Source organism: Teichococcus aerofrigidensis, from assembly GCF_054073225.1.
In genome coordinates this window covers 1-41,442 of record NZ_JBSXMU010000028.1, presented here as the reverse complement: position 1 = coordinate 41,442, position 41,442 = coordinate 1, and the positions used below count along the sequence as shown (strand labels likewise).

Here is a 41,442-nt window from a genome sequence, read left to right as displayed (position 1 = left end):
GTGGAGGCCCTGCGCGCCGAGGCCGCGCGGCTCAACCAGACCGTCACCGCCGACCGCGCCACCATCGAGGCACGGCTGGCCGACATCGCCCGCCTGACCCAGCAGGTGCAGCAGCTCACCGCGCTGCGCGACGAGCTGGAGCGCCGCGCCGAGCAGGCCCTGGCCCGTGCCGGCAGCGAGGGCGAGGCGCGCGCGGCGGCCGAGGCGCAGAGCGGCGAGCATGCCCGGCTGGCCGAGAGCGCGCGGGCCCAGGTGGCGCTGCTGACGCGGCAGGTCACCGAGCTGCGCGACGAGATCGCCCGCGTCTCGGCCCTGCTGAGCCGCGAGGAGCAGGAAGGGCGCGACAAGGACGCGCAGATCACCCAGCTCGGCCAGCGGCTGAACGCCGCGCTGGCGGCGCGGGTCGAGGAGTTGCAGCGCTATCGCAGCGATTTCTTCGGCCGGCTGCGCGCGGTGCTGGGCGACCGGCCGGATGTCCGCATCGTCGGCGACCGCTTCGTCTTCCAGAGCGAGGTGCTCTTCCCGGTCGGCAGCGCCGAACTCTCCGCCACCGGCCGGCAGCAGCTGCAATCCCTGGCCAGGGAGCTGCTGGAGGTGAGCCGCCGCTTTCCGCCGGACCTGCCCTGGGTGCTGCGCGTCGACGGCCACGCCGATCGCAGCCCGATCCGCGGCAGCACGCGCTACGCCTCGAACTGGGAGCTCTCCTCCGCCCGCGCCATCGCCGTGGCGCAGCTGCTGATCGCGGAGGGCCTGCCGGCCGAGCATGTGGCGGCCACCGCCTTCGCCGAGCACCAGCCCCTCGACCCCGGCGACTCGCCCGAGGCCCTGGCCCGCAACCGCCGCATCGAGTTGCGGCTCACCGACCGCTGAGGCCGGCGCGTGGGACGATGCGGCGCCGAGACGAGGCGGGACCGGGGATTTTCCGACTTGCCGAGTTTGCTGTCAGGCACAGCGGATTCCGCCATCGGGGCGACGCCCCGCCAGTCGCCTCGCCGGCTTGTCCGTGACTTATCCCCAGGCTGATCCACCGGATCTGGGGATGAATGCGGGACCGCCCTGAGGGAACGCGACGGAGGCGGGGAATGGAGGGATCGCGCGGATATGCGAGAGGGGGGACTCGAACCCCCATGACCGAAGTCGGACGATTTTGAGTCGTCTGCGTCTACCGTTCCGCCACTCTCGCGGGCGCCGCGACGGCATAGCGCATGCCGGCCAGCGCGTCACGCGGTGATGCGGGGAGAGGGGGTCTGGCTCCGCCGCATGGCGCTTGACCCGTCCTCCCGCCGGCGCCAGCTTGCTCCGCCCGGACGGCCGTTCTGCCGAGGAGCCCGCATGAACCAGCTCGCCAAGCCTGTCGCGACGGCTGATGCCGTGAGCCTCGATCCCGTCTGGTGCCGCATCCGCGACGAGGCCCAGCGGGCGGCCGTGCAGGAGCCGGAGCTGGCGGGCTTCCTTCACGCCGCGGTGCTGCAGCACGACACGCTGGAATCCGCCCTGGCCGGACGGATCGCGGCGCGGCTGGAGCACGCCGACCTGCCGAGCGCGCTGCTGCGCCGCAGCCTGGAGCGCCATCTGGCCGAGGACCCGGCGCTGCGCCACGCCGTGCGCCGCGACATCCTGGCCGTGGTGGACCGCGACCCGGCCACCAGCCGCGCCTTGGAGCCCCTGCTCTACTACAAGGGCTTCCACGCGCTGGGCGCGCATCGCCTCGCCCATGCGCTGTGGCTGGAAGGCCGGCGCGACCTGGCGCTCTGGGTGCAGTCGCGCAGCTCGTCGGTGTTCCAGACCGATATCCACCCGGCGGTTCGCATGGGCCACGGCATCTTCCTCGATCATGCGACCGGCCTGGTCATCGGCGAGACGGCCCTGATCGAGGACGATGTCTCGCTGCTGCAGGGTGTGACGCTGGGCGGCACCGGCAAGGAATGCGGTGACCGTCATCCGAAGATCCGCCACGGGGTGCTGATCGGGGCCGGGGCGAAGGTGCTGGGCAATATCGAGGTGGGCGCCTGCGCCCGCGTCGCCGCCGGCTCGGTGGTGCTGAAGCCGGTGCCCTCGGGGTCCACGGTGGCCGGGGTGCCGGCCCGGGTCGTGGGCCAGGCGGGCTGCGCCGAGCCCTCGCGCGCCATGAACCAGATGCTGGATACCGGGTCGAACTGATGCCGCTGCTGATCGCGGCGCTCGCCGCGGCCGCCCCGCTCCTGGCCATGGCGTCGGAGCGGTGGGGCGGGCTGAACCCCTGCCTGCTCTGCCTCTGGCAACGCTGGCCCTACTGGATCGCCGCCGCCCTGGCGCTTGGCGCCCTGCTGCTGCCACGCCGGCTGATGCTCACCCTGGCGGGGATCGCGGTGCTGGCTTCCGCCGCCGTGGCGCTGGTGCATGTCGGGGTCGAGGCGCATTGGTGGCCCTCCCCCCTGCCCGGCTGCGCCGCGCCCAGCGCCGGCGGCGCGCGCAGCGTGGAGGATCTGATGAGCAGCCTCGCCGCCACCCCGGCCAAGCCCTGCGACGAGGCGACGTTCCTCATTCCCGGCCTGCCGGTCTCGATGGCGGCGATGAACCTGCTCTATGCCCTGGGGCTGGGCGGCTTCGCCCTGGCGATGGCGCGGCGACGGCGCTGAGCCGGCGGTTCCGCCTCAGCTCTCCAGCTCGGTGTCCCAGTAGAGATAGTCGCGCCAGCTTTCGTGCAGGTAGTTGGGCGGAAACATCCGTCCATTGTCCTGCAGTTCCCAGCTCGTCGGCTGGCGCGGCGTGTGGCGCGGGAACATGCGGATCTCCTGCGGCAGCTTCGAGCCTTTCCGCAGGTTGCAGGGGCCGCAGGCGGTGACGACATTCTCCCAGCTCGTGCGGCCGCCCCGGCTGCGCGGGATCACATGGTCGAAGGTCAGTTCCGGGGTCGGATGCTCCTGGCCGCAATAGACGCAGGAGAAGCCGTCGCGCAGGAAGACGTTGAAGCGGGTGAAGGCCGGACGCCGCGCCGCCGGGATGTACTCGCGCAGCGCGATGACGCTGGGCAGGCGGATCGTGTGGTTGGGCGAGCGGACGGCGGTCTCGTATTCCGATAGCACCGAGACGCGGTCAAGATAGACCGCCTTCACCGCGTCCTGCCATGACCACAGCGACAGAGGATAGTACGACAGCGGACGGAAATCCGCGTTCAGCACCAAGGCCGGGAAGCCGCCGGACCCAGTGCCGTGGCCTCCCAGTGACATCCCGTCAGGCAAACGCCGCTCCTTTCAAGCTGCGCGCCTCAAGCCATGGGGCCGGTCCGGTCGGGCAGGCCCCAGATTTCGTGGCGCCGCCGGTGTGCAGCGGATTCATGCCAGCCCCGCGCGACCGGCGCAACCACTCGCCTCGCAGGTTTCACGCCACGGTCACGCTGCCCCGCCCGGCCCCGCCGCCAGCCGTTGCAGGAACAGCGCTCCGGCCGAGAGGCCGGCCTCGTCGATGCCATGGGCCAGGCGCGGGGTGTAGAGCGACTCGACCGGGACCCCGGCGGCCCGCAGCGCCCGTTCGGCGGCGCGGCTCGCCTCGGCCGGAACCACCTCGTCCGCCTCGCCATGGACCAGCAGCACCGGCGGCCGGGCGCGGATCTCGGCGGCCAGGCTCTCCTCGCCGATCAGCCGGCCGGAATAGGCCAGGATGCCGGCCGGCGGCACGGCCCGGCGCAGGCCCGTATACAGCGCCATCATCGCGCCCTGGCTGAAGCCCATCAGCGCCACCGCGCCCGGCGGCAGGTCCGCCGCCACGCATTCGGCCTCGATCAGCGCGTCCAGCTGCGGCCGCGCGGACTGGATGCCGGCCAGCAGCGCCGCCGGGCTGCGGTCCTCCAGGCTGAACCATTGCCGGCCATAGGGGCCGCCGTCGCAATCCTGCGGCGCATGGGGCGCGATGAACAGCGCATCGGGCACCGCCTGCGCCCAGTGCGGCGCCAGGTCGATCAGGTCGTTGCCGTCGGCGCCGTAGCCGTGCAGCAGGAGGACGAGCATCCTCGCGGCGCCTCCCGACTTCGGTCCCCAACGCGGTCCATCCAGCCTGGCCATCCGGGCCTCCTCTTGCTGCGGTCAGGCTCCATCCGCTACGCGCGAAGCATCATGGCCGCAACCGTCGTCACGCGCTTCGCCCCCAGCCCGACCGGCCAGCTGCACCTGGGCCATGCGCACAGCGCCCTGCTCGGCTGGCGGCTGGCGCGCGAGACCGGCGGCCGCTTCCTGCTGCGCATCGAGGATATCGACCCGGTGCGCTGCCGGGCCGGGTTCATCGGCGGCATCGAGGAGGACCTCACCTGGCTCGGCCTCGACTGGGACGGGCCGGTGCGCCGCCAGTCCAGCCATCTGGACGAATACCGGGCCGTGCTCGACCGGCTGACCGATGCGGGGCTGCTCTACCCCTGCTTCTGCACCCGCGCCGAGATCGCCCGCGAGATCGCCGCCATCGGCCATGCGCCGCACGGGCCGGACGGTCCGCTCTACCCCGGCACCTGCCGCCATCTCACGCCGGCCGCGCGGGCCGGGCGCCTCGCCTCCGGCGCGCCCTATGCGCTGCGCCTCGACATGGCGGCGGCGCTGCGCCGGCTGAAGGGGCCGCTCTCCTTCCTGGAATGCGGCGAGGGCCGCCGCCGCTGCGATCCGGCCCGCTTCGGCGACGTGGTGCTGGCGCGGAAGGACATTCCCGCCTCCTACCACCTCTGCGTCACGCATGACGACGCCCTGCAGGGCGTGTCGCTGGTGACGCGGGGGGAGGACCTGCGCCCGGCGACCGATCTGCACCGCCTGTTGCAGGCGCTGCTCGGCTGGCCGGCGCCGCGCTACCGCCACCACCCCCTGCTGCTGGGCGCCGACGGGCGGCGCCTGTCGAAGCGCGACGGGGCGCCGACGCTGGCCGCCCTGCGGCAGGCGGGCCACAGCCCGGCCGAGGTGCGGGCGATGGCCCTGGCCGGCCAGCCTCAGCTGCGGCCGTAGGTGTCCTCGAAACGGACGATGTCGTCCTCGCCGAGATAGGCGCCGGACTGCACCTCGATCAGCGTCAGCGGGATCATGCCGGGGTTCTCCATGCGGTGCACGCAGCCCAGCGGCAGGTAGATGGACTCGTTCTCGCGCAGCATGATGCGCTCGGAATCCCGCTCGACGATGGCGGTGCCGGCCACCACCACCCAATGCTCAGCACGGTGGAAGTGCTTCTGCAGGGAGAGCTTGGCGCCGGGCTTGACCGAGATCTTCTTCACCTGGAAGCGGTCGCCCTTGATCAGCCCCTCGTAATGGCCCCAGGGGCGGTACATGCGGCGATGCTCGGTCGCCTCCTTCCGCCCGTGGGCCTTGAGCTGGCCGAGGAGGGTCTTGACCTCCTGCGCCCGGTCCCGGTGCATGGCCAGCACGGCATCGTCGGTGACGACGATCACCGCGTCCTCCAGCCCGACGACGGCGGTGAGCACGCCCTCGGTGCGGACGTAGCAGTTGCGGGCATCGAGCAGCTCGACCGGACCGGTCGTCGCATTGCCCGCCGCATCCTTCTCCGACACATCCCACAGCGCCGCCCAGGAGCCCACGTCGGACCAGCCGATGGCGGCCGGCACCACCACGGCGCGACGGGTCTTCTCCATCACCGCGTAGTCGATGGAGATGTCCGGCGCGGCCCGGAAGGCGGCGGGGTCGAGGCGGACGAAGTCGAGGTCGCGGGTCGAGGCGGCGACGGCGGCGCGGGCGGCGGCGAGCACCTCGGGCGCCAGCGCCTCCAGCTCCTCCAGCAGCGTGCGCGCGCTGGCGACGAACATGCCCGAGTTCCACAGGTGCCGCCCATCGGCCAGGAAGCCGGCGGCGGTGGCCGCGTCCGGCTTCTCGACGAAACGGGCGATGGTGGAGACGCCCTCCAGGCCGGCGACCGGCGCGCCGGTCTCGATATAGCCATAGCCGGTCTCGGGCGCGGTCGGCCGCATGCCGAAGGTGGCGATATGGCCGGCGCGGGCGGCGGCGGCGGCGCGCGTCAGGGCGGCGTGCAGGGCGGGCACGTCGCGGATCGCGGCATCGGCCGCCATCAGCCAGAGGATGGCCTCGGGATGCGCCTCCTGCGCCAGGACCGCGGCGACGGCGATGGCCGGGGCGCTGTTGCGGCCAACCGGCTCCAGCACGATGCGCGGCTCGGCCACGCCGCCGAGGCGGAGCTGCTCCGCCACCAGGAAGCGGTGCTCCTCGTTGCAGACGACGATCGGCGCGCGGAAGCCTGACCCCTCCGCCCGGGCGGCGGTCTCCTGCAGCATGGTGCGCTCGCTCAGCAGAGGCCAGAACTGCTTCGGGAAGCCTTCCCGCGACAGGGGCCAGAGGCGGCTGCCACTTCCTCCGCAGAGGATCACCGGCACAATCGGATCGGTTGGGGAGCCGGGCATGCAGTCAACCTTCGCTGGAATCATGGGACGAGGTTCTAAGGACCAGTCCAAAAAAAGAAAAGCCGCCCCGGTTGCAGCCGGGGCGGCCCATTGTTCACGACTTGGTGGAGGCTGTTAACCCGCCATCGCCGCTTCCTTCTTCTTGCGAAGGCCCGGCAGCAGCATCATGCCCAGCGCCAGGGCGGAGATCGCCAGCAGCACACCGGAGATCGGCCGCTCGACGAAGACCATCGGGTCACCGCGCGAGAGCAGCATGGCGCGGCGCAGGTGCTCCTCCATCATCGGGCCGAGCACGAAGCCGACCAGCAGCGGCGCCGGCTCCATCTTCAGCTTGGAGAAGACATAGCCGAGCACGGCGAAGAACACCGTCTGGTAGACGTCGAAGACGTTGTTGTTGATGGAGTACACGCCGATCGCGCAGAAGGTCAGGATCGCCGGGTACATGAATTTGTAAGGGACCTGCAGCAGCTTCACCCACATGCCGATCATCGGCAGGTTGATGACGAGCAGCATCAGGTTGCCGATCCACATGGAGCAGATCAGGCCCCAGAACAGGTCGGGCTGCGCCTCGACCATGCGCGGCCCGGGCTGGATGCCCTGGATGATCAGGGCGCCCACCATCAGCGCCATGACGGCGTTGGAGGGGATGCCCAGCGTCAGCAGCGGGATGAAGCTGGTCTGCGCCGCGGCGTTGTTCGCCGCCTCGGGACCGGCCACGCCCTCGATGGCGCCATTGCCGAACTCGTCACGCCCCTTGGAGAGCTTGCGCTCCATCATGTAGGAGCCGAAGGAGGCCAGCGAGGCGCCGCCACCGGGCAGGATGCCCAGCGCCGAGCCGATGATCGTGCCGCGGAGCACGGACGGCGTGGCGCGCTTCCATTCCTCCTTGGTCAGGAACAGGCTGCCGACCTTGGCGGAGAGCACCGAGCGGACCTCGGGACGCTCCAGGTTCAGGATGATCTCGGCGATGCCGAACACGCCCATGGCGATGGCGGCGAAGTTCAGGCCGTCCGACAGCTCGGGAATGCCGAAGGTGAAGCGCTGCTGACCGGTCTGCACGTCGGTGCCGACCAGGCCGAGCGCCACGCCCAGCACCACCATGCCCACCGACTTCACCACCGAGCCCTGCGCCAGCACGGCCGAAATGATCAGGCCCAGCAACATGAGCGAGAAGTAGTCGGCCGGTCCGAAGGACAGCGCCACCTGGGTCAGCAGCGGACCCGAGGCGGCGACGAGGATGGTGGCGACGGAACCGGCGAAGAAGGAGCCCAGCGCCGAGATGGCCAGCGCCGCGCCGGCGCGGCCGTTGCGCGCCATCTTGTAGCCTTCCAGCGTGGTCACCACCGAGGAGACCTCGCCCGGCAGGTTCAGCAGGATGGCGGTGGTCGAGCCACCATACTGGGCACCGTAGTAGATGCCGGCCAGCATGATGATGGCCGTGACCGCCGGCTGGCCGAAGGTGATCGGCAGCAGCAGGGAGATGGTCGCGACCGGCCCGATACCCGGCAGCACGCCGATGGCCGTGCCGATGAAGGCGCCGAGCAGCGCGAAGAGCAGGTTGTCGAAGCTGAGCGCGACACTGAAGCCGTGCGCCAGGTTGGCGAGAAGAAGTTCCATGGTCGTCCCTGTGCCTCAGAAGGTCGGCCAGACGTTCACGCGGATGTCGAGCTCATAGATGAACACCCACCAGCAGAGGGCCAGCAGGAACACCACGCAGCCCAGCACGCCGAGGGGCCTGTGCTCCGGATCGGCCAGGGCCGAGACGACCACCATGGCGGTGATGGCCAGGAACAGGCCGCCCTGGTCCAGCAGCACGCCGAAGACGGTCATCGCCGCCAGGATCACCGCCATCTTCCGCCAGCCCGGGCTGACCGCCATGATGGCGGCGCCGATGCACATGGCGATGCCCAGCGCGTACCAGTTGGCGGACAAGGCCGGGATCGCCGCCAGCATCGGATAGGCGAAGATGGCCACCGCGACGCCGACGAAGAGCGTGGTGAAGTCGAGCTTGGTCCACTTCTCCAGCGGGTCGAGGCCGCCGAAGAAGGAGGTGACCAGGACAATCATCCCCAGCCCGAGTTCCAGCCAGAAAACGAGCATCGGCATGTAGCCGGGGCCCATGCGTCGCGCCGAGCCCAGCGTGTGCTCGGTGTTCAGCCAAAGGCCGATTGCCGCCAGCAGCACCAGAAAGATGCCGGAGGCAAGGTCTTTCGCGTTAATCCTCATGCCGATCCCTTCTTGAACCCGCGCGCCGGAGGCACGCCCCTGTGCACTGGGCACTGAAGGGCCCTGTCAGATGCCGGGGCCCTTGTCGTGATGCTTTAGCTCTTTGATGGCAGGTTGGGTCCGGACGGCCTTTGCCATCCGGGCCTCGCTTATCGTGGAAGGGCTGGTCTGTCAGGCGTCCTGCCGGCTCTGCGCGGCGGCGCCGGAAGCGTCACGCCGTCAGTCTTGGGACATGTCCCGGCAACGCCCTGCTTCTTACCCTCCCCTTCCTTATCGTCGGAATGCCGCGCAACCTATGGCACGGCGCCGCGCATCGGCAAGGCGCGTGAATATTATGGACGAAAGTTCATCTTACTGCAGCGCAATAAAGTTAGCCCCGTCGCATCCAATGCGTCTCGAATGGGAAGTTTTCATTGATGAAGCGCGATAATCTGACCAACGACCCCTCCCGCAGGTTGCGGGACTCCAGCCGGGCACTCGCCCCCGCGCTGATCGCCCTGCGTCGGGACCTGCACGCCCATCCGGAACTGGCCTTCGAGGAGCGGCGCACCGCCGGCCTCGTCGCCGCCGAACTCGGCCGCCTCGGCATCCCGCACCGCACCGGCGTCGGCCGCACCGGCGTGCTGGGCATGATCGAGGGCGGGCTGCCCGGCCCGACGCTGGCCATCCGGGCCGACATGGACGCGCTGCCGATCCAGGAGGAGACCGGCCTGCCCTTCGCCAGCGCCGTCCCCGGCAAGATGCATGCCTGCGGCCACGACATCCACACCGTCACCCTGCTCGGCGTCGCCGCGCTGCTCCAGGAGATGGCGCCGCAGCTCGCCGGCCGCGTCGCGCTGGTGTTCCAGCCGGCGGAGGAGACGCTGGAGGGCGCGGCGGCGATGATCGCCGATGGCGCGGCCGAGGGGCTCGACATGGCGCTTGGCTTCCACAACCATCCCGACATGCCCGTCGGCAGCCTCGGCTTCGTGCGCGGCGCCTGCCTCGCCGCCGCCGACCGCTTCGACCTCGTGCTGCGCGGCCGCTCGGGCCATGCCGCGCATCCCTATGCCGCCGTGGACCCGATCGTCGCCGCGGCCCATTTCGTCACCCAGGCGCAGACCGTCGTCTCGCGCGAGGTCCGGCCGCTGCATCCGGCCGTCGTCACCATCGGCCAGTCGACCGGCGGCACCACCTACAACATCATCCCCGAGCGGGTGCATCTGAAGGGTTCGGTCCGCACCCTGCACCCCGCGGCGCGGGACACGGCGGAAGCGGCGCTGCGCCGCCTGGCCGAGGGCATCGCCACCGGGCTGCGCGTCACCGCCAGCATGGAGTATCAGCGCATGGTGCCGCCGCTGGTGAACGACGACCGCGTGCTCGAACCGGCGGTCGCCGCGCTGGCCGCCCAGTTCGGCGAGGCCGCGCTGCTGGAGGGCGAGCCCAGCATGGGCTCGGAGGATTTCTCCGCCTTCGCCGAGCGGGTTCCGGCCTTCCAGCTTCGCATCGGCGCCGGCGCCCCCGGCCGCGCGGATCGCCTGCACAACGCCGATTACCAGCCCGACGAGGCCTGCATCCCCAACGGCGTCGAGGCGCTCTCGCGCATCGCCCTCGACCTGCTGTCGCGCCACAACTGAAAGGAATCGAACGGATGAAGATCTGTGTGTTCGGGGCGGGGGCGATCGGCGGCCATCTCGCCGCGCGCCTGGCGCTCGGCGGCGCCGAGACCAGCGTCGTGGCGCGCGGGCCGCAACTGGCGGCGATCCGCGAGAAGGGCCTGACCATCCAGGCGCCCGACGGCCACCACACGGTGCGCTTGGCGGCGGACAGCGCCGCGGCGCTGGGGCCGCAGGATGCCGTCATCGTCACCGTCAAGGCGCCCTCCCTGCCGCAGGTGGCGGCGGCGATCGGCCCCCTGCTCGGGCCGGACACCACCGTGGCCTTCGTGATGAACGGCATCCCCTGGTGGTACTTCGACCGGCACGGCGGCGATCTCGAGGGCCGCCGGCTGCCGGCGATCGATCCGGGCGAGGCGGTGCGGCAGGCGGTGGGCATCGACCGCACCCTGGGCGGCGTGGTCTATTCCGCCTGCACCGTCACCGAGCCGGGCGTGATCAAGGTGGAGCACGCCAGCAACCGCGTCATCCTGGGCGAGCCGGACGGGCGCGACAGCCCGCGCGCCCGCGCCATCGCCGAGGCGCTGAGCGCCGGCGGCATCTCGGGCGAGGTGACGGACGCCATCCGGCGGGAAGTCTGGGCCAAGCTGATGGGCAATCTGGCGCAGGGGCCCTTCACCATTCTCTCGCGCCAGGGCATCGGCCCGACCCTCGCCGAGCCGGCGGTGCGCGCGGCGATCCTGCGCGCCATGAAGGAGGCCATGGCGGTGGCCGCGGCCCTCGGCCATCCCTTCGAGTACGACCTGGAGAAGCGCGTCGCCGGTTCCGCCAAGCTGGCGCACAAGCCCTCCATCCTGCAGGATCTGGAGCTGGGCCGGCCGATGGAGGTCGAGGCGCTGTTCCGCACGCCGTTGCAGCTGGCCCGCCTTGCCGGGGTGGAGACGCCGACCCTCGACCTCTCCGTGGCCCTCGCCACCCAGGCGGCCACCGCCGCCGGACTCTACGCGCCGCCCGCCTGACCGGAGCGAAACCGCCGGGGCGGCCTCGTCACGCCCCGGCCGGCAGCGCCGACTGCCCCAGCACCCAGCCTTCCCAGCGCCGCACCCAGGGATCCGCAGGCACGAAATCCGGCCGGGCGCCCTCCAGCACGCCGATGACGCAGAGCAGGCCGAGCAGGCTGTCGAACCGGTCCTCGCCCGCCGCATCCGCGCCGAAGCCATCGTCCAGCGCCGCCGCCAGCGCGGGATCCGCCGACACGTCCAGCCTCACCATCGCCAGCCGCAGGGCGGGCGCGGCGGCGCGGCGCACCTCGGGGACGCGTTTGCTGCCCCCGAGCACGAGGCCGAGATGGCGCAGGGCCTCGGCGGGATAGGTTTCCGCCAGCACCGCGCGGCCCGGCGCCAGCAGCGCGCGGACGGAGCCCTCGAAGGGCCAGAGGCGGAGCGGCACGCCCGCCGCCAGCGCGGGGTGGAGCCAGTCGCGCCAGGCCGAGATCGCCGCCTTGCCGGTCTGGTTGGCGCCGAGCGTCCAGAAGAGCGGGGCGCCGGCGGGGCGCTCGGCGGTCGCCAGATCGCAGAGGCGGCAGAGGGCGCGCGGCCCCTCCAGGCCCAGCGCCGCCGCATGGGCGGCGCGCGTCATGCCGCGCAGGCCGCGCGCCGGGTAGAAGGGGCGCGCCGGCGACACCGTCTCGAGCCCGGCGCTGACCTCGAAGAAACCAGGGGTCTCGCCGAGGCCGCGCAGGAAGGCCGGGAAGCTCTCCTCCGGCCGGGTCGCGGCATAGGCGCGCGGCAGGCCGAGCGGCAGGTCGAGCCCGAACAGCAGCGGGTGGCCCTCCGCCAGCAGACGCGCGGTGAGCGCCGCCGGATCGCCCACGGGGCGGGGCGCGCCGGCGCGCCAGCCCGCCGCGTCCCGGCGCGCCAGCGTCACCCAGCGCTTGCGGGGGTCGATGCTCCAGTCGGCATGGGCGGCCAGCACGGTGCCGGCCTCCTGCTCCGGGCTCAGCCGATCGGCCGCTGCGCCCGCTCCAGCAGGCGGGCGAAGAAGCCCGGCTTCTTCGGCTCGCTGGCCTTGGCCGCGGCCGCGGTGGCCTGTTCGCGCTCCTGCGCCTTCATGGACAGCCACTTCTCCAGGCTGACCCCGGCCTTGGCGGCGCGCTTCGCCTCATAGGCGCGCTGCCCTTCCGTCAGCTTCGGCTGACCCTTCGCCTTCTCCGCCATGATCCCTCATCCTCGCGGCACCCACGCCGGCAGGGTGAATGCCGCGCGGCAGGGCCCGCCGCAAGGGGTTGCATCTGGCGCCCGCCACGTCACTCTTTCCGGCATGGAAGCAAGGGTGAAGGCCGGGCTCTGGGCCCAGATGGCGTTGCGGCTGGCCGATCAGTCGGGCCGGTCCGGCATGGTGCTGCGCAAGGGAGACCCCGATTCCGGCGGCATCCTCTGCCTGCTGCGTGGGCGCGAGGGCTGCGTCGTGCTCAGCCAGGCCCGCGACGGCGAGGGGCGCGCGGCCTGGATGCGCGGCTCCGGCCCCCGGCCGGTGCCGGAGGCGGAGGCGGATGCCTATGTGGCGCGGCAGGTGCAGCGCGATCCGGATCTCTGGGTCCTGGAATTCGACGCGCCGGACCTGTTGCCGCCCTTCGAGGCCCGGATCCTGTAGCGCCTCCGTTCAGAACAGGATGTCGATCTGGGTGGCATCCACCGTCCCGGCGCCGAGGAAGCCGAAGCTGGCGGTGGCCTCGTCACCCAGGGCGCCGTTCCAGGCGGCGTTGCGGATCACATAGCCCTCCGCATCGCGCGCGACGATCTCGGCATTCCAGATCTGCGTGATCTCGTAGGGCATGTCGAGGCGCAGCTGCCAGCCCTGCACCGCAGCCGGACCGTGATTGACCACGGCGACGCCACCCTGGAAGCCGGTGCTCCAGCTGTTGGTCAGGCTGAAGGCGGCCTCCAGCCCCCCCTCCCCGGACGGCGGCGTCACGGGCGGCGTCACGGGCGGGGTGGTGGTGCCATCGTCGTCCAGGATGGTCCCCGTCCCGCTCATATCGCCCGCGGTGGCGCCGCGCGGATTGGACAGGACGAGGGAGAGCGTCTCGTCCGCCTCGGCCAGGGTGTCGGCGGTGACGGCGACGGTGACGATCTTGCTGGTCTCGCCGGGCTCGAAGCGAAGCGTGCCGCTCGCCGGCGCGAAGTCGGCTGCGCCGGCGGTGCCGGCGACGGTGGCGTAATCCACCAGCACCGCGTTGTCGGACGCCGCCGAGAGGGTGACGGTGAAGCTCAGCCGGTTCGCATCGCCCGCCGTGCCGCCATCCTGCGGCAGGTCGCCCAGGTCGAACTGCAGGGGCTCCAGCCGCTCCACCTTGGCGGCGATCACCGTCGTCCAGTCGTCGGCGAGGATGCCGCCGGTATCGCCCGAATTCGGGTTCCAGGACCACCAGGTCCAGCTCATGCCCTGCTGCCCGGCGGGGATGTCGATGCTGCCGTCGGCGTCCAGATCGCCCGCGAGATAGGCGGTGATCCTGTCGAGCCAGGCGAGATCCTTGGCGTCCTGCAGCTTGCTGCCGAACTCGCCGAGGAAGACCGGCGCGATGCCCTCCCTGTAGATGTAGCCCCACATCTGGTCGAACTTGGCGGTCAGCTGCGCCTCCCAGCCGGCCTGCTGGAACCAGGGCTGGGCGAAGATCGAGTTCGGGTAGTCATGCGCGGAATAGACCAGCTTGTCCGCGACATCGAGCACGATCGGGCGGTCCCGCACCCCCATCAGATTGCCGCCCCACCAGTAGTTCTCGCCCTGGTGGCTGCCGACGCCCTCGACAAAGATCAGCCAGTCCGGATTGCTGGCCAGCACGGCGTTGCCGGCGCGCTCGGCCGCCGCCGCCCAGTCATTGGCGCCACCGCCGCCCCAGCTTCCGTTGTACGGCTCGTTGTGCAGATCGGCGCCGATCACCGTGGCGTCGCCGGCATAGCGCGCGGCGAGCATCGTCCAGTCGGCGATCCACTGCGCCTCGGTATGGCTGCCCTCGTACCACAAGCCGCTGCCCGAGGTGCCGGCGCCGGCGCTGCTGCGGTGGTGGTCGAGGATGATGCGCAGCCCGATCTCGCCGGCGTAGTCGATGATCCGGTCCATCACCTGAAGACCGGACAGGCCCTGCAGATCGGCGTTCTTGGAGAAGTCGATGCCGTTCGGCGCCGCCGTGGTGTGCAGCAGCTCGGAGGAGAAGGGCAGGCGGATGGTGTTGAACCCCTCCGCCTTCATCTGGTCCATCATCTCCCTGTAGCCGCGCGCCCAGAGGCCATGCGGCGCGAAGTTCGTCGATTCCAGGCCGAACCAGTTGACCCCGGCGATCTTCACGACCTGCCCCGCGGCATCGACGATCTGGTTGCCCGCGGTGCTGAGGAAGCCCTCCGCCGCGCCGCCGCCGCCAGGACCGCCATGGCCGGGATCGCCCTCGGCCACGCTGGCATCGCCCACGGAAAGGCTGGGCAGCGGCGCGGGCGGCGCCACGTCGTCGTTGCGGATCGTGCCGATCGCCTCGGCATCAGCCAGGGTGGCGCCCACGGGGGAGGAGAGGCGCAGCAGCAGGGCCTCGTCCGCCTCCACCGCCGCATCGCCGGTCACGGTGACGCGGATGGTCCGGCTGGTCTCGCCCGGCGCGAAGGTGAGTCGCCCTTGCGTCGCGACGTAATCCTGCCCGGCCAGGGCGGTGCCGTCGGCCGTCGCGTAGTCCACGGTCACGCTGCCGGCGGCGGGCCTGTCAAGCGTGACGGTGAAGACCAGCTCGCGCGTGCCCGCCTGCCCCTCCTCGATCGCGGCATCGGCCACCGTGATGGCCGGCGGCGTGGCGGGAGGCGCCGGCGGCTCGCCGCCCTGGGTCTCGCCGTTCAGCGCGAGGCCGCGCGCGGTGCTGTCCGCGCCTGCGGCCTGGAAGCCGAAGCTGGCCGTCCCGCCCGGCGGGACCGCGGCGTTCCAGCCCAGGTTGCGCAGCACGTAATGCGTGCCCACCCGGCTGACGATCTCGGCGCCCCAGAGATTGGTGATCTCGAAGCCGGCATCGAAGGCCACGGTCCAGCCGTTCAGGGCCGCGTCGCCGGCCAGCACGGCCATGTTGCCGATGAAGCCGCCATCCCAGCGGCTGGGCACGGCGTAGCTCAGGGTCGCAGGCACAATCGTCTCTCCGTGACGCCAGGGCGGTAGGGGAGACTAAGCAATTCCGAACCGTTTACGCAAAATATAAAAAGAAAATTCTACTTTTAGCTGAATTTCTTCGATGCCCCCGGGAGGAGGAGTTGCCCCGCCTCCCGGAAGGACACGGCATCAGGCCGAGGCCATCCTCACCGGCGGCACCAGATCGGCGGGCAGCGGGCAGACATAGGGCGTCTCGGCCGTGCGGGCCGCCTGGTCGGCCTTGGCGCGCTCGACCAGGCCAGGATCCCGCAGGGCCTCCACGGCGACGCCGGCCATCACCTTGGCGACATGCACCATGCCCTTGTGCGCCAGGGGCGTCTTGCCCTGCGCCGTCAGCTGCCAGGAATGGCCCGGGGTGCCGATGGCATAGGTGGCGCCGCGCGCCTGCACCGTGGGCACCACCCAGGAGACATCCCCGACATCGGTCGAGCCGACCATCGCCGCGCCCTTGGCCTCCAGCGGGATGATCTCATCGGCCAGCGGCACGCCGCGGCGCACCGGCACGCCCATGCGGCGAAAGGCCGAGGCGATGTCCTCATCCGACAGCGTCTTCTGGAACTCGGCGGCGAGCGCCCGGTCGGCCTCGTCGAAGGGCGGCGGCCCGAGGCGCTCCAGCTGGCTCTGCATCGCCCGCTCCAGCGGCAGGTTGCCGAGCAGGTTGGAGACGGCGGACACGACCCGCGTCGTCACCGTCGTCTCCGTCATCAGCGCCGCCCCGTCGGCGATCTTGCGCACGCGCGCCACCAGCGTCTGCAGCTCCGGCAGGTCGTTGGCGCGGATCAGGTAGCGCACCTTGGCCGTGCCCTGGACGACATTCGGCGCGATGCCGCCGGCATCCAGATAGGCGTAGTGGATGCGCGCGTCGCTCGGCATGTGCTCGCGCATGTAGTTGACGCCGACATTCATCAGCTCGACGGCATCGAGCGCGCTGCGGCCCAGATGCGGCGCGGCGGCGGCGTGGCTGGAACGGCCGGTGAAGCTGAAGTCGATGCGGGTATTGGCCAGCGAGCGGGCCTCGTTCACCGCCGCGAAGGGCGCGGGATGCCAGGAGATGGCGATATCGACGTCATCGAAGCAGCCCTCGCGGACCATGAAGGCCTTGGCCGCGCCACCCTCCTCGGCCGGGCAGCCGTAATAGCGCACGCGGCCCTGGATGCCCTGGGAGGCCAGCCAGTCCTTCACCGCCGTGGCCGCCAGCATAGCGCCGGCCCCAAGCAGGTTGTGGCCGCAGCCATGACCGGCGCCATCGCCCGGCAACGGCCGGTGTTCGGCCACGCCGGCTTCCTGGCTGAGGCCCGGCAGCGCGTCGTACTCGCCCAGGATGGCGATGACCGGGCCGCCCTCCCCCGCCTCGCCCATCACGGCGGTCGGGATGCCGGCCAGCCGCTCGGTGACGCGGAAGCCGTGCGCCTCCAGCGCCGCCTTGTGCTCGGCGCAGGACCGCACCTCGGCATAGGCCAGTTCGGGCATCTCCCAGACCCGGTCGCTCAACGCGATGAAGGCCTGCTGGTGCTGCTCGACCAGGCGCCAGATCTCATCGGTGTTCTGCACGGACCATCCTCCATCAACAACCAGGGGCAACAACCAGGGGCGGCCAGGGTGCGGCGGCGGGGCGGAAATGTCGAGGCGAGGGTCCGGCGTCCTTGACCTGCTATTAAGTATCAGTAACGTCTCGCGCCAGAAGTTCAGGCCCGGAACCGTCAGATCATGCCCTTCCGCCCGCTGCGTGTCGCCCTCGGCGCCCTGGTGCTCGCCCTCGCCGCTCCCGCAGCCCGGAGCGCGGAGGTGAACCTCTACACCACGCGCGAGCCCGGCCTGATCCGGCCGCTGCTGGACCGCTTCACCCAGGAGACCGGCACGACCGTCAACACGGTCTTCGTCCAGGGCGGCCTGGCCGAGCGGCTGGCGGCGGAAGGCGCGCGCTCCCCGGCCGACCTCGCCATGGTGGTCGATATCGGCAACCTGATGGAGCTGGTGGACCGGGATCTGGCGCAGCCGGTGCAGTCCGCCACCCTCACGGCCGCCGTTCCCTCCGCGCTGCGGGGCGCGGACGGGCGCTGGTTCGCGCTCTCCACCCGCGCCCGCGCCCTCTATGTCTCGCGCGAGCGGGTGAGCGAGGCCGACGCGGCCAGCCTGACCTACGAGGATCTGGCCGATCCGCGCTTCCGCGGCAAGGTGTGCATCCGCTCCGGCCAGCACCCCTACAACACGGCCCTTTTCGCCGCCCTGCTGATCAAGCATGACGAAGCCTGGCTGCGCACCTACCTGACCGGCGTGAAGGCCAATCTGGCCCGCCGCGCCGCCGGCGGCGACCGCGAGGTGGCCCGCGACATCATGGCCGGCCTCTGCGACGTCGGCGTCGCCAACACCTACTACATGGGCCTGATGCTGGCCGGGCGCGGCGGCGACGAGCAGCGCCGGTGGGCGCAGGCCGTGCGGGTGGTGCTGCCGGCGGACGGTGCCATGGTGAACATCTCCGGCGCCGTGGTCGCCAGGCATGCGCCGAACCGCGCCGAGGCGGTGAAGCTGCTGGAGTTCCTGGTCTCGCCCGAGGCGCAGGCACTCTACGCCGAGATGAACTTCGAATACCCGGTCCGCGCCGACGCGCCGCTGCACCCCATCACCGCCGGCTTCGGTCCGCAGCAGGCCCTGGCCGTGTCGCTGCCCGAGATCGCGGCCAAGCGCGTGCAGGCCAGCCGCATCGTCGACGAGGTCGGCTTCGACCGCTAAGGCGGACCAGGCCTCGGCCCGCGGAGTCGTCCGGCGGGCCTGCTCGCCCGCCGGCCCTGCCGGGCATCTCGTTCATGCGGCGGCATCGGCCCCGCTCTCCTGCTCCCTGGCGCGGACCATTCCTCGCCGTCTGGCTCCCGGTGCCGAATGCCGATCATGTCCAAGCCCGCCACCCGGCGCCACGCCTGACCATGCCGCGACTCTGACCATGCTGCGCGTCTGGGCCGCGCTGGCTGTCTCGCCCGTGCTGCTGGTGGTGATCGCGCTCGCGGTCGCCGCCGGCAGCGGCTCGGGGGATCTGTGGCCGCATCTCCTCCGCTTCGTGCTGCCGCAGGCCGTGTGGGAGACCTTGCTGCTGCTGGGCGGCATCGGCCTCTTCACCGTGGCGGCCGGCACGGGCACGGCCTGGCTCGTCACCTGCCACCGCTTCCCGCTGCGCGACCTGCTCTCCTGGGCCCTGCTGCTGCCGCTGGCGCTGCCGACCTATGTCGCCGCCTATGCCTGGCTGGATGTGATGCATCCGGCCGGCCCGGTGCAGATGGCCCTGCGTGGCGCGCTCGGCCTCACCGATCCGCGCGCCATCCCCCTGCCCGAGATCCGCTCGCTCGGCGGCTGCGTGCTGGTGATGGGGCTGGTGCTCTACCCCTATGTCTACATGGCGGCCCGCGTCGCCTTCCTGACCCAGGGGCGGGAGGTGCTGCGGGCCGGACAGGCGGCCGGCGCGGGCGGCCTGGCGCTGTTCCTGCGCATCGGCCTGCCGCTGGCGCGGCCCGCCATCGCCGCCGGTGCCGCCCTGGCCCTGATGGAGGCGCTGAACGATGTCGGCGCCAGCGAGTTCCTGGGTGTGCGCAGCCTGACCGTCTCGGTCTACGTCACCTGGATCACCCGCTCCTCATTGCCCGGCGCCGCGCAGATCGCGCTGCTGCTGCTGCTGCTGGTCCTGGCCCTGCTGCTGCTGGAGCGCTGGGGGCGGCGCCACGCGGCGCATGCGGTCGCCGGCGCCGGTTCGCCGGAACTCACGCCGCTGGCGGGGCTCGCCGGGCTGTCGGCCTGTCTGGCCTGCGCCCTGCCGGTGCTGCTGGGCTTCGGCGTGCCCGCGGGCTATCTCGCCTGGGCCGCCGGGCATCGCCTCGCCGCCTTCGGCCTGCCGCCGGACTTGTGGCGCTGGATGGCGAACAGCGCCCTGCTGGCCGCCGCGGCCTGCGCCGTGGCGCTGCCCCTGGCGCTGCTGCTGGCCTTCACGGCCCGGCGGGACGGCAGCGGCCGCAAGCCCGGCTCCGCCCTGCTGAAGCTGAGCATGCTGGGCTACGCCCTGCCCGGCGGCGTGGCGGCGGTCGGCGTCATCATCGCGCTGGGCTGGCTGGATTCCCTGACCGCCGGGCTGGGGGCCCTGGCGCCGCCGCTGCTCTCGGGCAGCGCGGTGGCGGTGGTCGCGGCCTATGTCATCCGCTTCCTGGCCATTCCGGCGGGCGGGCTTGAGGCGGCCTATGCCCGCCTGCCGCGCGAGGTGGATTGGTCGGCCCGCTCGCTGGGCTCGGCGGATCTGCGGCTGCTGCTGCGGGTCCATCTGCCGCTGCTGCTGCCGGCGGCGGGGGGCGCGACGCTGCTGCTGTTCCTCGATGCCATGAAGGAGCTGCCGGCGACGCTGATGCTGCGGCCGATGAACATGGAGACGCTGGCGACGGCGCTCTATGCCGAGGCCTCTCGCGGGACCTACGAGGAAGGCGCCGTCGCCGCCCTGGCCCTGGCCGTCATCGGCCTGCCACCGATCCTGGTGCTGATGGCGGCGGGCCGCCGCGCGGAACGGCGGGCGGCGACGCCGCGCGTCACGCCGGGCGGGGTCCTGGCGCCCGCTCTTCCCACCAGGTAGGGCGGATGGCGTCTTCCCGCCGCCCTCTCATCCACCGGCCAGGGCCGGCACCCCGCCGACCGCCGCGCCGCCGCCCGCCAGCCGCTGGAGCGCCGCGAGGCCCTTCGCATCCGCCAGCACCGCCGCCGTCTCGGCGGGGCTCAGCGCCGCCAGCGCCCCGTCCAGGTTTTCCGCCTCGTCGAGCTTCGCGAAACCGATGAGCAGGTTGGGGTCGAAGGGGTCCTGGCGTGGCCGGCGGGGCGGCGGCAGCATGCGGCGATGCGCCTCCAGCAGCGCCGGCTCGGCCAGCAGGCGGGCCGCCCCGGACGCCGTGGCCGGCAGCGCCTGAAGCTCGGCCTGCAGGGCACGGGCGCGCAGCAGGATCGCCGGCGGCTCATGCTCCTCCGGCGTCAGCAGCAGGCCCATCCGGCGCAGCGCCACGCCCACATCCCGCCGCGCCGTCCAGGCGGCCAGCGGAATGGCGAGCGCCAGCCCCAGCACGACCGGCGACATCCAGAGCGCCAGATAGGGCGAGACGAGCCAGGCCAGGACGCCGAAGGCCAGGCCGAAGACCGTGTGCTTCCAGTAGAGGCGCGCCACCTGGCCGAAGGGCAGCGAGCCGTCGTCGCGCCGCTGGGCGTTCCAGCCGGAATCGCGCCCCATCAGGATGGCTGCGACATCCACCGACTGGGTCAGCATGGTCACCGGCGCCAGCAGGCCGGCCACCAGGGTCTCCACCAGCATGGACAGGAAGGCGCGGATGCCGCCCCCCGCGCCGCGCCGCTCCGGACCGCGCAGCACCAGCGCGATCCAGGCCATCACCTTGGGGATCAGCAGCAGCGCCATGGTGCCGATGAAGACCCACATGGCGCGCACGGGATCGACCACCGGCCATTCGGGAAACAGGCTCGGCCCGGCGGGGAAGTATTCCGGCCGGATGAAACGGGCCTGCACCGCCAGCACCACGCCCATGGCCAGGAAGACCAGCCAGATCGGCGCGGTGATGTAGCTGCCGATGCCGGTCAGCAGGTGCAGCCGGCTGACCCAGTGCAGGCCGCGCGCCGGCAGCACGGCGGCGTGCTGGAGGTTGCCCTGGCACCAGCGGCGGTCGCGGATGGCGAGGTCCATCAGCGAGGGCGGGCTCTCCTCGTAGGTGCCGCGCAGCCAGGGCACCATGTGCACCGCCCAGCCGGCCCGGCGCAGCAGCGCGGCCTCCACGAAGTCGTGGCTCAGGATGTGGCCGCCGAACGGCTTGCGGCCGCGCAGCTCGGGCAGGCCGGCCGCCTCGGCGAAGGCCTGCGTGCGGATGATGGCGTTGTGGCCCCAGTAGTTGCCCTCCGAGCCGTGCCACCAGGCGATGCCCTCGGCGATCATCGGCCCGTAGACGCGCCCGGCGAACTGCTGCATCCGCGCGAAAAGCGTGTTGCCGCCGGCGATGATCGGCAGGGTCTGGATCAGCCCGACATCCGGGTGGCGTGCCATCGCGTCGGCCAGCCGCAGGATGGTGTCGGCATCCATCACGCTGTCGGCGTCGAGCACCAGCATCTGCGGATAGGCGCCGCCCCAGCGCCGCACCCAGTCGGCGATGTTGCCGGCCTTGCGCTCGGTGTTCTTCGGGCGGCGGCGGTAGAAGATGTGCTCCTGGTCGCCGGTTCGCTCGCGCAGCGCCAGGAAGGCCGCCTCCTCGGCGATCCAGGCGTCGACCCGGGTGGTGTCGCTGAGGATGAAGATGTCGAACCGGTCGAGCGCCCCGGCGGCGGCGAGGGATTCGTGGATCGCCTGCAGCCCCGCCATGACCCGCGCCGGATCCTCGTTGTAGGTCGGCATCAGCAGCGCCGTCCGCGCGCCCGGCATGGGCGGCGGCCCGTCGGGCGCGATGCCCAGACGCCGGTCTGGGCCGAGCAGCAGCCGGATGAAGCCGCAGGTCGCGCTGGTGAAGGAGAGCGCGATCCAGGAGAAGAGCACGACGAAGAGGATCAGCACCAGGGCCTGCAGCGGCGTCGGCTGGCCGCTGTTCAGCACCAGCCACATCTCCCGCGCGCCATAGGCGGTCAGCGCGATGGCGGTGCCGATCACCAGCAGCCGCCGCAGCCAGAGCGCCGCCGGGCGCGAGGGCATGCCGCCGCCCCGCCGCGCCGGCCGCTGGCGCAGCGACTGCACCGGCATCTCCAGCGGTGCCTCCGGCGGCAGGCCGCGCCAGCCGGAGGGCAGGCTCATGCCGTCCATCGGTAGAGCAGCGTCTCGGTCAGCGGCCGGCCGTCCAGGGTCAGCTCCGCGCGCAGCTCGACGAGGCGCGCGTCGCGCGGCAGCAGGTCGAAGCTAATGCGCCAGCCGCCCGTCTCGGGATTGCGCTGCGCGACGGGATTGCGGATCTCGCCGGCGCTCGCCGTCACCTTCAGCTCCGGCTTCGCCTCCGCCGGCAGCGCCGACAGCGCCTCGCCCGTCGCGTCGAAGACGAAGATCCGCGCGCCCTGCGTGAAGGAGGCGCCGGAGCGCGCCTCGCGGATGCGGCCGAGTTCCGGCGCGCCGGGCGGCTCGGCGCACCAGTGGAGGCGATAGGTGTAGCGGTACTCGCCCTTCGCCCGCAGCGGGTCGCGCGGCCGCCAGAAGGCGACGATATTGTCGTGGATCTCGCTGCTGGTCGGGATCTCGACCAGTTGCACCGCCCCCTCGCCCCAGTCGCCGATCGGCTCCACCCAGAGGCTCGGCCGCTTCTCGTAGCGCGCCTCCAGATCCTCGTAGCTGGCGTAGTCGCGCCGCCGCTGCACCAGGCCGAAGCCACGCGGATTGACATCGCCGAAGGCCGAGAGCTGCAGGTCGCGCGGGTTGTTCAGCGGCCGCCAGATGCGCTCCTCCCGCCCGGTGGAGAGCATCAGCCCGTCCGAATCATGCACCGCCGGCCGCCAGTCGTCGCGCCCGGTACGGTTGAGCGGCGAGAACCAGAACATGCTGGTCAGCGGCGCGATGCCGGCGGTCGGCATGTCGCTGCGCGGGAAGATCGTGCACTCGACGTCGAAGATCGTGGAGACGCCGGGGCGGATGCCGAAGCGGAAGGCGGCGCAGCAGGAGGGGCTGTCGAGCAGCGCGTGCAACGTGATGGCGTTCACCCCCTCGCGCGGGCGCTCGACCCAGAAGGCGCGGAAGACGGGGAATTCCTCGCCCTTCGGATCGGCCGTGCCGATGGCCAGGCCGCGCGCCGAGAGGCCGTAGATCTGGTCCTTGGCGATGGCGCGGAAGTAGCTGGCGCCGAGGAAGGCGCAGACCTCGTCGAAATAGTCCGGCCGGTTCATCGGCGCATGCAGGCGGAAGCCGGCGAAGCCCAGATCGGCGTTCTCCGGGCGCGGCAGGTTCTGGAAGGTGAAGAGGTCGGGGCTGTAGGGGATCGGCCGCGCCATGCCGCGCGCGACCTCGTAGAGATCGACCCGCGACTTGTAGAGGAAGCCGCGATGGAAGAGCTGCATCTGGAACGGCAGGCCCTCGGCCCGCCACAGCGCCTGATCGGGGCGGAAGCGGATGTCGCGGTACTGGTCGTAGGTGAGGTCGGTCAGGCCGGCGGGAAGCGTGTCGGGCGGCGGCTTGAAGGCCTCCTGCGCCAGCTTGCGGGCCGTCTCGCGCACGGTGCCGCCATCGAAGGGCGTCTCGCCGGCGGCGGCCGCCCGGGCCTCGGAAAGATGCGCCGTCTCCTGCGCCATGAAGACAGTGGAAAGGGACACGGCGGCGAGCAGGGCGTCGCGGCGGTTCACAGGCAGATTCTCCCTCAGCAGGCGGCCTCCTGCCAACGCCCCATGGCCAGCGGGGTTGCCGGCCAAGGCAAAGCCTCAGCCTCCCCTCTGGCTTCCCTAGGCCCGCCTTCCGGCGCACCTCTGGCGGGGCCGGTGGCCGCTCATGGTCTCATCGGCCGGCAATGCGGCCGAAGCGTGGCGTTCTGACGGCGCCCGCCCGTTCATGCAACCGGCGAGAACCGGCCGTTATCATCAAGGTAGGACAGGATGCCGTCGCGGATGTCGAAGTAGCCGCCGTGCAGGGTCAGCGTGCCGGCCGCGATCCGCGCGGCGATCCAGGGAAAGGTCGTCAGGTTGCGCAGCGACAGCTTCACCGTCTCCAGCTCGCATTCCCGTTCCGCCATCACCGCTTCGGGCCCAGGTGCGTCGCAGGCCAGGGCGCGGCGCCGCGCCTCGCTGGCCAGGCCGGTCAGCCAGGGCTCGACGAAGTCGCCGGTCTGCGGCGGGAAGCCGCGCAGCAGGGCGCGCACGCCGCCGCACATGGCATGGCCGAGGACGATGATGCGCGGCACCTGCAGCACGCAGACACCGAATTCGAGCGCGGCGCTGGTGCCGTGGTAGCTGCCGTCCGGCGCATAGGGCGGCACCAGATTGGCGACGTTGCGGACGATGAACAGCTCGCCAGGCGCCGCGTTGAAGATCATGCCCGGATCGACCCGGCTATCGGAGCAGGCGATCACCAGGGCCCGGGGATGCTGCCCGTCCCGCGCCAGGGTCTCGAACAGCTTGCGGCGCTCGGGCCAGACCTCGCTGCGGAACCGCCGGTATCCCCCGATCAGCGCCTCGATCCCGTCCGCCGGCGTCGTCCGCTCGCCCGTCATGCCTCTCTCCCGCTCGGTCCCGGGCTGGCATCTAGGGAGGAAAGACGCCGGGCGCCAGAGCGCGCGCCGCGCGGGGAGGGCGCGCTCAGCCGAGACGGAGCAGATGATTGTCCCAGGCGCTGCGCGAATCGCTGCCCGGAGGCCCGGCGAGGGGTCGCATCCGGCCCCGCCGGGCATCGGCCTCGACCAGCCCGCCCTGGCCGCTGGCCAGGATGAAGCAGCCCGGCGCATCCCCCGGCGCCAGGCCACAGACATCCCCGAGCCGCGCCGGCTCCAGGGCGCGGCCCGCCGCCAGGTCCCAGAACAGGGTGAGGCCGCCACGCGGGCTGGTGGCCGCCAGGACGGTGCCCGAGGAATCGGCCGCGACGCTGCCCAGATAGTTGCGGCACGCGGCGCGCCAGGGATCGGGCAGGTCCAGCGGCGCCAGCCCGCCCTCGCCGCGCTGGATGGCCAGCAGCGGCACCTCCGCCGTCTCCTCCCCCTCGTACTGCATGGCGACGGCCGTGCCGCCGGGCACCGCCGCCATGTGGCGGATGGACAGGCGGTTCAGCGCCGGGTCGAAGCGGCGTTGCGCCAGCATGCGGCCTGTCCGCGCGTCGAGTTGCGCCAGGGAGGGGTCCATGCCCTCGGGGTCGAGATTGGCGCGCGGCGCGTCGGGATGGGTCAGGATGCCGCCATTGGCGACGATCAGCCGTCCGCCATCGGGCGAGAGGCGCATCTCGTGCGGGTCGCGCCCGCCGCTCGGGAACTCGGCGACGCGGACGAAATCCGCCGCGGCGTCATAGACCCCGATCAGCCCCTCGCCATCCTCCACCCGCGTCTCGGTGGCATAGAGCAGCCGGCCATCGGCCGAGAACAGTCCGTGGCCGTTGAGGTGCCGCCCCTCCGGCGGGGCGAAGGCCTGGTTCAGCTCGCCGCGCGCCAGATCGGCCACCAGGGCCTCCCAGCCCGGGCGGCGGCCGAAGACCACCGCCAGCGGGCGCCGGGGATGCGCCGCGAAGCCATGGGCGCGGGCCTCGAGGCCCAGGCGCAGCGGCGCCCGGCCGCCCGTGGAAAAGGCGGCGAGGCGGTCCCCCTCCCCCGGCTGCCGCCAGGCGCCGAGGATCAGCGCCTCGCGCGCCGCCGCGGGGCGGAAGGGCATCGCGGCCAGGGCGGCCCCCAGCAGCAGGTCGCGCCGCCGCATCAGTCGCCGTCCAGCGCGTTGAAGCCGAGCGGGATGCCGAGGGCCGGCGCCAGGCGCTGCGCCAGCAGCGCCTTCAGCGCCACCGCCTCCTGCCGCAGCCGCTCCACGGCGGGGCGGCGCGCCGCGTCGCCGATCGCCTCCTCCAGCGGCAGCGGAAGGGCCTCCGCGCTCGCCATCACCTGATCGAAGGCCCGGCCCAGCAGGGTGGCCAGCTCGCCCTCTCCCGCGCCCTCCAGGGTCTGGGCGAAGCCGGCCCGGTACATGGCGCGGGCGGCGGCCAGATTGGCCTGGATGTTCTGACCGGACAGGCCGCTGCGCCAGGATTCGAGCAGTTGCGGCCGTGCCGCGGGCGGGCCGGCGCCGAGCGCCCGCGTCAGCTTGCGGTCCGCCACCACCTCCACCGCCGCGTGGAGCATCTTGAACAGCTCCTGCGTCGCCTCCAGCGGCGTGGCGTAGGGCGTGGCCGGCTGGATCAGCGCGGCGGCGAAGGGCTGCTCGCCGCCGGTCCAGCCGGCGAGCATGTCCGCCGCCAGGGTGGAGAGATTCCCGCCGATGCTGCGCAGCAGGGCGATGCGGAAGGCGGCCTCGGCATCGCCGGCGCGGAGCCGCGCCACCGCCTCGTCGCCATGGATTAACCACTCCAGCGCCGGCAGGCCCTGCAGGGTGACGTTGCGGAGCGCGTTTGGCCGCACCTCCAGCACGGCGGCATCGCGCTGGGCGATGGCCTCGGCGAGGTCGCGGCCGATGCTGTTGCGGGGATCGGGCCAGAACTGGATGCGGGCATGGCGGCTGAACAGGTCGGCCGGGCCGACCCGCACATGCTGGATGCCCTGCCAGGCCCGCATGGCCGCCGCGAAGCCGCCCCGGGCCGCCTCGAGCGCCGCCGCCTCGCCCGGCGTGCGCGCCAGCGTGTCCAGCCGCGCCGCCAGATTGGCGGCGGCCTCCAGGAAGGCGCGGTAGCTGGGCAGCAGCACCTGCTCCACCACGCCGCGGTTCAGCCCGCGGTAGGCGGCCTCGTCCGGCGCGGCATGCGGCGTCGCCGGCACCAGCAGCACGGCGGCGAACGGCAGGAGATGGCGGCGGGTCAGGCGCATCAGAGCGATTCCAGGAAAGCCAGCAGGGCGGCGCGGTCCGCGGCCGGAAGGCCGACGACCCGCTCGCGCGCGGGGCGCGCTTCGCCACCATGCCACAGGATGGCCTCCAGCGCCGAGCGCGCCCGGCCATCATGCAACAGGGCGGTCTCGCCGGATACCGCCCGCGTCAGGCCCAGGCCCCAGAGCGGCGGGGTGCGCCAGTCACGCCCGCCGGCCCGCCATTCCGGCCGGCCATCCGCCAGATCCTCGCCCATGTCATGCAGCAGCAGATCGGTATAGGGGGCGATGGCGCGCCCATCGGCCAGGGTGAAGCGCGGATTGTGGCAGGCGGCGCAACCCAGCGCCGCGAACAGCGCCTCGCCCCGCCGCACCGCCGGCGCCGCCGTGTCGCGCCGGGGCGGCACCGCCAGATGGCGGGTGAACTGGAGCAGCAGGTCGAACAGCGCCGGACCCAGCTCGGTCCGCTGTCCCGCCGCCAGGCCGTGCGGTGCCGCGCGGCAGGCGGGCTGGGCCGGGGTGCAGTCGCCCCAGGGCTCAGGGCGCGGCGGCGTGGAGAGGCCGAGATCGAGCGCCGCGGCGCTGGCGACCTGCCGGGGCAGATCCGGCTCCCCGGCCTTCCAGCCGAAGCGGCCGAGGACGGGGCGGCCCGCCGCCGCGCTCCAGACGGAATTGGGCCGGCCCCGGATGCCGTCGCCATCCGCATCCGCCGGATCGGCCAGGGCGAGGATCTGCGCCTCGGGCACCGTCTCGAGCAGGCCGAGGCCGATCATCGGCGGCGCCAGGCGGGGCGAGAGCATGGCGTCGGGATGCAGCGGCGGCATCCCCGGCGCGGCCTCGGTCCGGTGCAGCGGGCGGCGCAGCGGCACGGCGGTGCCATCGGCCAGCGTCACCGCCTCCTCCCGCCATTCGGTGACGAGGCGCGGCTCCCCGGCCAGGCCCTGCACGGCGAAAGGCTGCAGCTGCGCGCCGTAGCGCGGCTCGTCGATCCAGCCGAGGGTGCCCGCCGCGAGCCGCGCCGCAGCCTCCGCGCCGAAGGGCAGGACGGAGGGCGGGACGGAGATGCGCGCGACCAGCCCGGACGGCGCGCGGCCCCGCCCGTTGCCGATATGGCAGCCCTGGCAGGAACGGGCGTTGAACAGGGGGCCGAGGCCATCGGCATGGCGGGTCGAGGCCGGGGCGGAGACCCAGAGCCGGCGGAACACCGCCTCCCCGAGGCGGAAGCCGAACCGCTGCTCCGCCGTCAGCGCCGCCTCCGGCTGGCGGAAGGCGCCCTGCGCCAGCGCCGGTGCCGCCAGCAGGAGGGCACAGAGCAGGCCGGCGGCGCGCACCGCCGGCCGGGGGATCATTTGAAGACCTTGGCCGGATCGTCCAGGCTCTCCGATCCCTCGACGGAGATGGCCGGCAGCTTCAGCGCCGCGACGACGCGCTCGATGCTCCGGGTCTGCGCCAGCAGCGCGTCGATGCAGGCCTGGATGGCGGCATTGCCGGCCGGGTTGCCCTCGGCCAGCATCTGGTCATAGGCCTCGACCGTCTCGGCCCGCTGCTTCAGCGCGTCGAAGGCGGCGCCGGTGGCGGCGAAGCGGGCGTCCATCTGCTCGCGCAGGCGGCGGTCGGTGCGGTCCACCAGGTTGCGCAGGCTGGCGCCCCGCAGCACCGTGCCGTCCGTCCGCGTGTACTCGCCGCGCCAGATGGCGATCATGCCCAGCACATTGCCACGATGGCTGTTGTGGGTGTTGTCGGAGAAGCAGTCGTGCTCCTCCTCCGGATCGTGCAGCATCAGGCCGAGCTTCATCCGCTCGCCGGCCAGCTCGCCGTAGGAGAGGCTGCCGAGGCCGGTCAGCATGGCGGCCAGGCCCTGCGGCGCCGGCCGGCCCGACAGGCGGCGGCGGATCTCGCCCTCCGGCCCCCATTTCGCGGCCATGTCGGCCAGATCCTTCACCAGCAGATCGGTGACGACACGCAGATACTGGCCGCGCCGGTCGGCATTCGCGGAGGTGGTGTAATCGGTGAAGGACCGTTCGCCGGCGCCCTTGCCCGTGCCGTGCAGGTCCTGGCCCCAGAGCAGGAACTCGATGGCATGGTAGCCGATGGTGACATTGGCCTCGACGCCGCCGGCCTCGTGCAACCCTTCCAGCGCCTCGGCCGTGATGGCGGAGAGATCGTGCGTCTCGTCGCCCAGCCTGAGACTGCGCGAGGCGATGATGTTGGCGGCGTAGAGGGGGTTCTCGTCGCTTTCCGTGCCGTAGGCGGGATCGACCGCGTCGATCAGCCCCTCGTCCAGCGGCCAGGCATTCACCCGGCCCTCCCACGCGTCCACCTCGGGATTGCCGAAGCGGAAGGCCTCGGTCTGCGCGTAGGGCGCGCGGGCGGCGATCCAGGCCTGCCGCGCCGCCGCCAGCCCTTCGGCCGTGGGCGCGGCCAGGAAGGCGCCGACCGCCTGCCGCAGCGCCTCGGCGCCGGCCAGGCTGTCGCCGTACATGGCATGGCCGAGATCGGCGTAGTGGCGCAGCACGGCCCGCTGGTCGGCCTGCACCTGGGCGCGCGCGGCGGGGCCGGACAGGGCGGCCAGAAGCAGGCCGGCGGGAAGGCCGAGGGCGAGGCTGCGACGCTGCATGGGCAAGGCTCCTGATTCCGCCAGCCCGTCGCTGTTATTGCAAGCGGTTCGCAGATTCAAGGGAGCCCCCTGCCCGGTTCATTGACGGGCCTCAGCACAGCAATTAAAGATGCGATATATTCTCATTCGCAGGATCAGCACGAGCCATGACCAGGCAGGGTGTTTCCAAGGGTAGCGCGTCGCAGGCGGCCTTGATGGCGGGAATCGCCATCAGCCTGCCGGGGGCCGCGCTGGCGCAGGGCAGCCAGGAGGCGGCCGGCGACACGGTGGCGCTGCCGCCGGTCGATGTCCGGGCGGCGGCGCCGGCCAATGCCCTGCAGCGCCCGGCCCCGGTCAGCCGCCTGCCCGGCTCGGTCCAGGACACGCCGCAGACCATCAACACCATCTCGCGCGAGGTGCTGGAGCAGCAGAACGTCACCACGCTGGAGCAGGCGCTGCGCAACGTCCCCGGCATCACCGCCTCGATCGGCGAAGGCAACGGCGGCGTCAACGGCGACCAGTTCCGCATCCGCGGCTTCGCCGCGCAGAACGACATCTACGTCGACGGGCTGCGCGACTTCGGCGCCTATACGCGGGACGCCTTCACCTATGAGGAGGTCTCGGTCCTCAAGGGCCCCTCCGGCTTCGCCCTCGGCAACGGCACGGTGGGCGGCGCCATCGCGGTCGGCACCCGGCTGCCGCATCTCGGCAATTCCTACGGCTTCACGGCGACGGGCGGCATGGGCCCCTTCGCCCGCGGCACCATCGACCTGAACCAGCAGATCGGCGAGACCACCGCCCTCCGCCTGAACCTGATGGGACAGTCGAGCGAGCTGGTGGACCGCGACGGCGTCGACAGCCGGCGCTGGGGCATCGCCCCCTCGATCGCCTTCGGCCTCGGCACCGACACGACCCTCTCGCTGCACTACCAGCATTACGAGTACGACAACGCGACCGATTCCGGGATTCCGGTGATCGCCCCGTCGGGCGGGACCATCGCCCGGCCGATGACCGAGTTCGGCCTGCCGCGCTCCACCTGGTACGGGCTGGACAGCGACCGCGACGAGGTGACGGCCGATATCCTCACCGCCCGCCTCTCGCACAAGGTGAACGACTGGCTGACCCTGGCCAACGACACGCGGCTGAGCTTCATCGACCGCGACTATGTCACCTCCATCGTCAGCTGCGCCGCCGCGACCTGCGTCACGCCCTTCTTCCAGCGGCGGGGCGGCGTGGTCACGGCCAGCGGCGCCGGCAACCCGTACCACCAGGAAAGCTGGGGCATCCAGAACGTCGCGACCGCCACGGCGCGCTTCACCACCGGGCCGCTGCGGCATGAGCTGCTCGCCGGCTTCGACATCATGTACGAGGATTTCGAGCGTACCGGCTACAATCTGCTCGGCACCCGCCCGGCGATCCCGGTGTTCGGCGGCCAGGGCGACATCTCGCTCGACCGCGGCGCCGCCTCCTACAAGCGCAACGGCAACAACACGACCTATGCCGGCTTCATCAACGAGCGGCTCTGGCTGATCCCGGAACTGTCGGTGATCGGCGGCGTCCGCGTCAGCCACTTCGACGTGGACTACGACGCCGTCACCTACGCCACCGGCATCCGCACCGGCGCCTCGCCCAGCAAGACGGTGGTCGACCCGCGCGCCTCGCTGGTCTGGGAGCCGACACCGAGCCAGACCTACTACGCGACCTACTCGGTCTCGCACACGCCGCCGGGGCTGCTCTTCTCGACCCAGCCCGCGACGGCGGCGAACTTCAATTCCAACTTCGACCCGGAGCGCAACGAACTCTATGAGCTCGGCGCCAAGGTCGGCTTCCTGGAGAACAGGATCGGCGTCTACGGCTCGCTCTACCGCATCCTGAAGTCGAACTCGCTGGCGCCTTCGGAGACGGACCCGACCGCGCTGGTGCAGACCAGCGACAAGCAGCGCAACCAGGGCGTCGAGATCGGCGTGACCGGGCAGATCACCCCGGCCTGGACGCTGAACGCCAACTACACGGCGATGGACAGCGAGACCACCTCTTCGACCAACGCGGCCAATATCGGCCGGCGGGTGCAGTTCGTGCCGGAGCAGGCGGCCGCCCTCTGGAGCACCTACGAGTTCAACCGCGCCTCGCCCTGGAACCTGACCATCGGCGGCGGCGTGACCTGGCGCGACAAGGTCTACCTGAACGCCGGCAACACCGCCGAGGCCCCCGCCAACCTGGTCTTCGACGCGATGATCTCCCACCGCATCAACGACAACCTGCGGGTCCAGGTGAACGGCTACAACCTGGGCGACGCGCTGAACTACGACGGGCTCTGGGCCAACCGCATCGTCCCCTCGCCCGGGCGGACCGTGCTGTTCACCCTCGCCGCCGAGTTCTGACCACCGACCTCTGACCACCGACCTTTGACCACCGGGCGCGACGGGAAGGGCCCGCGCGCCCTTCCCCTTCTCCTTGGACCCGTCACAGCGGAAGCCGAGCCATGCTGGTGCATATCCCGAACCTTCTGACCGCCGAGGAAGTGGCGCATTGCCGCCGCGTGCTGGAGGCGGCCGAATGGGTCGACGGCAAGGTCACCGCCGGTGAGCAGTCGGGCAAGGCCAAGCACAATCTGCAGGTGCCGGAAGGCTCGCCGCAATCGCGCGAGCTGGGCGACATCGTTCTGCAGGCGCTGGGCCGCAACCCGCTTTTCACCACCGCCGCGCTGCCGCTCCGCGTCTTTCCGCCGCTGTTCAACCGCTACGATGTCGGCATGCAGTTCCACGCCCATGTGGACAATGCCATCCGCTTCTTGCCCGGTGCCCGGCAGCGCATCCGCACCGACGTCTCCTCCACCCTCTTCCTGACCCCGCCGGAGGCCTATGACGGGGGAGAGCTGGTGATCGAGGACACCTACGGCGCGCAGACGGTCAAGCTGCCGGCGGGCGACATGGTGCTCTATCCGGCCACCAGCCTGCACCGTGTCGAGCCGGTGACGCGCGGCAGCCGCTGGGCCTCCTTCTTCTGGACCCAGTCCATGGTGAAGGACGACGGCCGCCGCCGCCTGCTCTACGACCTCGACATGTCGATCATGCGGACCCGCGCCGACCTGCCGGACCACCATCCGGGCGTGCTGGGGCTGACCGCGACCTATCACAATCTGTTACGCCAATGGGTGGAGATGTAACAGCGCGGCCCCCTGGTTCGGCCCCTCCGGCCCGGCCTGCATTCGCCGCATGCCCGGGCGGCGAGGGGCACCGGGCTCCGGAAGCGTGTTTTCATTGCTCCACGCTGCCTCTGCGGCCATAGAGCGTCGCTCGCCCGCCGGTGCCCGCGCCGGACCCGCGGCCCACAGCGCCGCAAGATCTTACCGAGACTGACCATGATACGATCACGGCCCATCGAGATCGATGGCCGCTTCCTGGGTGTCGCCGTTCAGCAGGGCGGTTCCTGGCGCTTCATCGCCACCGAAGCCGCCGCCCGGGCCGCCGAGGAAGGGCTGCATGCCGACCCGGAGGCGCTGCGCCGGCAGGTGCGGCGCGCCCTGGCGGAGAGTCGCCTGCCGGTCCGCCGCGCCGGCTGAGGCGGGCCAGGCCCGTTGCCCGCCGGGCTGCTTCGCGCCATACCGGGCGAAACGAAGCCGCCCGACAGGAGAGCGCCATGTCGACCGTCCCCCCGCCGGCCCAGGCGACCGGCTGGACGCCCAGTGCCAGGTCCGGCAACTTCGAGGCCAGCCGCGCCGCGCTGGATGGTCCGGTGCTGGTGTCCGGGCGGCGCTTCGGCGACCACCGCGGCGCCTTCGCGGAGACCTACACGCTGCGCGACTTCGAGGCGATCGGCATCGCCGATGCCTTCGTGCAGGACAACTTCTCCTGGTCCGCCGGGGTCGGCACCCTGCGCGGCCTGCACTTCCAGACCCCGCCCCATGCCCAGGCCAAGCTTGTGCGGGTGCTGCGCGGCCGCATCCTGGACGTGGCGGTCGATCTCCGCGCCGGCTCGCCGACCTATGGCCAGCATGTGGCGGCCGAGCTCTCGGCCGAGAACGGGCTGCAGCTCTATGTGCCGGTCGGCTTCGCGCATGGCTTCTGCACGCTCGAGCCGGACACCGAGGTCGCCTACAAGGTGACGGACACCTATGCGCCCGATTGCGACAAGGGCCTGCTGTGGAACGACCCGGCGCTGGCGATCGAGTGGCCGGTCGGCCCTGATGCCGCCATCTTGTCGGAGAAGGATCAGCGCCAGCCCCTGCTGCGTGATCTGCCGCCCAACCTCTTCGCCTGAGGGATTGCCCCGTTGCGTATCCTCGTCACCGGCGGTGCCGGCTTCATCGGTTCCGCCCTGGTCCGCCACCTTGTCCTGGAGCTCGGCGACGAGGTCCTGGTCGTCGACAAGCTGACCTATGCGGGCGACCGCCGCTCGATCCGCGATTGCGAGGGGAAGCCCGGCTTCGCCTTCCTCGAGGCCGATATCGCCGATGCCGAGGCGATGCGCGGGGCCTTCGCGGATTTCCGCCCGCAGGCGGTGATGCACCTGGCCGCCGAGAGCCATGTGGACCGCTCGATCGCCGGCGCGGCGCCCTTCGTGCAGACCAATGTCGTGGGCACCTTCACCCTGCTGGAGGCGGCGCGCACCCACTGGTCCGCCCTGCCGCCGGCGGAGAAGGACGCCTTCCGCTTCCTGCACGTCTCGACCGACGAGGTCTATGGCTCGCTCGGCCCGAATGACCCGGCCTTCAGCGAGACGACGCCCTACGACCCGCGCTCGCCCTACTCGGCGACCAAGGCGGCCTCGGACCATCTGGCCCGCGCCTGGCACGAGACCTACGGGCTGCCGACCATCGTCACCAACTGCTCGAACAACTACGGCCCCTATCACTTCCCCGAGAAGCTGATCCCGCTCATCATCCTCAACGCGCTGGAGGGCCGGCCGCTGCCGGTCTATGGCGACGGCGGCAACGTGCGCGACTGGCTCTTCGTCGAGGACCACGCCCGGGCGCTGGCCCTGGTGGTGCGGGAGGCGAGGCCCGGCGAAACCTACAACATCGGCGGCAAGGCGGAGAAGCGGAACCTGGAGGTGGTCGAGACCATCTGCGACCGGCTGGATGCGCTGCGTCCCGATGCGGCCGGGCCGCGCCGCCGGCTGATCACCTTCGTCACCGACCGTCCGGGGCACGACCGGCGCTATGCCATCGATCCGGTGAAGATCGGCCGCGACCTGGGCTGGTCGCCCCGGGAGACCTTCGAGAGCGGCATCGACAGGACGCTGCGCTGGTACCTCGACAACGAATGGTGGTGGCGCCCGCTGCGCGAGGGCCGTTACGACGGCCAGCGCCTGGGCCTGCTGCCCGAGGCCGGCAGGTCGTGAGACCGCCCGGCCCGGCCAGGGCGCCGGGCCGGCCGCCTGCGATTCCCCACAACGGGCCGCCCATCCCGCGGCCCCAGCTTCCGGGACGAGTGTCATGAAGGGTATTATCCTGGCCGGGGGCAGCGGCACCCGCCTGCATCCCGCCACCCTGGCGGTGTCGAAGCAGCTGCTGCCGGTCTATGACAAGCCGATGGTCTACTACCCGCTCTCGGTGCTGATGCTGGCCGGCATCACCGAGATCCTGGTGGTCTCCACCCCGCATGACCTGCCGCTGTTCCGCCGCCTGCTGGGCGACGGCGCGGCCTGGGGCGTGCAGCTCAGCTATGTCGAGCAGGACCTGCCGCGCGGCATCGCCCATGCTTTCGTGCTGGCCGAGAAGTTCCTCGACAACCAGCCCTCGGCCCTGATCCTCGGCGACAACCTGTTCCACGGCCACGATCTGGAGAAGCAACTTCGCATGGCCCGCGCCCCGCTCGATGCCGGGGAACGGGGCGCCGCCGTCTTCGCCTATCAGGTCTCCGATCCCGAGCGCTACGGCGTCGTCGACTTCGATCGGCAGGGCCAGGCGCTCTCGCTGGAGGAGAAGCCGGCGCAGCCGCGCTCGAACTGGGCGGTGACGGGGCTGTACTTCTATGATGGCCGGGCCGGTGCCCTGGCCAGCCAGTTGCAGCCCTCGGCGCGGGGCGAACTGGAGATCACCGACCTCAACCAGATCTATCTGGGCGAGGCCAGCCTGCGCGTCGCCCGCCTCGGCCGCGGCTATGCCTGGCTCGACACCGGCACGCATGACAGCATGCTGGAGGCCGGCGAGTTCGTCCGGGCGATCGAGAAACGGACCGGCCAGAAGATCGCCGCCCCCGAGGAGGTGGCCTGGCGCAATGGATGGATCGACGACACCGCGCTGCATGCCCTGGCCAAGCCCCTCCGCAAGAGCGGCTACGGGCAGTATCTTGAGAACCTCGTCTTGCACCGTGAGACCAGCCACGAGGATTGAGCCGTTCCGGCTGGCGCCCGCCGGGGCGCCTGCCGCTGCCCCGATCGCGCCGGAAGGCGTCTCTCACAGAGGTTTGACACCGATTGGCGGCCATATTGCTCTTTGCTCATGGAAAGCACAGTCGCGCGAGATGCCTTCCCGCAAGGGATAAGTCTCTTTAAAGATAAGGGAGGATCAGTCTAGGCTCATCAGGCTGCCGTATTGGAGAAGCTGATGCCTGTAATCCTCGTTCCGAGTTCCTTGCGTCGTTATACGGATCAGCAGAGCCGTGTTGCCGTGACTGGCGAGACCGTGGCCGGGACGCTGGACAATTTCGTTGGCCAGTCGTCGGAACTGCGCAATCACATCTTCAACGCCGGCAACCTCCGCAGCTTCATCGTGGTCTGCAAGAACGGCCAGGACATCCGCCTGCTGGACGGGCTGGCGACGCCGGTCGCGGCCAATGACGAGATCCGCATCCTGGCGAGCATCGCCGGCGGATGAGCGCGCGCCTGACGGACCCTGCCCTGCCGGAACTGGGCGCGGCGGAGCTGCGCCGCTTCAGCCGCCATCTCATTCTTCCCGAATTCGGCCTCGAGGCGCAGCGGCGGCTCAAGGCGGGCAGCGCGCTGCTGATCGGCGCGGGCGGCCTCGGCAGCCCGACGGCCCTCTATCTGGCCGCGGCCGGCGTCGGCCGGATCGGCCTCGTCGATCCCGATGTGGTGGAGGAGACCAACCTGCAGCGGCAGGTGGCGCACGGCCACAGCACCCTCGGCCGGCCGAAGACCGAGAGCGCCGCGGCGCGCATGCGCGATCTCAACCCCGACGTGGTGATCGAGCGGCATGACGTCTTCCTGAATGTCGGCAACGCGCTGGACCTGATCGCCGGCTACGACGTCGTCATCGACGGCACCGACAACTTCCCGACGCGCTACCTGGTGAACGACGCCTGCGTGAAGCTCGGCAAGCCCAACGTCTATGGCGGCGTGCTGCGGTTCGACGGCCAGCTCAGCGTCTTCGACGCGCGCCGGGGCCCGTGCTACCGCTGTCTCTTCCCCGAGCCGCCGCCGAGCGAGCTGGCGCCGAACTGCGCCGAGGCCGGCGTGCTGGGCGTGCTGCCCGGCGTGATCGGCGCCCTGCAGGCGACCGAGGCGATCAAGCTGCTGACCGGCATCGGCCAGCCGATGATCGGCCGCATGCTGGTCTATGACGGGCTGGACCTCAGCTTCACCTCGGTGGACATCGCCAGGGCGCCCGCCTGCCCCTGTTGCAGCGGCCCCCGGGACGAGATCGAACTGCGCGAGACGGTGATGGTCTGCTCGGCCCCGCAGGTCGGCCGCAGCATCGAGGCGGACGCGCTGCAGGCCCGGCTGGCCGGCGGCGAGGCGCTGACGCTGGTGGACGTGCGCAATCCCTCGGAATGGCTGGGCGGCACCATCCCGCAGGCGCTCTGCCTGTCCAAGCCGGCGCTGACGGAAGCCGTCGATCTGGTCCTCTCCGGCGGGCTCCGGCCCGAGAACACCCTGCTGGACGCCCTGCCGCGTGACCGGGAGATCGTGCTCTACTGCCAGTCCGGCCTGCGCTCGGCGGCGGTGATCCGTTCCCTGACCGCGGCGGGCTACGATCCCTCGCTGCTCTACAACCTGGAGAAGGGTTTCGCCGCCTGGACCGGCCCCAGGGCGGAGCCGGGCGAGGCGCGGCCGAGGCAGCCGGCGCCCGCGGACTGAGCCGGTGGACTGAGCCGGTGGACTGAGGAGGAAAGCGGAGACGCCGGTTGCCGGCGCGCTCCGGGGCGCCGCGAAGCGGGTCCGTTATCTGAAAGAACCATCCGAAACTTCACCGCCGCGCGCGCCCGATGGCGCATGGGCGATCCGGGATAGAGAGATGCCTCCGCAAACCAGTGCCGAACTGATCCGCCATATTCAGGCCCTGGCGTCCAGCGGCGCCTCCGACCTGTCCCCCTCGGAGCTGGAGCCGCTGCGCGCGGCGACGCGGGCGCTGATCGCCGCCTTCAAGGCCGAGGGCCGGCTGCAGGAAGACCCGCTGCATCTCGCCATGACCCGCAATGTGGAGTTGCACCGCGAGGCCGCCGCCGCGCAGCTCGCCGGCCGCCGCATCCTGGTGACCGGCGGCGCGGGTTGCGTCGGCACGCGCCTGCGCGGACTGCTGGCGGAGTTCCGCCCGGCGGCGCTGGTCTGCCTCGACGTCGCGCCGCATGAGGGGCCCGGCGAGGCCTGTCCCGTCGATATCCGCGAGGCGGCGGCGGTGGACGAGGCCTTCGCCCGTCACCGCCCGGAGGTGGTCTTCCACCTGGCCAGCATCCGCGAGCCCGGCCGGGCCGAGGCGGTGGTGCGCGAGGCCATCGAGACCAATGTCTATGGCACGGGCCATGTCATCGCGGCCTGCCGGCGGCATGGCGTGGCGCGGGCGGTCTATTCCTCGACCGGCAAGTGCTTCGCCTACGTGACCGACCACGTCTACACCGGCAGCAAGAAGCTGGCCGAGTTCCAGTGGGCCGTGGCGGCACGCGGCGGCGGACCGACCCGCTTCGCCACCACCCGCTTCACCCATGTGCTGGAGAACGGCATCGTCGCCCGCGACATCGCCGAGGGCATCGAGGCGGGGCTGGTCGGGCTGCATGGCGCCGACAGGTTCTTCAACGTGCAGAACCTGCGCCAGGCGACGCATCTGCTGATCAATGCCCTCGCCCTGGCCGGCGAGCCGGTGGCGGACGGCTTCTGGAGCGCCGTCGATCTGGGCTGGCCGGTGAACACGCTCGAGATGGCGCTGTTCCAGATCGACCGCAGCGGCCGCGACGCCGCGGTCCGCTTCCTCGGCGTGCCGCGCGGCTACGACGAGCGCTTCTTCCGCGGCCAGTTCGACTGGAGCGGCGAGATCGAGTACCACCCCCTGCTCAACGCCCTCGAAGCCGTCGAGGGCTATGCCGACAGCACCGGCACGATGGTCGGCGCGCGCTTCCGCCCCTTCCCGCCGGACGCGCTGGATCATGAGCTGGCGCGGTTGCGCCAGGCGCTGGACGCGCCGGCGGCCGGCGGCGCCGAGACCCTGAAGTCCGCGCTGCTGCAGGCGGTCGCCGGCATGGCCGGCGCGATCTTCCGCCAGACCCCGGCCCGGCAGCTTCTCGACATCCTCTGGTGGGGGACGGCGCCGGCCTGGGCCGGTCCTGGCGCCGCGGAGGCCGCCCGCTACCGCGCCGTCACCGCCCTGCTGGCCGATGCCCTGCTGCCCTCGCTGATCGAGAATGCGGATTGGGCGAGCGATCCGGCGGTGCGCGGCAAGCTGCTCGACGTCGCCACCACCTTCGCCCTGATCCCCGGGATGGAGGCGCGCGGCGCGGCGTTCCGGCAGCAGGCCGAGGCGGCGGCCAGGGCGGCCTGAGGGGAGCGGCCTGAGGGAAGCGGCCTGGCGCCTCAGCCCGCCAGGCTGCGCCGCAGCCGCAGGAAGGTGACGCCGAGAAAGGCCGCGCCCAGCATGGCCAGGACGGCGAGGCGCGGCGCCACCACCTCCAGGCCGGCGCCCCGGTAGAGCACCGCCTGCGAGAGGGCGACGAACTGCGTGGTGGGCAGCAGCTGCACCGCCCATTGCAGCCAGGGCGGCATGCTCTCCAGCGGGGTCATGCTGCCCGAGAGCAGCATCATCAGGATGATCGACGGCAGGGCGAGCAGGCCGAACTGGCCTGTCGAGCTCGTCACCGTCGCCAGCAGGACCCCGAGCGCCGCCACCGAAAGCTGGAACAGCACCGTGCCGAGGACGAAAAGGGCGAGCGAGCCGGCGAGCGGCACGCCGAGCAGACCATGCACGACCAGCAGCAGGGAGAGCACGGCGGCGCCGACGATGACCAGCGCATTGGCGCCGATCTTGGCCAGCAGGATCTGCAGCGGCGTCACCGGCATGGCAAGCAGGTGCTCCAGCGTGCCGTGCTCGCGCTCGCGCAGCAGCGCCGCGCCGGGCAGGATGATGGAGAGGATCAGCGTCGAGTTCACCACCTGCATCACGGCGCTGAACCATTCCGACGTGCTGTTCGGGTTGAAGCGCGTGCGCAGCACGAGATCGATCGGCGAGGCCGTGCCGCCGAGCCGGGCCGCCACTTCCTGCTGCACGATCTGCTGGATGAAGCCCGAGCCGTTGCCGGCCTGGGAGATCGCCGTGGCGTCGACATCGATGGCCAGGTTCACCGGGCGGCGGGCCAGCAGGTCCGCCTCGAGGCGCGGCGGGATCTGCAGGGCGAAGGTGATGCGCCCGGCATCCAGGGCCCGCGCCACCTCGGCCGGCGTCATTGCCACGGCCGGGCGGAACTGCGGCGGCAGCAGGGCGGCCGCGATGGCGCGGGAGAGATCGGACCGGTCCTCGTCCACCACGGCGACGGCGGCGTTGCGCACCTCCGTCTTCATGCCCGTCGCCACCGTGTAGACCGCCACGGTGAAGGTGTAGAGCAGCAGGAGCAGCAGCACGGGGTCCGCCCGCAGCACGCGCAGCTCCTTGAGCCCGAGCCAGAGGATCGTGCCGAGGCCGCGCACCGGCCTCAGGCCTCCTGCTTGCGCAGCAGCAGCGCCGCCAGCGCGATGAACAGCAGCGCGAAGCCGGCCAGCATCGCGTGGTTCCACCAGAGCGCGTCGAGGCCCAGCCCCTTGCTCATCGTGCCTATGGTGATCTGCTGGAACCAGCTGGCGGGGAAAGCCAGGCCGATGACGCGCCCCGCCCCCGTCAGCGAGGCGGTGGGCACCAGCAGGCCGGAGAAGTTCACCGCCGGCACGATGGAGAGGATGGCGGTGGCGAAGATCGCCGCGACCTGGCTGCGGACGAAGGCCGAGACGAGCAGCCCGAATCCGGTCGAGGCCAGGACGTAGAGCAGCCCGCCCAGGGCCAACGCCGGAGCCGAGCCGAGGACCGGCACGCCGAAGGCAAGCCACGCCGCCGCCACCAGCATGGCGAAGCTGGTCAGCGCCACGGCGATGTAGGGCAGCTGCTTGCCGATCAGGAACTCCGGCGCCGTGACCGGCGTGGCGCGGAAGTTGGCGATGGCGCCGCTCTCCTTCTCGCGCACCACGCCGACGGCGGCGAGCATGGCCGGGACCAGCATCAGCATCAGCATGATGACGCCCGGCACGATGGCGACCACGCTGCGGAAGGCCTGGTTGAAGTGGAAGCGGGGCTCGATGGCCAGCAGCGCCGCGCCGCGCGGCAGCGGGGAGAGCGCCTGCCGGTCCTGCAGCCAGCTCTGCGCCAGGCCGAGCACATAGCCGCGCGCGGTCTCGGCGCGGAAGGGCATGGCGCCGTCGATCGCGACCGCCACCTCCGGCCGGTCGCCGCGCCGCAGGTCGTGGCCGAAGCCGGGCGGGATCTCGACCGCGACGGCGATCCGCGCCGCGCGCAGCCGCGCCTCGGCCGCCGCCGCGTCGGCCAGGGGCGGCCTCTCGGAGAAGTAGCGCGATCCGGCGAAGCTTTCGAGCAGGCCACGGCTCTCCGGCGTGCGGTCGCCATCCAGCGCGGCATAGGGCAGGTTCTCGACATCGAAGGAGATGCCGAAGCCGAAGGCCAGCGCCAGCAGCAGCGGTCCGAGCAGGGCGAAGGTCAGGCGGATCGGGTCGCGCAGCAGTTCGAGCGTCTCGCGCCAGGCGCAGGCGGCGAGCCACGCCGCCTCGAAGCGGCGCGGCCGGCGCGCCGAGGCGGCCGGGCGC

The 41,442-nt window shown here is 71.9% G+C and carries 36 protein-coding genes and 1 tRNA gene; 18 read left to right on the top strand and 19 right to left on the bottom strand.

From position 1 onward, the window contains the following. A partial coding sequence (locus ACVMLK_RS08745) for a peptidoglycan -binding protein (RefSeq protein ID WP_457486192.1) occupies positions 1 to 870 on the top strand: 870 nt, incomplete at its 5' end. A gap of 232 nt (positions 871 to 1,102) precedes the next feature. Here ACVMLK_RS08745 and ACVMLK_RS08740 read toward each other — a convergent pair. Beyond that, positions 1,103 to 1,183 (bottom strand) — tRNA-Leu (locus tag ACVMLK_RS08740). Positions 1,184 to 1,332: 149 nt separating this feature from the next. On the opposite strand from ACVMLK_RS08740, the gene cysE reads away from it, so the two are divergent. Together cysE and ACVMLK_RS08730 are read left to right on the top strand one after the other, a co-directional pair. Beyond that, entirely contained in the window at positions 1,333 to 2,160 is an 828-nt protein-coding gene (gene cysE, locus ACVMLK_RS08735) for a serine O-acetyltransferase (RefSeq protein WP_198367421.1), read from the top strand. Continuing rightward, positions 2,160 to 2,618, top strand: a complete 459-nt coding sequence (locus tag ACVMLK_RS08730) for a disulfide bond formation protein B (protein ID WP_198367422.1) — start codon at positions 2,160 to 2,162, stop codon at positions 2,616 to 2,618. The genes cysE and ACVMLK_RS08730 overlap by 1 nt, the downstream gene beginning before the upstream one ends. Before the next feature lie 15 nt (positions 2,619 to 2,633). Here the strand turns inward: ACVMLK_RS08730 and ACVMLK_RS08725 are convergent, their stop codons facing one another. Continuing rightward, a complete protein-coding gene (locus ACVMLK_RS08725) occupies positions 2,634 to 3,221 on the bottom strand; it encodes an HNH endonuclease (RefSeq protein ID WP_370592050.1) in 588 nt (195 codons plus the stop codon). A 150-nt stretch (positions 3,222 to 3,371) separates the two neighbouring features. Next, positions 3,372 to 3,986, bottom strand: coding sequence for an alpha/beta hydrolase (locus tag ACVMLK_RS08720; protein WP_422923295.1), 615 nt, complete (start codon positions 3,984 to 3,986; stop codon positions 3,372 to 3,374). A 105-nt stretch (positions 3,987 to 4,091) separates the two neighbouring features. Here ACVMLK_RS08720 and gluQRS point away from each other — a divergent pair, with 105 nt between their 5' ends. After that, positions 4,092 to 4,958: a tRNA glutamyl-Q(34) synthetase GluQRS gene (gluQRS, locus tag ACVMLK_RS08715; RefSeq protein ID WP_457486191.1), complete on the top strand. Its 867-nt coding sequence runs from the start codon at positions 4,092 to 4,094 to the stop codon at positions 4,956 to 4,958. Here gluQRS and ACVMLK_RS08710 read toward each other — a convergent pair. From ACVMLK_RS08710 to ACVMLK_RS08700, 3 genes are all read right to left on the bottom strand, one after another. Next, positions 4,943 to 6,376, bottom strand: a complete 1,434-nt coding sequence (locus ACVMLK_RS08710) for a mannose-1-phosphate guanylyltransferase/mannose-6-phosphate isomerase (RefSeq protein ID WP_457486190.1) — start codon at positions 6,374 to 6,376, stop codon at positions 4,943 to 4,945. The two genes, gluQRS and ACVMLK_RS08710, sit on opposite strands and share 16 nt — an antisense overlap. A 114-nt stretch (positions 6,377 to 6,490) precedes the next feature. Beyond that, the gene (locus tag ACVMLK_RS08705; protein WP_457486189.1) at positions 6,491 to 7,993 is read right to left on the bottom strand and encodes a tripartite tricarboxylate transporter permease; all 1,503 of its coding nucleotides are present in this window, start codon (positions 7,991 to 7,993) and stop codon (positions 6,491 to 6,493) included. A 15-nt stretch (positions 7,994 to 8,008) separates the two neighbouring features. Next, positions 8,009 to 8,602: a hypothetical protein gene (locus ACVMLK_RS08700; protein ID WP_198367427.1), complete on the bottom strand. Its 594-nt coding sequence runs from the start codon at positions 8,600 to 8,602 to the stop codon at positions 8,009 to 8,011. A gap of 416 nt (positions 8,603 to 9,018) precedes the next feature. Between ACVMLK_RS08700 and ACVMLK_RS08695 the strand changes: the two genes are divergently transcribed. Then, a complete protein-coding gene (locus ACVMLK_RS08695) occupies positions 9,019 to 10,218 on the top strand; it encodes a M20 metallopeptidase family protein (protein WP_457486188.1) in 1,200 nt (399 codons plus the stop codon). Between the two features lie 14 nt (positions 10,219 to 10,232). Next, on the top strand, positions 10,233 to 11,216 hold the full coding sequence (locus ACVMLK_RS08690; protein ID WP_457486187.1) for a ketopantoate reductase family protein: 984 nt from the start codon (positions 10,233 to 10,235) through the stop codon (positions 11,214 to 11,216). Positions 11,217 to 11,244: 28 nt separating this feature from the next. Here the strand turns inward: ACVMLK_RS08690 and ACVMLK_RS08685 are convergent, their stop codons facing one another. After that, on the bottom strand, positions 11,245 to 12,171 hold the full coding sequence (locus ACVMLK_RS08685; RefSeq protein WP_457486186.1) for a hypothetical protein: 927 nt from the start codon (positions 12,169 to 12,171) through the stop codon (positions 11,245 to 11,247). A gap of 23 nt (positions 12,172 to 12,194) precedes the next feature. After that, a complete protein-coding gene (locus ACVMLK_RS08680; RefSeq protein WP_198367431.1) occupies positions 12,195 to 12,413 on the bottom strand; it encodes a hypothetical protein in 219 nt (72 codons plus the stop codon). Positions 12,414 to 12,516: 103 nt separating this feature from the next. Between ACVMLK_RS08680 and ACVMLK_RS08675 the strand changes: the two genes are divergently transcribed. Next, a complete protein-coding gene (locus tag ACVMLK_RS08675; RefSeq protein ID WP_198367432.1) occupies positions 12,517 to 12,849 on the top strand; it encodes a DUF1491 family protein in 333 nt (110 codons plus the stop codon). Between the two features lie 9 nt (positions 12,850 to 12,858). Here the strand turns inward: ACVMLK_RS08675 and ACVMLK_RS08670 are convergent, their stop codons facing one another. Both ACVMLK_RS08670 and ACVMLK_RS08665 read right to left on the bottom strand, forming a co-directional pair. After that, a complete protein-coding gene (locus tag ACVMLK_RS08670; RefSeq protein ID WP_457486185.1) occupies positions 12,859 to 15,354 on the bottom strand; it encodes a cellulase family glycosylhydrolase in 2,496 nt (831 codons plus the stop codon). A 150-nt stretch (positions 15,355 to 15,504) separates the two neighbouring features. Next, positions 15,505 to 16,926, bottom strand: coding sequence for a M20 family metallopeptidase (locus ACVMLK_RS08665; RefSeq protein WP_457486184.1), 1,422 nt, complete (start codon positions 16,924 to 16,926; stop codon positions 15,505 to 15,507). Between the two features lie 156 nt (positions 16,927 to 17,082). On the opposite strand from ACVMLK_RS08665, the gene ACVMLK_RS08660 reads away from it, so the two are divergent. Then, a complete protein-coding gene (locus tag ACVMLK_RS08660) occupies positions 17,083 to 18,105 on the top strand; it encodes an extracellular solute-binding protein (protein WP_457486183.1) in 1,023 nt (340 codons plus the stop codon). Positions 18,106 to 18,313: 208 nt separating this feature from the next. Next, positions 18,314 to 19,975, top strand: coding sequence for an ABC transporter permease (locus ACVMLK_RS08655; protein WP_457486182.1), 1,662 nt, complete (start codon positions 18,314 to 18,316; stop codon positions 19,973 to 19,975). Between the two features lie 27 nt (positions 19,976 to 20,002). Here ACVMLK_RS08655 and mdoH read toward each other — a convergent pair whose 3' ends face one another. The 7 genes from mdoH to ACVMLK_RS08620 form a co-directional block, all read right to left on the bottom strand. After that, positions 20,003 to 22,180 carry a glucans biosynthesis glucosyltransferase MdoH gene (gene mdoH / locus ACVMLK_RS08650; protein WP_457486181.1) on the bottom strand — a complete coding sequence of 726 codons (2,178 nt, stop codon included), beginning with the start codon at positions 22,178 to 22,180 and terminating at the stop codon, positions 20,003 to 20,005. Next, complete coding sequence (locus ACVMLK_RS08645) at positions 22,168 to 23,646, bottom strand: glucan biosynthesis protein (protein WP_232477308.1); 1,479 nt, start codon at positions 23,644 to 23,646, stop codon at positions 22,168 to 22,170. The genes mdoH and ACVMLK_RS08645 overlap by 13 nt, the downstream gene beginning before the upstream one ends. Positions 23,647 to 23,897: 251 nt before the next feature. Next, positions 23,898 to 24,557, bottom strand: a complete 660-nt coding sequence (locus ACVMLK_RS08640) for a carbonic anhydrase (protein ID WP_198367439.1) — start codon at positions 24,555 to 24,557, stop codon at positions 23,898 to 23,900. 85 nt (positions 24,558 to 24,642) lie between these two features. Next, positions 24,643 to 25,740: a DUF1513 domain-containing protein gene (locus tag ACVMLK_RS08635; protein WP_457486180.1), complete on the bottom strand. Its 1,098-nt coding sequence runs from the start codon at positions 25,738 to 25,740 to the stop codon at positions 24,643 to 24,645. Beyond that, the gene (locus ACVMLK_RS08630) at positions 25,740 to 26,834 is read right to left on the bottom strand and encodes an imelysin family protein (RefSeq protein ID WP_457486179.1); all 1,095 of its coding nucleotides are present in this window, start codon (positions 26,832 to 26,834) and stop codon (positions 25,740 to 25,742) included. Before ACVMLK_RS08630 ends, ACVMLK_RS08635 begins: the two co-directional genes overlap by 1 nt. Continuing rightward, positions 26,834 to 28,180: a di-heme oxidoreductase family protein gene (locus ACVMLK_RS08625; RefSeq protein ID WP_457486178.1), complete on the bottom strand. Its 1,347-nt coding sequence runs from the start codon at positions 28,178 to 28,180 to the stop codon at positions 26,834 to 26,836. The genes ACVMLK_RS08630 and ACVMLK_RS08625 overlap by 1 nt, the downstream gene beginning before the upstream one ends. After that, complete coding sequence (locus ACVMLK_RS08620; protein WP_457486177.1) at positions 28,177 to 29,448, bottom strand: imelysin family protein; 1,272 nt, start codon at positions 29,446 to 29,448, stop codon at positions 28,177 to 28,179. The genes ACVMLK_RS08625 and ACVMLK_RS08620 overlap by 4 nt, the downstream gene beginning before the upstream one ends. Positions 29,449 to 29,642: 194 nt before the next feature. Between ACVMLK_RS08620 and ACVMLK_RS08615 the strand changes: the two genes are divergently transcribed. The 9 genes from ACVMLK_RS08615 to ACVMLK_RS08575 all read left to right on the top strand — a co-directional run bounded on the left by ACVMLK_RS08615 (position 29,643) and on the right by ACVMLK_RS08575 (position 39,142). Then, entirely contained in the window at positions 29,643 to 31,808 is a 2,166-nt protein-coding gene (locus ACVMLK_RS08615; protein WP_457486176.1) for a TonB-dependent receptor, read from the top strand. A 101-nt stretch (positions 31,809 to 31,909) separates the two neighbouring features. Beyond that, entirely contained in the window at positions 31,910 to 32,593 is a 684-nt protein-coding gene (locus tag ACVMLK_RS08610) for a Fe2+-dependent dioxygenase (RefSeq protein WP_457486175.1), read from the top strand. A 195-nt stretch (positions 32,594 to 32,788) separates the two neighbouring features. Next, the gene (locus ACVMLK_RS08605; RefSeq protein ID WP_198367446.1) at positions 32,789 to 32,989 is read left to right on the top strand and encodes a hypothetical protein; all 201 of its coding nucleotides are present in this window, start codon (positions 32,789 to 32,791) and stop codon (positions 32,987 to 32,989) included. 77 nt (positions 32,990 to 33,066) lie between these two features. After that, complete coding sequence (rfbC, locus tag ACVMLK_RS08600; RefSeq protein WP_198367447.1) at positions 33,067 to 33,687, top strand: dTDP-4-dehydrorhamnose 3,5-epimerase; 621 nt, start codon at positions 33,067 to 33,069, stop codon at positions 33,685 to 33,687. A gap of 12 nt (positions 33,688 to 33,699) precedes the next feature. Then, positions 33,700 to 34,770 carry a dTDP-glucose 4,6-dehydratase gene (gene rfbB / locus ACVMLK_RS08595; RefSeq protein WP_457486174.1) on the top strand — a complete coding sequence of 357 codons (1,071 nt, stop codon included), beginning with the start codon at positions 33,700 to 33,702 and terminating at the stop codon, positions 34,768 to 34,770. Positions 34,771 to 34,864: 94 nt separating this feature from the next. Continuing rightward, positions 34,865 to 35,764: a glucose-1-phosphate thymidylyltransferase RfbA gene (gene rfbA, locus ACVMLK_RS08590; RefSeq protein WP_457486173.1), complete on the top strand. Its 900-nt coding sequence runs from the start codon at positions 34,865 to 34,867 to the stop codon at positions 35,762 to 35,764. Between the two features lie 276 nt (positions 35,765 to 36,040). Next, entirely contained in the window at positions 36,041 to 36,247 is a 207-nt protein-coding gene (locus ACVMLK_RS08585) for a MoaD/ThiS family protein (protein ID WP_370592051.1), read from the top strand. Then, positions 36,244 to 37,470, top strand: a complete 1,227-nt coding sequence (gene moeB, locus ACVMLK_RS08580) for a molybdopterin-synthase adenylyltransferase MoeB (protein WP_457486172.1) — start codon at positions 36,244 to 36,246, stop codon at positions 37,468 to 37,470. The genes ACVMLK_RS08585 and moeB overlap by 4 nt, the downstream gene beginning before the upstream one ends. Positions 37,471 to 37,627: 157 nt before the next feature. Continuing rightward, positions 37,628 to 39,142, top strand: a complete 1,515-nt coding sequence (locus tag ACVMLK_RS08575; RefSeq protein ID WP_457486171.1) for a polysaccharide biosynthesis protein — start codon at positions 37,628 to 37,630, stop codon at positions 39,140 to 39,142. A 32-nt stretch (positions 39,143 to 39,174) separates the two neighbouring features. Here ACVMLK_RS08575 and ACVMLK_RS08570 read toward each other — a convergent pair whose 3' ends face one another. Both ACVMLK_RS08570 and ACVMLK_RS08565 read right to left on the bottom strand, forming a co-directional pair. Then, positions 39,175 to 40,281, bottom strand: coding sequence for an ABC transporter permease (locus ACVMLK_RS08570; RefSeq protein WP_457486170.1), 1,107 nt, complete (start codon positions 40,279 to 40,281; stop codon positions 39,175 to 39,177). Between the two features lie 5 nt (positions 40,282 to 40,286). Then, the coding region (locus ACVMLK_RS08565) for an ABC transporter permease (protein ID WP_457486169.1) at positions 40,287 to 41,442 on the bottom strand (1,156 nt) is incomplete at its 5' end.

What these genes read in the sequence shown, in the direction of transcription:
- cysE (WP_198367421.1), top strand. Translation starts at nt 1,333, where the DNA reads ATGAACCAGCTCGCCAAGCCTGTCGCGACGGCTGATGCCGTGAGCCTC.
- ACVMLK_RS08730 (WP_198367422.1), top strand. Translation starts at nt 2,160, where the DNA reads ATGCCGCTGCTGATCGCGGCGCTCGCCGCGGCCGCCCCGCTCCTGGCC.
- ACVMLK_RS08720 (WP_422923295.1), bottom strand. Translation starts at nt 3,986, where the DNA reads ATGCTCGTCCTCCTGCTGCACGGCTACGGCGCCGACGGCAACGACCTG.
- gluQRS (WP_457486191.1), top strand. Translation starts at nt 4,092, where the DNA reads ATGGCCGCAACCGTCGTCACGCGCTTCGCCCCCAGCCCGACCGGCCAG.
- ACVMLK_RS08710 (WP_457486190.1), bottom strand. Translation starts at nt 6,376, where the DNA reads ATGCCCGGCTCCCCAACCGATCCGATTGTGCCGGTGATCCTCTGCGGA.
- ACVMLK_RS08705 (WP_457486189.1), bottom strand. Translation starts at nt 7,993, where the DNA reads ATGGAACTTCTTCTCGCCAACCTGGCGCACGGCTTCAGTGTCGCGCTC.
- ACVMLK_RS08700 (WP_198367427.1), bottom strand. Translation starts at nt 8,602, where the DNA reads ATGAGGATTAACGCGAAAGACCTTGCCTCCGGCATCTTTCTGGTGCTG.
- ACVMLK_RS08695 (WP_457486188.1), top strand. Translation starts at nt 9,019, where the DNA reads ATGAAGCGCGATAATCTGACCAACGACCCCTCCCGCAGGTTGCGGGAC.
- ACVMLK_RS08690 (WP_457486187.1), top strand. Translation starts at nt 10,233, where the DNA reads ATGAAGATCTGTGTGTTCGGGGCGGGGGCGATCGGCGGCCATCTCGCC.
- ACVMLK_RS08680 (WP_198367431.1), bottom strand. Translation starts at nt 12,413, where the DNA reads ATGGCGGAGAAGGCGAAGGGTCAGCCGAAGCTGACGGAAGGGCAGCGC.
- ACVMLK_RS08675 (WP_198367432.1), top strand. Translation starts at nt 12,517, where the DNA reads ATGGAAGCAAGGGTGAAGGCCGGGCTCTGGGCCCAGATGGCGTTGCGG.
- ACVMLK_RS08660 (WP_457486183.1), top strand. Translation starts at nt 17,083, where the DNA reads ATGCCCTTCCGCCCGCTGCGTGTCGCCCTCGGCGCCCTGGTGCTCGCC.
- ACVMLK_RS08655 (WP_457486182.1), top strand. Translation starts at nt 18,314, where the DNA reads ATGCTGCGCGTCTGGGCCGCGCTGGCTGTCTCGCCCGTGCTGCTGGTG.
- mdoH (WP_457486181.1), bottom strand. Translation starts at nt 22,180, where the DNA reads ATGGACGGCATGAGCCTGCCCTCCGGCTGGCGCGGCCTGCCGCCGGAG.
- ACVMLK_RS08645 (WP_232477308.1), bottom strand. Translation starts at nt 23,646, where the DNA reads ATGGCGCAGGAGACGGCGCATCTTTCCGAGGCCCGGGCGGCCGCCGCC.
- ACVMLK_RS08640 (WP_198367439.1), bottom strand. Translation starts at nt 24,557, where the DNA reads ATGACGGGCGAGCGGACGACGCCGGCGGACGGGATCGAGGCGCTGATC.
- ACVMLK_RS08635 (WP_457486180.1), bottom strand. Translation starts at nt 25,740, where the DNA reads ATGCGGCGGCGCGACCTGCTGCTGGGGGCCGCCCTGGCCGCGATGCCC.
- ACVMLK_RS08630 (WP_457486179.1), bottom strand. Translation starts at nt 26,834, where the DNA reads ATGCGCCTGACCCGCCGCCATCTCCTGCCGTTCGCCGCCGTGCTGCTG.
- ACVMLK_RS08625 (WP_457486178.1), bottom strand. Translation starts at nt 28,180, where the DNA reads ATGATCCCCCGGCCGGCGGTGCGCGCCGCCGGCCTGCTCTGTGCCCTC.
- ACVMLK_RS08620 (WP_457486177.1), bottom strand. Translation starts at nt 29,448, where the DNA reads ATGCAGCGTCGCAGCCTCGCCCTCGGCCTTCCCGCCGGCCTGCTTCTG.
- ACVMLK_RS08615 (WP_457486176.1), top strand. Translation starts at nt 29,643, where the DNA reads ATGGCGGGAATCGCCATCAGCCTGCCGGGGGCCGCGCTGGCGCAGGGC.
- ACVMLK_RS08610 (WP_457486175.1), top strand. Translation starts at nt 31,910, where the DNA reads ATGCTGGTGCATATCCCGAACCTTCTGACCGCCGAGGAAGTGGCGCAT.
- ACVMLK_RS08605 (WP_198367446.1), top strand. Translation starts at nt 32,789, where the DNA reads ATGATACGATCACGGCCCATCGAGATCGATGGCCGCTTCCTGGGTGTC.
- rfbC (WP_198367447.1), top strand. Translation starts at nt 33,067, where the DNA reads ATGTCGACCGTCCCCCCGCCGGCCCAGGCGACCGGCTGGACGCCCAGT.
- rfbA (WP_457486173.1), top strand. Translation starts at nt 34,865, where the DNA reads ATGAAGGGTATTATCCTGGCCGGGGGCAGCGGCACCCGCCTGCATCCC.
- moeB (WP_457486172.1), top strand. Translation starts at nt 36,244, where the DNA reads ATGAGCGCGCGCCTGACGGACCCTGCCCTGCCGGAACTGGGCGCGGCG.
- ACVMLK_RS08575 (WP_457486171.1), top strand. Translation starts at nt 37,628, where the DNA reads ATGCCTCCGCAAACCAGTGCCGAACTGATCCGCCATATTCAGGCCCTG.